Consider the following 52,991-nt stretch of genomic DNA (forward strand, 5'->3'; position numbering starts at 1 on the left):
TGTTCAAATGGCGATTCAGCGTTTAATTGGTTTTGGGAAAAAAGAAGAGTTTAAGGAAATTTTGGCAATTTTAAGAAAGCAGAATCCTGATAGGATAAGGGTTCTGTGAAATTTGTCGTGTACAGAGAAAAAATGGGTAACTGTCAGATCAGGTTTGAGCTAGTACAATTAAAGCTTTATAGACTTCCGCCACCATCAACATTAATTACTTGACCTGTAATGAAGCTTGAATTATCTGAAAGTAAAAATGAAACAGCATTAGCAACATCCTCTGGCGTACCTATTCTACCAAGAGGTATTTTATCTAATAGTGCTTTTTCAGCATCACTTCCTTTTGGTCTAGTCTTTCTGAAAAGTTCTGTTTCAATTGGTCCAGGAGCAACACAATTCACTGTAATACCATAATCCGCTAGCTCTAAAGCCCATGTACGTGTACACCCGACCAAAGCACTCTTCGCGGCAGCATAAGATGTTCTTTCTTTAGAGCCATACATAGCACGACTTCCAATATTAATGATCCTTCCTGAATTTTGTTTCTTTAGATCTTCAATAAAATGTTGCGTAACTTGAATAGCTGTCCGAACATTTAAGTTCCAGACATCATTTAAAGATTCTAAATTAATTCCACCTAAGGGCTCAGGTAGACTAATTCCAGCATTATTAACGATTCCATTGACCTGATAAGAAGCTGAAATACTTTCTAGCACTTCTTGAGTCTGCTCAATATTTTTTAAATCACATTGATATAATTTTCCAGGGAATTCTATATTTTCTATATTTCTTGCAATACCAATAACTTCATTACCATCATCAATTATTTTCTGACAGATTGCTCTACCAATCCCCCTAGTTGCACCTGTTACCAAATAAACTCTTTTCATGTGATATCAACCATCTAACTAAACTAAAAGATACTGAACAATTCTGTCTGGAATGTCCATTCACCTTTAATGCCTATTTATGTATTTAACATAATGGTGGTTATACGCAATAAAAAAACCTGGGCACCAACCCAGGTCTAAAATTTAAAAAACAGATAAATATCAGTGTAATAAACTCATTTTTCTAATTTCGCATAACGTGTATTATGTTAATTTTAGGAAATATTAAAACTAATTTTCAGACTTATCCCACCAACTTTGAGCTAAATCAGTATTTTTAGGAATACCTATACCATCACGATACATAACGGAAAGACTTCGCATTGCTTTCTTATTACCTAACTTTGCAGCCTTTTCACGAAGTTCAAAAGCTTTATTAATATTAACTTCTATTCCGCTATCTGCACGAGTATATAGATCAGCTAACTCAACCATTGATTCAGAATGGCCATTTTCTGAGGCTTTCTGAAACCACTTAAAAGCTTTTTGGAAATGTTCTAAAGAATCGTTTTTGTCATCATCTTCCATTAATCTAGCATAAGTAACATATCCATCAGCTAACCAAAACATTGCTGCTACATTTCCATTTTCTGCTGATTTAAGAGCCCAAACTTCAGCTTGATTTTCATCTGAATCAACACCATGACCATATAGATAAATCTCGGCTAATTCTAACTGAGCAGAAGTATCTCCATTTTCTGCTTTCGCTAATAAATCATTAGAAAAAACAGGTTCTGCAAATGTTTCCATTGAAAGGCAAACTCCTAAAGCCATAAAAATATTTGTTAATTTATTCAATTTTTAACCTTTAAACTAAACTGTTAGGCTTGTATATTTTTATATCATACCTAAAAGAAAACTCTAAAATTAGAGTATGTCTTATCTCTATTTAACATAATGGCTGTTATACGAAATGAAAAAGCCTAGACACTAGTCCAGACTTTAAACTTTAAAAAACACATAAAAATCAGTATCATAAACTCATTTTTAGGACTTCGTATAACGTGTATTATGTTAATTTTAGACAATCTTAATTAATATTGATTTGGATGCTCTACATACCATTTAAGATTTTCTTGCGCTTTAGAATCACCTAACTCAGCTAAAGGCTTAATTATTTCTATTGCTTTAGCTACGTTTCTGTTGATTCCTTTACCACGGCTTTGTTGCATAAATATGTAAGCATCTGATTTAAATAAATTTAATTTTGGATCAAAAAATAATCAAAACTTTTAAAATCATATAGTTATGAAATCTTTGTGCAACAAAGCCGTTCAAACTTAATAGGATATTGATTGTGGAAACCGAGAGTTATCTGCTGGGTTAGATGTTCTGAATCTTTAGAAAGAAAGCCAATTATCTCGGAAGATAATTGGCTTGAGCAAAGAGTTTGGCTATCCGCTTATTCGTCGATCATCCCAATAACACGGTACTACAATCAAATTGTTTTCATGTAATCGTGACCATAATCGGACACCTAAATCCCGCTGCATATTTTGGACTGTGAAATTGGAAATCAGCAGGGTAGATTTCATATTGTCATAACGACTATATAAGATCTTATGCACCATCTCCAGGCGTTTTTCATGCCGGTCATGCAGGCCATATTCATCAATCACCAATAAATCAAAACTGGAGAAATGGTCGATAACTTCTTTCTCAGAGCGTGAAGCATCTGACCAGGTATCCATCATTTTTTGAGCGATTTCTGCACTGGTATAGTAGCGTGCAGATTTTGTACTATTATGCAGAATGTTGCGAATAATTGATGCACTCAGATGGGTTTTACCTGTACCCGGTGTACCAATCATCAACATGTTCGGGTTGTGGTCAGAAATAATCTGCTGTGCAAAGGCCTGACATAGTTTGATGGTATCGTCTTGTGCAGGGCATGCAACTACATAATTCTTGAAGCCACGATCCAGGTAACGTTTATTGAGCCCTGAATTTTTAATTTTCTGTTGTAGCAATCGCTGTTGCAGCTCATCTGCATAGGCTGCATGTGAGTGATGGACGGTTTCTTTGGCACACAATTTACAGAGCCTGTGACCGGCGATTTCCATCAGGGGTATATGATGGGTAGGGCAGAGTGTTTCTATTGTTTCTGCGCGAAACTGGAGTGTTTTAAGCATGGTATTCATGGCTGATCTCCTAAATCCATTTTGAATTTTCTAAAAAACTCTCATTTTTTTCTTCAAAATTTGAAGATGAAGATGAAGATGAAGATGAAGATGAAGATGAAGATGAAGATGAAGATGAAGATGAAGATGAAGATGAAGGGCATGATTCAAGCATGGCTTGAGTAATACTCGAGCTCTTCTCAGGAGCTGCTTGAGCATTTACTTTTCGTTGCTTGGTTGATGCTTGAGCATTACTTGCGGATTTATTCCAGCGTGCTTGAGCTGCATTTTTAGCTTTATCAGATTTCATTTGCTGATTTTGCAATGCCTGGCTTTTTAAACTGGTTAAAAAACTTGAATGAATCTGCTCAGACTCGACTTCAAACAATTCCAGAGCCATCAGCGTATTCAACAAAGTTTTAGCCTTGGTGTGCTGAGGTAATTTCGTGATGCTACATACAGTAGCTAGGTCATGAGGGATGGCACCATTTTTCCAGAAATCCATCATTAACAGCAGTGCCGCACCAATTTGTTCTGCCGTCATTCGTGCAAATTTTGCCTGTAGGTCGCCAATATAGAGTGGCATCCAAATTGAAATATCTTTATGCATGTGTTCACCTTTTTATAGATATAGAGGGGCTAAGGTCATCGATTGGATGACCTTCTGTCTGTGTTTGTTTTATTAGTGAGCGAGACTCATTAAGCGGAGACGGGCCTGTTGGGCCAAGTCATCGTAATGGGCTTGCCCTTCATCCAACATTCGCTGTAACCAGAGTCTCAACGCCTGGTGATCATCGAAGCATTTGTTGATCTCCAGCAAAAATGCCAGATTGTGCAGTTTGGGAATGTGTAGCTCATGGATTAATTCACGAGCGACCATATCTGCTTCAGGACTGACGACCACACCACCAAAGAAAGCTTTACTATTCATGTGCAAGCTCCTCTGTATTTAGTTTTTCCAGCATGGCTTCAAAAGCACTGCCATCGCGACGCGTAACATTGGGGATGTAACGGCTATAGACCCGGAATAGCATTTCAGTCGTTGAATGCCCCAATTGACGTGCGATCCATTCCGGATTCTCTCCCGCCGACAGCCAGAGTGTTGCTGCGGTATGACGTGTTTGATAGGCTCTTCTAGGCTTCAATCCTAGAAAGCGCAAGATCGGATGCCAGACACGTTTATTCACCAGACGGTAATCGAGAGGTCCACCGTCACGATTGCAGAATACAAACTCTGATTTGCCATTATTTAAGCTTTTCTGTTGTAGGAAGGCCTGATAAACCCGATCACTCATTTGGATGGTACGGTCAGAACCATAAGTTTTGGTTCCACCAAGCACACCATTCACTAACGCTTCTCTGATATGGATTTCACGACGTTGTAAGTCGATATTTTTCCATTGCAGACCATCGATTTCACTGGTACGCATACCCGTAAAAAAGCGAATGGTGTAATAGGGGCGGAAGTCTTCACGCACTGTGGTAAGAATTTTATGCACCTCTTCCAGAGAAAAAGGTGTGACTTCAATCTTGCTTTCCTTCAGATTGTTAATATTTTTATAAGGCGACTCAAACTCGTATCGTTCAGCCGCATCATTGAGTATCATACGTAAAGGCGTCATGATTTGATTGATCCTCGATGCTTTTAGACTTGTCTGATCTTTTCCGTGTGTCACTTTGGCGAGAGAGGCACGGAAGTTCAGCAAGTCTGACTTCTTGATTTTCGAGAGAACCTGATTACCAAAAGCAGGAATCAAATAGTTTTTGATTACAATTGAAACCTTTTGCTGGTATGAGGTTCTCCATTCAACTTGTTTCTGCTTAAACCACAATTCAGTAAACTCTTTAAAAAGAGGAACCCTAGTTTGTACAGCGATTTGCTGACTTCTTTTTTCCTTAAAATCATCGACACGTTTACTTTTTGGAAAGTACTTTTCGTATTCAAAAGTGCCCAGTGTGATTTCTGCCTCAAGCTGTTCGAGACGTTTTTTCAAAATGCGACGGTTATAGGCATTGTCTTCAAGATTGGTTGTTTCTCTGCAACGAATGCCCATGTAGCGAAAGTCGGCAATCAGTTTGCCACTTCGTTCCCGGATGGTAGCCATCAGTTAAACCTCCTAAGCCTTATTGCAAAGCATCCATGCTTAAACCAGTGAATTTAAGCATTTCAGTTTCAATACGTTCCCAAACAAAAAGAATTTTGCGGCCACCAAAAGGACGGATGTAGTGAACACCTTCAATAAAGACACTGTCCTTCAGCTGGTTGCGAATGGTACGAGCGTCGTACTGGATTTTTTCAGCCAGTTGCTGGGCTGTGAGATAGGTATATGACATAATTGTATTCCTAGCGTAATTCATCGGATGTAAGGAATTTTTCATCCTTAGACCTAAAATAACCTCAAATTTAATTAAATGCAATTAAATTTTCATTGTATTAGAGGAAAAATTAATGGTTATTTGTAAGCTACCAATATTGTTGGCTGAAAGAAAAATGCGTGTAGCTGACTTAATTCGTGGTACAGGCATTAATAAGACAACTTTGCATAAGCTTTATAATGGCGAATTGACTCGAATTGATTTGGAGACCATCGATCGAATTTGTGATTATTTGGATGTACAGGTAGGGGATTTATTTGTTTTTGAAAAAGACAATAAAGAACAATCTGTTAGTCAGTAGTTTGGTCACAAATGGTCACATCAAAAAGTGAAATGGTCACAAATTATTGATCATTTGGTAAAAAATACCTTGTTTGGAAGAGAACAGGGTGATTTTTTGCCTTCAAAAAAGCTCTGAAAGTGGTGATCGATTGAGGACATTTAAGATCAATTGAGACCATTTTTTTTGTTGTGGGCACGCTATGGTCACATCTTGGTCACAAAATACAAATTACATTAAGAATATTTTTTATTGAATCGAATAACAAAGGAAGAAGAGTTTTTAAAAAATATAATAAAATCAACAAGAAAAAAGCCCCAATCTTTCGATCAGGGCTTTTTGAATTTGGAGCGGGAAACGAGACTCGAACTCGCGACCCCAACCTTGGCAAGGTTGTGCTCTACCAACTGAGCTATTCCCGCAGGGTCGATCAATTTTTTACTTTAAAAAATGAACAAAAAAGAATTTGGAGCGGGAAACGAGACTCGAACTCGCGACCCCAACCTTGGCAAGGTTGTGCTCTACCAACTGAGCTATTCCCGCATGCGGTGTATAATACATTATGCAAAAACAGGGTCAATAACTTTGTGAAAAAACTTGTGCTGATTGCATAAATAAAAGCCATTTTGACCAAGGTTTAGATGATTTCTGCTGTGAAATCAGCCAATAGCGGCGGTTCAAGCGGGAAAAAGGTGGTTTTCAGCCGGTCGCCACAATATCGCAAAAAGAACAGGGTATACTAAGATTAATCTCAGGCCTTTTTGGATGCATGATCATGAGCATAGAACAACAACTGATTGAACGCTTACACACCCTGAACCCGACACATTTAGACGTGGTGAATGAATCTTCTGGCCACGGCGGCTATTATCCGGGGAAGGAATCTCATTTTAAGGTGGTAATCGTTAGTGAACAGTTTGCCGGTTTACGTCTGGTGCAGCGTCATCAACAAGTCTATGCCGCGGTCGGTGATCTGTTAAGTCCAAGCAAGATTCATGCGCTGGCAATTCATGCCTTTGTTCAGGATGAATGGCAAGGACAGGATACCTCAAGCCCGGAATGTGCCCACGCCCCGAAACAATAACCCCGAACAAGAAATAGAGATCAGAACAGTTCATGGAAACCCAACTTTTACTTAAAATTATTCATATGACCAGCATCAGCGTATTGCTGGTCATTCTGCTGGCCCGTGGCCTGACCTTATTTAAAGGCGTGCAGGGCAACCAGCCCAATCCGGCCGGACGCACACTATGGGTGGCGCTACAACATTTATCGGTTACGCTGATAGTAGTAACCGGAATTGTGCTGCTGGCATTAAAGGATTTTCAGGTTGAAACCTGGTTTTATGCCAAAATCATTTTATTCCTGGTGATGCTGTCTTCGTTAATGAAAGCCTACCGTAAAACGGACAGTATTTTACTGGTGCAACGCCGCGCCGGCTGGGGCATAGCCCTGGTTGCATTACTGGCGATTATCGCCTTGGTAATGATCAAGCCAAGTTTTGGTTAATTGTTCGACAATAATGTCTATCTCTCGGCTATACTTCGCTACACTTGAGCCAATTAGAATATAAAATCAGAGGGATAGACATGCGAACACGTGTGGTCTTTAACCAGAAAGGCGGCGTTGGAAAATCCAGTATTACGGTCAATCTGGCCGCCATCAGTGCCCATCAGGGCTTTAAAACCCTGGTCATTGATTTGGACCCGCAAGCCAACTCCAGCCAGTATTTACTGGGTGATGATGCCACCTATTCCACCCATAAGCCGGCACTAGAGCCAAATATCCAGAACTATTTTGAAGAAGTGCTGGGCAATACCCAAAGCAAAGGCTTAATTGGCAATGCCTTGGGCTCGATCTTAAAAAGCCGCGCCAAAGGTCTGGAAGCCTATGTGCATCAATCGCCCTTTCCAAATCTGGATGTAATTCCAGCCAGTCCGGACCTGGGCAGTCTGGCCCATGCCTTAGAAAGCAAACATAAAATCTATAAATTGCGGGATGCCTTGGCCTCACTGGCCGGGCGTTATGAGCGGGTCTTTATTGATACACCGCCGGCGTTTAACTTCTTTACCTTATCGGCGCTGATTGCGGCTGACCGGGTATTAATTCCGTTTGACTGCGATGTGTTTTCCAAACGTGCCCTGCACAGCCTGATTGAAAATGTGCTGGAAACCCAGGAAGATCATAATGCCGAGCTGGAGATTGAAGGCATTGTGGTGAACCAGTTCCAGGCCCAGGCCAAGCTGCCACGAGAAGTGGTCGAGCAGCTGAAAGAGGAGCAGTTACCGGTATTTAACAGCATGCTGCCACCCTCAGTCATCATGAAAGAGTCGCATCATAAAAATCTGCCGCTTATTCATTTTGCTACAGATCATAAATTGACGCAGGCCTATCAATCGTTGTTCAATGAGATTGAACAGAAACAATCCTGAGATGGGCATGAAAACACTGTATATCAGCCTGCTGGCTGCCGGAACCTTGCTGCTGGGTGCCTGTGCCACGACGGTTAAACCGACCTATGTCTCGCCTACACATTATCAGGCGCTGAACTGCCAGCAGCTGCAAAGCGAATATAACCGGATTCAGTCCTATATTGATCAGGGCGTACAGGCGCCTAAACGGACCGGCGTTGGTGTGGGGGTGGGTCTTGGCGGAGGCTGGGGCAGTCGTGGCGGCTGGGGCATTGGCCCAAGTGTTTCGGTCAATATGGGACAATCATCGAATACCAAAAATACTGAACTGGCACGGGTGCTGGGCGAGCAGGAAGCCATTGTGCAGGCGGCGCGTTTTAAAGGCTGTCCAATTGTTGTACGCACCAAGCAGGCCAGTTAAGGCTTCGCATTTTTCACGCTGGGCTGGCAGTTTATGCGAGTCACGGCGTGAAAAATCTTAGCAAAATGTTTCAGAAAAAATTATTAAAAATCTTAAATTTAAATAAAAATAAAGGCTTTTTTATCTGTCCAAATATCCTCCCAGTCGTGAGAAAAACTTGTCAGTTTTTATCAAATTAATATAAGGTGTGCGCCTAATTTCAGGTAATTTCAGGTGTCTATGATTGAAAGTTGGCTGTTTGTGCTGGCAATGATTGCGGTTCTGCTTATTCCGGGACCAACCAATGCTTTGCTTGCAAGTTCAGCACATCAACATGGAGTTGCCAGAACCAGTTTATTTGTGCCTGCCGAGCTGCTCGGCTATTTATATGCCATCAGTTTGTGGGCGCTGCTGATTCATCTGACCGTCCCAATCTGGCCGTATTTAAGCCATATTCTGCATGGCCTGAGCGCACTATATGTGCTGTGGACGGCTTTTCATTTGTGGAAGCATGCGCATCTGGTCAAGCATAACCAGCTCAACCCGTCTATCCGCCCGCATCAGCTGTTTTTTGCCACCTTAAAAAATCCCAAGGCACTACTTTTTGCTGCCGGGATTTTACCGACTGAAACCTGGGATAATCCGACCAATTTCTTGATGGTTTATGCAGTGTTCTGTCTGGTGCTGTTGCCGACTGCGCTGTTCTGGATGTCTTTTGGTCGCGCGATTTTATCGGGAGAATCCAAGCAAATAAAAGCCGATCTCTTGTATAAAGGATCGGCCATGTTGCTGGTGCTGTGTGCTTTTCCGGTTATTCTGCGCTTTTTCGCTTAAGCGCGGACCTGCTTTTTCAGCTTCTGGCGGGCAAAACCAATCACCCCCGGCAAGACACTTAAAATAATGATGCCAAAAATCAGATAGGTAAAATTCTCTTTCACAATTGGCATGTTACCAAACAGATAACCCAGGGTAATAAATGAGCCAATCCAGCAGAAAGCGCCCACTACGTTATAGGTTAGAAAGTATTTATAGTTCATGCTCCCGGCACCGGCAACAAAAGGGGCGAAGGTGCGGGCAAAAGGCACAAAACGGGCAAAAATAATGGTTTTACCGCCATGCTTGGCAAAGAATTGCTGGGTGGCAATTAGGTGTTTTTTATTAATAAAGCGTGATTCAATTTCAAATACCCGTGGCCCAATATATTTACCAATATGATAGTTCAGGGTATCGCCCAAGACAGCGGCAATAAACAGTAAGCCGCCCAATAACCACGGGTCCATGGCACCGGTCGAGGCCGCCAGCGCACCGGCTGCAAATAACAGGCTGTCCCCCGGTAAAAAGGGCATCACCACCAGACCGGTTTCAACAAAAATAATCAGAAACAGGATGGCATAAATCCAGACCCCATAATTGGTAATGAACTCAAGTAAATGCGCATCAACATGCAGGATAAAATCAATCAGTTCCATGAGGGAAAAACAAGCAGAAATGTAGTCAAATCCTATCAGTCCGGTTGGTGAAAGTCAGTAGAAAAACGTAAATAAATTTCCGCTGTCATCATTCTAAATTTGCAACGATACATCTTTGAAATGGTGATTTTTTGATATTCGGCCAGTCCCTAAGATAGCAGCATCTTTTTACTGATCTGCTGTAGGTTCTCTCATGTTTAATCCAAATACTGTGGTTGCCAAAATCTTTCAAACCCCTGCCTTAAACAACCTGTCGCTGCTACTGGCGCGTGTCTTGCTGGCTTATATTTTTATTGTGTCGGGCTGGGGCAAAATTGCCGGCTATAGCGCAACGGTGGGCTATATGGAAGCGATGGGCGTGCCGGGTGGCCTGTTGCCACTGGTGATTCTGCTGGAGCTGGGTGGTGGTCTGGCGATTTTACTGGGTCTGCAAACCCGTCTGGTGGCATTGGCACTGGCAGTATTCAGTTTGCTGACTGCATTTATGTTCCATGGCGCACCGGAAGATGCGGTTAACCTGATGAAGAACCTGGCGATTTCAGGTGGTTTCCTGCTATTGGTGCTGCAAGGTGCAGGTAAACTGAGTCTGGATCATCTGATTGAAAAATAAGATGCAATGCAGGGAAATAATGTCCCGTCATTCAGTACAGGCAGCTCCGGCTGCCTTATTTTTTGCCTAAATAGATAATAAAGAAGAGGGTCGGGAACATCTGCCGGTAGCGGCCTAATTCGGAGATCCACACAGACTGATCTGAATCTTGTGTTTAATGCGCAGAAAAAATGCTAGAATACGGCGCTTATATTCGTTTGCCTCTCATAGTTGTTTGTCATGACTACCAATACTCAAATTACTGAAGATCGTATCCTGATTCTGGATTTCGGTTCTCAATATAGTCAGCTCATCGCACGTCGTGTTCGTGAAGCTGGCGTATATTCTGAAATGTATGCCTATGACATGTCTGAAGAAGACATTCGTGCATTTAATCCAAACGGTATCATCTTGTCGGGTGGACCTGAAAGCGTTCACCAGGAAGGCAGCCCGCGTGCACCACAAGTGGTGTTTGAACTGGGTGTGCCGGTATTGGGCATTTGTTATGGCCTGCAAACCATGTGCGAACAGCTTGGCGGTAAAGTTGAGCCAGGTACTGTCCATGAGTTTGGCTATGCAGAAGTAGACATCGTGGTGCGTGACCAGCTGATTGGTAACCTGCAAGACCGTGAAAACCAGCTGCATGTCTGGATGAGCCACGGCGATAAAGTTGCCCGTATTCCGGAAGGTTTCCAGGTGACAGCGCAAACTCCAAGCTGCCCAATTGCCATGGTATCTGACGAAACACGTCGTTTCTACGGCATCCAGTTCCACCCGGAAGTAACGCACACTTCTAAAGGTGCGGAATTACTGTCGAACTTCGTACACCAGATTTGTGGCTGTCGCGGTCTGTGGACACCAGAGCACATTATCGACCTGCGTGTAGAACAGCTACGTGAACAGATTGGCGATGAAAAAGTACTGCTGGGTCTGTCAGGCGGTGTGGATTCTTCTGTGGTTGCTGCATTGCTGCATAAAGCAATTGGCGATCAGTTGACCTGTGTATTCGTAGACAACGGTTTGCTGCGTTTAAACGAAGGCGACCAGGTTATGCAAATGTTTGCTGACAACATGGGGATCCGCGTGATTCGCGCCGATGCGGAAGATCGTTTCCTGTCTGCACTGGCAGGGGTCACTGATCCTGAAGCGAAACGTAAGATTATTGGTCGTGAATTTATTGAAGTGTTTGCTGAAGAAGCACGTAAATTAGATGGTGTGAAATTCCTGGCACAAGGTACGATTTATCCAGACGTGATTGAATCTGCCGCCAGCAAACAGGGCAAGGCGCATGTAATTAAATCACACCACAACGTGGGTGGTTTACCGGATGATTTGGCTTTTGAACTGGTTGAACCGTTACGTGACCTGTTTAAAGATGAAGTACGTAAACTGGGCACCACTTTAGGTCTGCCACACAGCATGATTTACCGTCATCCATTCCCGGGTCCAGGTTTGGGCGTGCGTATTCTGGGTGAAGTGAAAAAAGAATATGCCGACATTTTACGTCTGGCTGATGACATCTTTATGCAGGAACTGCGTGCCAGCGGCTGGTATGACAAAACTGCACAAGCCTTTGCTGTATTCCAGCCAGTGAAATCTGTTGGGGTGGTGGGTGATGGCCGTCGTTATGCCTGGGTTGTTGCCCTGCGTGCCGTTGAAACAGTTGACTTTATGACAGCACGTTTCGCGCACCTGCCATATGATCTGGTAGATCGTATTTCAACTCGTATCATGAACGAGATTAAAGACGTTTCACGTGTGGTATATGACGTATCGTCTAAACCACCTGCAACAATTGAATGGGAGTAATTCAGGGCTTTCGGATAGTACTGCTGTCCGCCTGAATTACGCCAAGGGCTGTGCCCGCGGCAGTGGGGTTTTACGAAGCATTGCTTTGTGCCTGAATTACGCCATGAGCCCATTTTAAAGCATTGCTTTTAAAATCGGCGCAAGGTGCGCGGCAGTTTAGAAGCCCGAAATTATTTAAAAAAGAGCGCTTAAGCGCTCTTTTTTTATTTATACTGAATAAAAATAAAATCTTAAGTTTAAAAATATGTCTTTACCTACATACGATCAGTTAATGCTTCCTTTAATGAGATTATTGTCGGAATTAGATCAGCCCATTAAAATTTCAGATGCTGCTGATGTTTTAGCTGAACGTTCAAATCTGTCTGAAGAAGATTTAAATCAAACACTGCCAAGTGGAAAAAATATATTTAAAGATAGAGTTTCATGGGCAAAGACATATTTAGTCAAAGCAGGCTTAATTCAGCAGCCTAAAAGGGCCTATTGTGAGATCAGTGATTTAGGAAGAACAATTGATTTAAAAAATTTAAATGCTATAACCAATGAATTTTTAGCCCAATTTGACGGGTTTAAAAGTTTTAAATTTGGCAAGAAAAATGAAGCTGAATCGGAAGTTAAAACTTTAACAGATGCAGAAAGTTTAAATGTTTATCCGGAAACACAAACACCTGAAGAAACGATTCAGACTACGACAGAATTATTAAAGTCTAATTTGAAAAATGATTTACTTCAGATCATAAAAGATAAATCTCCTTTATTTTTTGAACGACTTGTTGTCGATCTTCTTGTCGCTATGGGGTATGGCGGTTCACATCAAGATGCAGCGCAAGCAATTGGAAAAACGAATGATGGTGGAATTGATGGTGTAATCAGCGAAGATCGCTTAGGTCTGGATAAAATTTATATTCAAGCAAAACGCTGGGAAAATACCGTGGGGCGTCCTGATATTCAGCAGTTTAAAGGCGCTTTGGCAGATCAGGTCGCCAAGAAGGGTGTTTTCATTACAACTTCAAGTTTTAGTAAAGAGGCAATTGAGTCTGCGAAGAAATCAGGTATTGTTTTAATTGATGGCAATAAGCTGACCTCCTTGATGATTGAATTTGGTTTAGGGGTACAGATAGAACGGAGTTTCCATATCTATAAAATCGACCAAGACCGTTTTGATGAAGATAATTTCTAATTCATTTTGCAGAGCGCCTCGGCGCTCTTTTTGCATTTAAACCACCCAGGAAATATTGGACGGGCAGGTCGGTTTTTTCGGTTCACTCATGCCAATATCATAGTGCAGCACACAATTACGCCCATGCTGTTTGGCCGCGTATAAGGCAATATCAGCTTCTTTAATTAATGTGGTTAAATCAGGCTGTTCGGCTTTGAGCTCAGATACCCCAATCGAAACGGTAAAATTCAGGCTGATATTCTGGCCAATATAAATCCGGTGCTGGGCAATTTTGGTTCTTAAACGTTCGGCAATCAGCAGTGCATCCTGCAGACTGGTTTCGGTGAGTAAAGCGGTAAATTCCTCGCCACCAAAACGCGCCAGAATATCCTTGCGCCGCATTTCCTTACGGGCAATATCAGCAATGGTCTGCAGCACCTGATCACCGACATCATGACCATGGGTGTCATTAATCTGCTTGAAATAATCGACATCAAACATCAGCAGGCAGGTCGAAGCATGCTGCGGCCATTCATGTACCTTATGCTCGGCAATATGCACAAACTGGCGGCGGTTGCTGAGTTGGGTCAGCTCGTCGGTATGTGCCAGCTCTTGCAGAATATGGAAATTCCAGTCATTCAGCATGGTTCTGAGAAAATTACGCCGTGCATTCAGGGTATTGGTCCAGCTGATATATAAACTGAACAGCCAGATTGGCAGATAGACCAGCGCAAAAATAATGGTTTCAATGGCACTGGTTAAGTTAGATACGCCTAAAAACACCACGGTACTGATTAAAAACGAGGTATATAGCGCCGGCTTAAAGCGCACCTGAATACACAAATTGGCCAGCACCACAAAAATGACCGAGGCATAGATATAGATATCGATATAGGGGCTGTTCGACAAGGACATCAGATAAAACCACAGGCCGGCACAAACCAGCGTGCCGACCGGTAAAATCTGGTCATGGATCCGGATATCTTTCACATATTTGAACAGGAAATAATTAATGCTGATGGCCAGTACAATCACGATGACTCTGGCGATACCGGAGAGCAGACTGACATCGGGCAGTACAAAATAATCGGCGAAAAAGTACAGTAAAAATGCCAGCTGGCCAATGTGATTGACCTGTTGTAAATACAGCTTCTGGTGAATGGTCTGGAATTTATAAAAATAGTCTTCAAACTGGGGCGGAATACGGGCAGCCGGATCTTGCAGGGCCTGTTCCAGGGCCTGACGACTTTCCAGGTCGCACTCTGACGCTTGTAAAATATGTCGATCCGAATCATCGGGTGCAAGATCTGTTGAATTCGTCGACATTCTAATCCGATTTCCTATCTTCATAGAATTGCCCCAAGTCTTTAATAAAATCAAAGTAATAGTATAGCTTTCGCGATTAAAAAAAGACCTCCCTAAATATGGGTAATTTGCTGAAAAAAAGCCTGAAAACGGCAGGAAAAGAGGGGAAATTGTGCGCTGGTGCTCACATGAATCCTTACAACAAAAAGCGATTTTTTGATTGTTCTGCCAGGAGAATGCTGCATATTAACTGAACTATAGCAAACTCATGCAGCATCCGCGTATAAGATAAACAACAAGATGAGCGACATGGAACATCGCCAGAGTTAGGATACAACTATGACCAATGCCAACTATACCGAACTGTCCCATTCAGACGATTGTGAAAAATATATCCAGCAGTTTATTCAGGAAGTGCCGCTGCGCCGTGCAGAAATCGGGCAGGGCACCGTCATTAAACGCGCCTTGCCCAGCCGTCATAAACGCATGATTGGCGCCTGGTGCTTTTTAGACCATGCCGGTCCGGTCAGCTTTCCGCAGGGTGACGGGCTAGATGTCGGACCACATCCGCATATTGGCCTGCAAACCTTTACCTGGATGATTGAAGGCACCCTCATGCATACCGATAGTATCGGCTCCAAACAATTGATCCGGCCGAAACAGGTCAACCTGATGACAGCCGGGCAGGGGATTTCGCATACCGAAGTCGCGCCAGAGCAGGAAACCCACATGCATGCGGCCCAGCTGTGGATTGCCTTGCCGGATGCCAAGCGCAATATGCCGCCGCGTTTTGACCATTATCCTGAATTACCGGTGGTGTCACGAGATGGGGTTGAATTTACCGTACTGGTCGGAGAGTTTCTGGAAACCCGCTCGCCGGTTGAGGTGCATAGCCCGTTACTGGCATTGGACTTAACTGCGGCAGAAACGGTACGCACCCGGCTTCAGCTGAATCCGGCCTTTGAATATGGCTTTATGGCGCTAGAAGGCACGGCGCATATTAACCAGCATGAACTGAACGAAGACAATATGGTGGTGCTGGAGCCGGGTCTGCAGGACATTGAGATTGAACTGCACCAGGGTGCACGCGTACTGTTACTGGGCGGTGAGCCATTTGAATCCGCGATTTTACTATGGTGGAACTTTGTCGGACGTACCCAGGACGAGCTGAGCGAGGCACGTGACCAGTGGGTCAATCAGGACCCGCGTTTTGGCAGCATTCCAGATTATAATGGGCCACGGCTGGAAGCACCGGCCCTGCCAGATAAAATGCGTGCTTCACGTTAAGCAGGCATGATGAATTGAACTTCAGGCCCAAGCGTCGCGATCGATGGGTGGGCCTGATGATGCTGAGTTGCCGCAACCGGTCAAGGTGGCCGGTGGTTCTTTATTTCAAGAAAAACAATCAGAGTGTCATTATGATTACTGTGCATCATCTGGAACAGTCGCGTTCCTTTCGTATTTTGTGGGCCTTAGAAGAACTGGGCCAGCCTTATCAGATTGAATTTTATCGCCGTTTACCGAGTTTTGCCGCACCACCCGAGTTAAAACGGGTGCATCCGCTGGGTAAGGCACCAATTTTGACAGATGGTGGGCAGCCGATTGCCGAATCTGCGGTGATTTTAGAGTATTTACAGGAACAGTATGATCCGGCGCAGCAGTTCAAGCCAACACATCCGGCCGATCAGCAGCAGTACCGTTACTGGATGCACTATGCCGAAGGTTCACTGATGCCATTGCTGGTGATGCAGCTGGTGGCCAGTAAAGTGCCGCAGCGCGCACCCTGGCTGATTCGTCCGATGGCAGCAAAAGTCAGTGAAGGTATCCAGCAGGGTTTTATTCAGCCGCGACTCAAAGATCATATCCAGTTTCTGGAAGATTATCTGGCCACACATGACTATTTTGCCGGCACATTTTCCTTTGCCGATATTCAGATGGCCTTTCCGCTACAGGCCTTGCAAAGCCGTACTGATGGCAAATATCCGCAGATTGAGCGTTATCTGCAGCGACTGGCACAGCGCGAGGGCTATCAGCGGGCGTTCGCTCGTGAACAGAAGCTAGAGGCACAGTTGGCCTAAACAAAATTTGAAGCTATAAAAAAAGATGCTTGCGCATCTTTTTTATTATTGGCGTTTCACCACAATCGAATCAATCCCGCTATGTTGCAGGGTTTGCTGAGCAATTAGCGCCGCCTCTGCAGAGGTATATGGCCCCGAAATTACCCGATACCAGGTTTCACCACCTTCTACGGTTTTGACCACATCGGCGGACAGACCATTCAGAATAATTTCAGCTCGACGTGCATCGGCGGCATCCGGATCGGTATAGCTGCGGACCTGCAGAATATAGCTGGCAGGCGCGGCCACGGGCGGTTCAGTGGGCGTGATGCCCGCCGTCGCTTCACTGGCGGCTGCGGGCGCTGCCGGCTCAACAATTGGCGCTTCGACAATCACCACTGCCGTCTGTTCCTGGGTTTCAGGTACGGCCTGCTCCGGAATTGGTGTTACCTGTTGCTGGGGCAGCAGGTCATAGAAGCGGTAATCCTTGTTGGTGTCTTCCTGATAATGTTCAGAAGTGATCTGGCCTTTTGGTGGCACAGGTTCCCACGGCTTCCACAGCATTAAGGCCACTGCGAAACATAACACGACCAGAATCACCACCAGTGTGCCTAACCAGGTCGGAATGAGTGGTTTTTTGGGCTTATTTGGTCGTTCTGATACACCGCGTTGCGTTTTTCCAAACACGAGGGAACCTCTTTATTCTGATTATTGGCTGATTGGCTGGACAGGTGCGTGATGGTACGCCTGCCCAGCAGAAGAATGTCTTGGTTTACATGCTTTCAGGTGCAGAAACACCTAATAATTCTAAACCATTGCGCAAGGTTTGTTGTACGTTTACTGAAAGCAATAAGCGGGCTTGAGTAAGCGCAGCATCATCATTGAGCACTTTGTGTTCATTATACCAGCCGTGGAATAAAGCTGCTAATTCTTTCAAGTAGTTACCAACCTGATGGGGTTCGCAGGCATTGGCAGCACGGGTCACAATTTCAGGATAGGCCGCCAGCTTGGCCAGAATTTCAGTTTCAGCCTCCAGTTCCAGCTTGGCCGCAAACTGACGCGCGTCAAGCGCATTAAAATTCACGCCTGTGCTGGCTGCTTTTTCCAGCATACGGCAGATACGCGCATGTGCATACTGGATGTAATACACCGCATTGTCTTTGCTTTGTGAGACTGCTAAATCCAGGTCAAAGTCGATGTGCTGTTCAGATTTACGCATGACATAGTAGAAACGTGCTGCATCGTTGCCGACTTCTTTACGCAGGTCACGCAAGGTCACGAACTGGCCAGAACGGGAAGACATCTGTACCATCTCGCCGCCGCGCCATAAGCTGACAAACTGCACCAGTAAAACAGTTAGTTTTTTCGAATCATACCCCATCGCATCAATCGCGGCTTTTACACGGGAGATATAACCGTGGTGGTCAGAGCCCCAGATATCAATCAGGTCGGTATAGCCACGTTGTAATTTGTTCAGGTGATACGCAATGTCTGAAGCGAAATAAGTGGTTTGACCATTACGACGTTTGACCACGCGGTCTTTTTCATCGCCAAACTCAGTCGATTTAAACCAGATGTTGCCATCTTGTTCATACAGATAACCACGCTGATCCAGTGTTTGCAGCGCTTCATCAATTTTTTCAGTTAAAGAGGCTTCGCTAAACCACTGGTTAAAGGTTACGCCAAATTCACCGAGGTCATCTTTAATGTCATCCAGAATGGCTTTTAAAGCGGCCTGATGGAATACGCGATAGCCTTCACCAATTAAAGTCTGTGAATTGAAAATCAGACCATCAATGTGTTTTTCTTTGTCGCCAGACAGGACCACCTTGTTGCCTTCTGCATCCGGCTCGGCTGCATACTGCACATCTTCCGGTACATCTTTATAGACATCGGCCACTGGACGTACATAAGCATCACCATCCTGGTCGATAATGCTTTGCGCGATTTCTTTGACGTAATCACCCTGATAGGCATTTTTCGGGAACACCAGTTCCTGACCGGTCAGTTCCAGATAACGTAAGTAAGTTGATGTTGCCAGAATATCCATTTGACGGCCGGCATCGTTCACATAGTATTCACGATCTACAGTCGCGCCAGTGGCTTCGAGCAGGTTGGCAACGGTCATGCCATAAGCGGCACCGCGACCATGACCCACGTGCAGGCTGGACGTCGGGTTGGCAGAAACGAATTCAACCTGAATGCGTTTGCCCGCGTTGACCTTGGTGCGACCAAACTGGTCTTGCTGTGCCTGGATTTGATCAAGAATGGCAAAACGCTGGTCGGCATTTAAGAAGAAGTTGATAAAACCCGGACCGGCAATTTCTGCTTTGCTGATATCTGCCACTTCTGGCAATGCAGCCAGAATTTTTTCGGCCAGATCACGCGGCTTCATGCCCGCAGCTTTAGAGGCAATCATGGCGATATTTGAGGCAAAGTCACCGTGGCTTCGGTCTTTGGTTCGCGTCAAATTACTGGTGTTGTTCCAGTCTGCTGGGAGGACACCTTCTGCTTGAAGGGATTGCACTGCATGTTCAAGAGCTGCTTGGATTGCCGTATTCATAATCAGTCGAAAAATAAATGTCGCAGAAAAACAGCAAATATAGCAAATTTCACTGTCTTTAGGTGAACCCATTTGTAGTGAATGAAGATTGTCCGACATTCTGCGCCATCTGTAGCCTGAAAATGCTACCATGGCCATGAAATGACCTGATCAATGACGGATTTGTCCCGCTGTAGGAGCACGCATGCACGCCAAACGTCCTGTAATCATCGCCAATATTCCTAAACTGCCAGCAAAATGGGCGGGCATTATTATGCCGCTGCTGCTGTCTGGCCTGATGAGCGGTATTATTTCAATGGTCAATATGCTGCGTGCGCTGGGCAGGGTCGAGGGGCTGATCACACTGTGGTTCCAGAACTGGATGATTTCCTGGGCCATTGCCTTTCCGGTGGTGCTGGTGGTGTTGCCGCTGGTGCGCCGGTTTACCGCGATGCTGGTGGATATGCCGGGCGCACCCAAATAGCATTTAGCCCGATGCACCAGACTCCTGACAGGACACCGGTTTACTCAGCAGATCGGCATTGCCATTCTGGAAGGTATAAAGCCGGGAGGCATTAAAAATCTTGATCACCTTGGCCTGCGCAATGGCTGCCTGGAAGCGTTTCAATGGCTCATCGGTATGTACATTAAAAGGATTGCCATAATTCTGATTGTCGAGCAGGAACTGGATCTGTCCGGCATTCGGATCATAAGCCTTTAACAATGTCTTGCCTTCGGCACTGCTCAGCGAGAAGGTTGGTCGCTGGCTGCTGATCTTGCAGTGCAGGGCCAGAGTCAGAATCACTCCATCCTGAGCCTTGTTTTTCAGCTGATAGCGTCCCAGCTGTTCATTTTCAATATAGACCCATTGTTGAGTGGGCATGCTGGCAGTAAATTTTTCCAGTTGCTCCAGGGTTTTTTTACTGATATCGACCACGCCGTCTTTGTCGATTTTCGGTGCTTTGTCTTTAGCGGAGAATAAACCGGTCACCTGATCGCTGACTTTTTCAGTGGTATTGGAAAGGGTCTGGCAGCCGCCTAACCCCAGCACAGCGGCCAAACCGCCCAGTGCAATCCATGGCTTGATATACATGATTTTTAAATATGTCGTTGTGTTTTGCCCCAGAGCATACCCAAATTGAGGCCAATTGAAAAATCTGCACTGGCTGCATGTAACAGAAAAACAGCGAAAAACTACATCCAGCAGGGGCGGAGATTTGTAAGCTAAACAGGCAGAGGATTGATTTGGGCATAAAAAACCGCATTTTGAGCTTCGGGAAAGCGTTATTTCGTGACTGGATGCCCGATTGGACAAATTTATTCAGTACCTAAATTATCCACAAATCATTATCAATTTTCTAAATACCCCATTGTCCTCAAAACGGGCTAAGCTAGCTTATCTCCCAGAGGAACTTTTGCTTTGAGCCTCCTTCTGGATCATCGAATAATGAGATCGGAAATGACATCAGCGAATTCAGCCACCAAAAAACCGCTTTACATCCCTTATGCCGGAAACACGCTTCTGGAGCTGCCTTTGCTTAATAAAGGCGGTGCATTTACAGAAGAGGAACGCCGCCATTTTAATCTCCACGGTTTACTTCCACATGCCATCGAGAGCATTGAAGAACAGAGTCAGCGCTCCTATCAGCAGTATGTGTCGTTTAACGATTCCATCAACAAGCATATTTATTTAAGAAATATTCAGGACACCAACGAAACCCTGTTCTATCACTTAATTGAGCATCACTTAAGTGAAATGATGCCGATTATTTATACCCCGACGGTTGGCGAAGCCTGCCAGCGTTTTTCTGATATTTACCGCCGTCATCGTGGCATCTTCCTGGCCTATCCGGACCGCGGCCATATTGATGACATTCTGCAAAATGTGAACAAGAAAAACGTGAAGGTGATTGTAATCACTGATGGCGAGCGCATCTTAGGTCTTGGTGATCAGGGGATTGGCGGGATGGGGATTCCGATTGGCAAATTATCCTTATATACCGCATGTGGTGGGATCAGCCCGGCTTATACCTTGCCAATTACTTTAGATGTAGGTACCAACAACCCGCAACTGCTGGATGATCCAATTTATATGGGCTGGAATCAGCCGCGGATTACCGGCGATGAATACTATGCCTTTGTTGATGAAGTGATTGCCGCGATCCAGCGCCGCTGGCCAAAAGCGCTGATCCAGTTTGAGGATTTCGCTCAGAACAATGCGATGCCATTGTTAAACAAATATCGTGACCAGATTTGCTGTTTTAATGATGATATTCAGGGCACCGCAGCCGTTTCGGTGGGCAGTTTAATTGCTGCCTCACGTGCCGCTGGTAAACAGCTGAAAGATCAGGTGGTGGCTTTCCTCGGTGCCGGTTCTGCTGGTAGCGGCATAGCCGAGCAGATTATTGCGCAGATGATGTATGAAGGTTTAAGCGATGCCGAAGCGCGTGCGCGGGTATTTATGGTTGACCGTTTTGGCCTGATCACCGAAAACCAGCCGAATCTGCTGGACTTCCAGCGCAAACTGGCACAGCCGCCTGAACGGGTTGCAGCCTGGGGCAATGCCGATGACATGATTTCACTACTCGATGTAGTCAAACATGCCAAACCAACGGTACTGATTGGTGTATCGGGTCAGCCGGGGCTGTTTACCGAAGAAATTATTCGCACACTAACGGAAAATTGTGAGCGACCAATTGTAATGCCACTGTCGAACCCAACTTCGCGGGTTGAGGCGGTGCCGGCTGATATCCTGCAATGGTCTGAAGGCAAGGCGCTGATTGCAACTGGTAGTCCATTTGCACCGGTGAATTATCATGGCAAGATTTATCATATCTCACAGTGTAATAACTCCTATATTTTCCCGGGTATTGGTTTGGGTGTAGTCGCCTCCGGCGCGACCCGAGTCACAGACAGTATGCTGATGGCGTCGAGTAATGCACTGGCAGACTGTTCGCCGATGCTGCTCGATCCAGCGGCCGATCTGCTGCCGGATTTAAATGAAATCCAGAAGGTTTCGAAAATTATTGCCTTTAAAGTGGCTAAAGCGGCGATGCTGGCCGGTGTAGCACCAGTAATCAGTGACGAGTTACTGGCAGAGGCCATTGAGGCGAATTTCTGGAAACCGGAATACCGCAGTTATCGCCGGATTACCTTCTAAAATATAGACAAACACAACAAGGAGCTTCGGCTCCTTTTTTTTAGGGCAGCTGTTGATCGCAACTGGTCGGAAACAGGCGGTTTGTAGCCCCGAAATGAAAGCGGGAGACTGGATTAAAAAATAAGCATTGTTTAGAATCGGGGCAAATTAAAACAATAGCTTTTATAACAATGATAACCCGTGTTCATATCCATACTGCCTTGGAGCAGGCCGGCCTCAGCCCACAAAAACGTGCCCTCCATATTCAATTTTCTCAGCCTGCCTTAAATGCCGATGTTTTCTTGCAGCGCATCGACGGTGAACACCAGCTCAATGACGGTTTACATGCTGAACTGATCTGTCTCTCCACCAACGCGCAGATTCCGTTAAAACAGTTTATCGGCGCGCAGGTTGCCGTCGATCAGGTCACTGACCAGGGCCAGCTATTTCGCAGCAGCGGTATTATCACCGCAGCCGCGCAAGGCCAGAGTGATGGCTCTCTCACCCTCTATAAACTTACGCTAGAAGATCCAACCGCACTCTGGCATAAACGCCGTAACAGCCGCGTGTTTATGAATAAAAGCGTGCGAGAGGTCAGCGAGATCTTATTTAAAGAATGGCAGAACAAAAGCCCGCTCTTTGCTGCCAGCCTGACTCTGGACTTAACCGGACTGACCCAGGAACTGGATGTGCGTCCTTTTATCATGCAGTCCAATGAAACCGACTATGACTTCCTGACCCGGCTCTGGCGCAGTGAAGGCATTAACTGGCTGATTGATGAAGCCCAGTTACAGGTTGTACATTCCAGCAGCCCGATTCAGGCCCAGAAACTACGCCTGATTGATGACAACAGCCAGTACAGTGCCTTAAACCGCCGCAGTATCCGCTTTCATCGCTCCAGTGCCACCGAACAATTAGATAGCATCACCCAGTTGATTGCCCAGCGCAGCCTGCAACCGACGGCCGTACATCTGCAACGCTGGCAGTCAGATAGCCTGAGCCAGGAAGAAGGTGCCGGTTCAGTGCAAAGCAAACACCAGCACAGCCACAATCAGGACAATGCCAGCCTCAGCCTGGAACAAGCCTGGCAGATCAGCCCGGCCTGGATGCAGGATTTAAATGGCGAAGACCAGGCCACCGCATCCTCTAATAACCAGCTGGACAAACTGAACCAGAACCTCAGTCACTACCACGACCTGCAATCCAAATACTTTAGTGCCCATTCCACCGTCCGTGATGCTCAGGTCGGCTACTGGTTTGAACTGAATGAACACCCGGAAATTGACCAGCACAGCGCAGCCGACAAAGAATTCTTAATTACCGGCAAACAGTTCTATAACCAGAACAACTTACCCAAAGACCTCAATCAGCAGATTAACCAACTACTCAGCCAGAGCCACTGGCATAGCCATATTAATGTTAAACACGAACAACACCCGGATGAACGTCAAGGCAATACCTTAACCTTACAACGTCGCAACATCCGCACCGTCCCGGAATACCATCCACTACAGCACCGACCGGCGGCCCATCCACAGCGTGCTCGGGTGGTGGGACCTGCTGGCGAAAGCATCCATGTCGATGAATGGGGCCGGATTAAAGTCCGTTTTCTGTTTACCCGCAGTGATGACCATCAGCATGATGGCGGTGCTGGCAGCAATGACAATGACACCGACTCTGCCTGGGTCGATGTACTGACCCCCTGGGCCGGAGAAGGCTATGGGGCCCGCTTCCTGCCACGGATTAATGAAATTGTGGTGATCGACTTCTTTGACGGTAACATCGATCGGCCATTTGTCGTGGGGCGTCTACATGAAGCAGAACGCTCGCCAACCCAATTCGACCAACAAGGCCAACTACCCGACACCAAAAAACTCAGCGGCATCCGCTCGCAGGAAATTGAAGGCAGTGGTTTTAACCAGCTGCGCTTTGATGATACTCCGAAGCAGATCTCTGCCCAGCTGCAAAGCAGCCATGGTGCGACCCAACTGAACCTGGGGAACTTGAGCCATCCCAAAGCCAGCGCTGAAAGTGATGGCCGTGGTGAAGGTTTTGAACTGAGAACCGATCAGTGGGGTGCAGTCCGTGCTGGAGAAGGCTTGCTGATTTCCACCCATCCACAGGCACAGGCCGAAGGCAATCATCTCGATGCCAGTGAAGCCAAGAGCCAGCTAGAAAGCAGCTTAAACAACAGTACTGCCCTAAGTGAAGTGGCCAAAAACCAGCAGACCGATCCTTTAGAAGTTCTCGATAACTTAAAGAACTTCCTGGAACAGATCGAACAGCAGGATGAAAATAAAGCCGCTGCTTTTAAACAGGCACTGATGATCCTCAGCGCACCAAACTCTATTGCTTTAAGTAGCCAGCAAGATGTACACCTCTCTGCGGATGGTCAGATCAGCCACAGTGCCGGAGAGAGTATTAACCTCAGTACGCAGCAGTCTTTGATTGCCCATGCCAGCCAGAAACTAAGCCTGTTTGCAGCACAAGACGGTGCACGTTTATATGCCGGTAAAGGCAAGGTTGAGATTCAGGCACAGGGTGATGGTGCAGATCTTATTGCCAGGAAAGGGGTGCAGGTCATCTCCACAGAAGACAGGATTGAAGTTAAGGCGAGTAAAAAAATTATATTGGTCGCTGGAGGAAGTCAGATTGAGATTAGTGGTTCAGGTGTGTTGCCGACAACTGCTGGGAAGTTTGAGGTGAAAGCGGGGCAGCATCTGTTTTTACAGCCACACAATGTGGTTGAACCGAAGATGAGCTTACCTCAGATGGCAACATTATTTAGTAATCAGATCAATTATCAATGGAATAGCTCGTCTGCAGGAGAAAAAGAAATTTTTGTGATTGATCAAACTGATGGAAAGCTTCTGAAAACCAATAAATCCATATTAAATGAACAACATCAATTGAGTACTTTTAGGTTCTATACGCCGCAGTCAACTGACTTTATTGCACTGGGCTTTAACTCTTTGCATACACATTTGAGTGGAACAGTGAGTGATGAACAGATTGATTATTTGCTCGAAGAAATAGAAGAAGATCAGGAGGATGAGGTGTCTACACACGAGGATATTGAATCATGAGTAAACTGGTGACCATTACCTCTAAGTTTTATGATAAATCTGGACGATATGTCAGAAATCTGAAGGTGAAATCACGTTATCAAAATTCATCGAGAGAGAATCTGAAGAAAACAGATACAGATGGCTTATTTGTCTTTCAAGCTTCTCCTAATCGGATGGTAGAAATTTTAGCAAAACCACCGAAGGCATCTGATTATACTGTGGTGAAGGTCATTAATTCTTCGACACTCTCCTCTTCAGAGCATCCTATAAAAATTCAGTTACCTAACACCATTGAAGAATATCGACAAATGAATAGTACGATTTCTCAGAATGGTTTGGTGGTAACACCTTTTCAAGTGGTTGATGTTCATGGAAAGATTATGGCTCATTTTCCGATACAAACACGGCCAAAGGGAAAGAAAAGTTTTGAACGTATTACGGATGATCAAGGAAGAGTTGAAGTCCTCTCTTCGGCTAATCGTGATATTGAATTTTTAGCCTTAACATCGAATGATGAGTTTGTTTTAAAAAGATCGCTTAATTCAGGTAATGGCACAGAAAAACCTATTCTGATTCAATTAGATGAACCCTATGAAAAGTTTAAAAGTCTCTCAAATTTTAAAATAGTAGACAGATTAGGAAATGACTACAGGATTGAAAATACTAAAATTGAAATCTTATATTTGGAAAGTGAAATAAAGAAAGTTGCGAATACATCCAATGGAAAATTTTCATTTCAGAGTATGGTTGGAGAAAAAGTAAAAATTACAGTATTCAAACCAGATGGAACGTCTTTAGAAGCTAAAAATTATTATTCTAAAAGAATAAAAGAACATTCTAATAAATTGGAATTAGATGTGGATATAACTGAGGGAAGTACAAAGCCTAATGAACCGATCATAAACAAGAATATTAAGAAAATTTGTCCTCCAGAATGTATTGTAGAAACTTATACTTTTGAAACTTCTTTAGGAGCAATGATTATTTCAAAAGAAGCTCTTGATGCAATTTTAAAATGGGAAAAATATGAATCTAAGCCTTATGTACCTAGTAAAGGACAAGATGGTAAAAGTGGAGTAACTTTAGGATATGGCTATGATTTAGGTCACCAAAGTGTAGAACAAATTAAAAAAGATTTAGCTTCCTATTATACTTTAGGTCAGATTCAAAGATTACTCAAAGCCCAAGGAAAAAAAGGAATAGCAGCACAAAAATTAGTAGATAGTCTTTCTGATATTATTATTACTAAAGATAAAGCTTATCAAATGGTAATGATAGTAAAAAAAAGGTATGCGGAAAATACATTAAAAGTTTATCCAGATATTTTGAAATATCATCCTCATTGTCAAGGAGCTATTTTATCTCTAGTGTATAACAGGTATATAGGTTTAAAAGGAGATCGTCGTAGAGAAATGAAAGAAATCCAAGATGATCTTAAAAGTAATGGAAAAAAGGTTCCTTCGTTGTTAAGAAGTATGAAACGATTATGGACAACAAAAGCTAATAGAGGGTTGCAAGCTAGACGGGAAGAAGAAGCAAAAATTTTTGAAAAAGGATTAAAATGTGAATGTTATAAGTAAGCTATTTATTTTGAATCTTTTATTTATCTCTTTAAATTCTTATGCAGTAACTCCTGAAGACTTCTTATATCCAGATGCCTTAGAGGTAGAGTGTAAAGATGGAAGTCCTATGCAAGAAGACTTAATGTATTGTGTTTCAAGAAGTTATTTAGATTCAGATAAGAAATTAAATATAGAATATAAGAAAAGAATGAAACTATTAAAAGGAACTAAAAAAGAGAAATTATTAGAAAGTCAGAGATTGTGGTTAAAGAATAGAAAATATAAATGTATCTGTGAATATTCAGCTGCAGAAGGGGGGCGTGAAGCACCGATTTATTTAATAGATTGTTATGCTCGGGAAAACTACAAGCGAGTAAAATTTTTAGAAAATTATCAATAGTTTGAAAATAAAAAAGCAGCTAAAGATAGCTGCTTTTTTTATTTTTTACCCCTCCAACACCGTTTCCAGCAACTCTTCACTTGGAGCGAAGTAGTAAGCGCCATCTAAAGCGGTGACAAAATGCAGTAAACGGTCATGAATACCATCTCCCGAGGTGCCAAACATACGCTCAAGCATCGCATCCAGAATGGTTAAATCCTTGGTATAGGCAATAAAGAATAAGCCTTGGTCACCTTGCCCATCCCCATACGGTAGGGAATGACGCAGAATTTCCATTTCTTCACCTTCATCATCTTCAACCACGGTACGGGCGACGTGGGCATTGTCAGGTTTCACCTCATCATCTAGCTCAATCGACTCAAGTTTGGTGCGACCCATCACTTGTTCTTGTGCATCGACTTTCAGACGTTTCCATTTATCTAAATCATGTGCATAACGCTGGGCAAAGACAAAGGAACCATCTTCAAAAATGCCGGCATCTTCGCCCAGTAAAGCGACTTCAGCACGGTCATCCGGGAATTGCGGGTTTTCTGTGCCATCAATAAAGCCGGTCATGTCGCGGCCATCAAAATAGCGGAAGCAGACCCGCTCATCCAGAACATCAACCTGATCCTGAATACCCTCAAAGAAAGACTGGCTCAGGGCAAAACAGATATCCGCACGGGCACTGGCAATATGAATGAGTACATCTGCCGGTACGACAGGCATCTGGAATGCGCCTTCAATCGGTTGTAACTGCTTAAAGCCAGCTGGAGTTTGGGAGTACAGTTGTGCCCAAAGTTCAGGTCCAAAGGCCACGGCAGTTTTAATTTGTGCATGAGGATGCTGGGTAATCAGGCGATCACGGGTATTAAAAAGATCAGCTAATTTTTCTTTTAATTGCTCAAGAGTTAAATCTTTTAAACGTAAAACAATAAAACGGGCATGATCTGAAGGTAATGGCAAGATTACAGATTGAGCTGTCATTCATGGCTCCTAAGTTTTTAATAATCAATCACTAAAACTATTGTGCCTGAACCGGTAGCAGCTTAACAGTCTCTGGATCAGATTTTTATTGCCTCTTTACTGCGCACTTAAAAGATGAATCGTCATATAATAATCTGTCATTTTTGTGGTGAATTACCATGTCTTATCAGATTTGGCTGGCCTATATGCTGGCCTGTTGGGTGATTAGTGTGTCGCCGGGCGCAGGTGCGATTGCCTCGATGTCGAGTGGGCTGAATTACGGTTTTCGTCATGGTTACTGGAATGCCATCGGGCTGCAACTGGCGCTGCTGGTACAGATTGCGATTGTGGCGGCCGGCGCGGGCGTGCTATTTGCGACCACGCCTTGGGCTTTTCTGGCAGTGAAATGGTTCGGGGTAGCGTATCTGCTGTATCTGGCCTATCTGCAATGGAAAGCGCCGGTACACTCGATTGAAATCCGGCAGGATTTACCACAGAAATCAGCTGGACGACTGCTGCTGAACGGTTTTCTGGTGAATATGAGCAATCCGAAAGCGATTGTATTTTTGCTGGCTGTCTTGCCACAATTTCTGGATTTATCCAAACCGCAGTGGATTCAATATCTGATTATGGCAGCAACCATGATTACGATTGATCTGATTGTGATGGCGGGCTATACCGGCCTGGCAGCTAAGGTTTTAAGATTGTTAAAGTCACCGCGTCAGCAGAAAGTCATGAACCGGACGTTTGCCGGTCTGTTTGCTGGTGCTGCATTTTTATTAAGTCTGGTGCATCAGTAATAGATGTTGATTTTCCCCTCTCAATGATAAAGAGGAGAGGGCTAGATGGAACCTTTCGGTTGATTGTTTAGGCCAGTTTTTTAAATTTCTGCATGGTAAAGATCAGGGCAAAAATCACCGCCATGGTCAGCACAATAGTCAGACCGGTCGAGGTATTTAAGCCGGCGCTGGACCATAAACCAACCGTTACCCCAATTTGTGCAATCACAAAAGCCCAAATCACCATCTGTTTCGGAGAATGCGCCAGCAGTCGTGCCGTGAGCGCCGGAATCACCAGCAGCGCACCCATCAATAGCGAGCCGACCGCGCGTAATGCCAGAACCGTAAACAGGGCCAGCAGCAACATAAAAATCAGACGTTGCCACTGGGCATGAATACCTTCACTGGCAGCAATATCCGGATCAATGGCAATCTGAATCTGGGCTTGCCAATACTTATATAGAACCAGCAGTGCACCGACAATCACCAGCGCAAAGATGGGTAAATCAGCCCAGGAGATCGTGAGCAGATCACCAAACAGGTAGCTGAGCAGTTCCGGGCGCAGGCTTGGAATGTGCTGGATAAACAGTAGACCGGAGCAGAGCAGGGTCGCAGAGCATAAGGCCAGCAGGGCATCATTCGGTAAGCGCGGATCATGCAGAATCCAAAGAATACCAACCAGTAATAAGGCTAAAAATGTAACGCCCATCCACAGCGGTAAGCTCAAGGCGCCGGCAATGGCCACGCCTAATAAGGTGCCATGTGCCATGGTATCGGCAAAAAAAGACATCCGGCGCCACAGCATCAGACAGCCGAGTGGCGCGGTCAGAAACACCAGTAAAGTGCCCATGATCCAGGCCGGAAGTAATAACGATAACCAATCCATCATGGTTTAGACTTCCGGTTCAGGGTGAATATGGGGACGGGAATCATGCTGACACGGCTCGGCATGGTCGCCATGCGCACAATGATCATGATGATGCTGATAGAACACCCGGTTGGTGCCAAAAATGGCCTGATATTCCGGATGCTGCTGCACGCTTTCGGGCAAGCCGCTACAGCAAATGTGTTTATTTAAACATACCACCCGATGCGTGCCTTGCATGACCCATTGCAGATCATGTGAGACCATCAGCACGGCACAGCCATATTTTTCTGGTAGGCTACGCACATAGTCATACAGCTCGGCTTCCGACTGGATATCCAGCCCCTGCATTGGTTCATCCAGCACCAGCACATCGGGTTGGCGCAATAAGGCGCGGGCCAGTAATACCCGCTGCCGTTCACCACCTGACAATTGCTGCACTTTGGAATTTTCCAGCTTGGCAATACCGGTATCGCGGATAATTTCTGCTTTTAACGTGCTGCTACATTTTTCTAAAGCCAGCAGATCCTTGACCCTTAACGGCAAGCTGTGTGAAGGATTGAATTTCTGCGGCACATAGGAGAATTTTAGTTTTTTATCGGCCAGTACTTTGCCAGCTGTGGGTTTGACAATACCGAGCATGACTTTAATCAGCGTCGATTTGCCGGCACCATTCGGACCAATGAGCGTGACAATTTCTTTCTCATGCAAAGAGAAATCGACCTGTTTTAAAATATCACGCTCATCAATCCGGACTTGAATCTGTTCAAGGCGAATCAGCGGCGCAGGACTTAGCGTTTGCTGGCGCAGTGCTGACATAAACCAGAAATCTCGATAATACTGTGATGGGCGGTGAAGTGGTCCGAAGCTGACAGCTCTGCCAGTTGCTGCAGTAAACCCTGCGCAGAAGCTTCTTTGACCACTTTGCATTCGGTGCAAATTAAAAACGCCGCCTGATGGCCTTCGCGCGGATGGCAGCAGGGAATATAGGCATTAATAGAAGTTAAACGGTGAATCAGCCCTTTTTCTAATAAAAAGTCGAGGGTGCGGTACACGGTTGGTGGTGCCGCCGGACGATCTGACTCACTTTTAATTTTGGCCAGCAGGTCGTATGCCCCCATCGGGCCCGAGGCATTTAAAATCAGTTCCAGCACTTCACGACGAAGTGGGGTCAGGCGAGCACCTGTGGCGGCACAGAGACTTTCGGCTTCAGCAAGACGCTGCTCAATATTTTGATGGTCGTGCACGCCATGTAATGCATCATGATGTTCATGAGAACATAAGCTCATAGCTACCCCAAGGAAATGTAGGAGGAAAATCGGACATTAAATTTTAACATGAAGTATAGTCAGATTCGATTATACATAGGTATTTTTGTTATTTTGTTATAATATAACATCTATCCTGTTTTATGATTTTGCGCTCATGTCCCGTTTTTTCGCCTTCTGTGCTCTGGCTTTGTTCAGTACCTTGAGTTGGTCTCAAAGTCTTGTTATTTCGACACAGCCGATTTATCTGATTGCCAAGGAAATTACACAAGGCATAGAAACCCCGACCTTATTATTGGCCGACCAGACCGGACATGATGTCAGTTTGACTCCTGCACATCGCAAGACCATTCAGGATGCAGGTCTGGTGATCTGGCTAGGCAAAGCGCATGAAGCGCCTCTAGAAAAACTGTTCAGCAATCAGAGCAAAGCTATTTCATTGCTAGATTCTGGCATTTTGCAAACGCTACCACAGCGTAGCCCTCGTGGTGCAGCATTAAAAGATACGGTCGACTCGCATGTCTGGCTTGATCCGAACAATGCCATTCGTATTGGCTTTTTTATTGCGGCCTTGCGTTCCCAACAGGTGCCTGAGCAGCGTGAACAGTACTGGGCCAATGCCCGTGCCTTTGCCCAAGAGCTGCTCCTGACCGCAGACAAGTTTAAAAGCAAAGCCTCGGCCAAAGCCTACTGGTCTTATCATGATGCCTATCAATATCTGGAACGTCCGCTGAACCTGAAGTTTGCCGGCGCACTGACCCATGATCCGCATGTCGCTCCGACGGTGGCGCAAATTAAATATATGAATGATCATCGTCCAAACACGAAAATGTGTTTACTGGCCGAAGGTCATGCCAGCAAGAGCCAGTATCAGCGCCTGAATCCGATTGTGTTTCAAATGGTCGACGAAAGTATGAGTGGGGCAGGGGACTTTGTGCAGGCCTGGCAGAAATTGGCTACCCAAACGCAAAAATGTGTAATAAATGCGCAAAAATAGCGCGTTTTGGCGGCAAATTTGAATTATGACAATACGGTTACAGTTGTGCAAAAAAATACGACTAAGATCGGGAAAAGATTGCATGTTCAGGGGTGTAACTCTATAATGCCTGCGATAAAAAACGATCATCAGTTAAACTTGTCAAGCATTTATGCTGTGAGTGGAAAGTAAATGAGCCGAACTAGTCGCTTGATTGACCGACGATTAGCGAAAGCTTTGGTCTTCTTGCAAGCATTCATGATACCTGTTGCTGCATTGATTGCCTGGATATTCAAAGATGCTACAGCCGCCTTGAGTGCCGCACTTGGTGCATTGGTATGTTGGGTTGCAAGTTGTTATTTTTCCTGGCAGTCGTTCCGCGCAGCAGGCGCGAGAGCATCTAAACAAGTTCTGTCGAACATGTATAGGGGCATGCTCGGTAAGTTTGCGATTGTGATCGTAGGATTCATTTTAATTTTAAGCAATGTCGAGCCGTTGTCTCCGGTTGCATTGTTTTGTGGTTTTATTCTCGTTCAGGCCATGTCGTGGGTCGCTCCGTTTTGGGTGTCACGTCTACAAAAACGAGTATAGGCGCAGCAAAAATTGAAAAGTTTTTAGGAGATGAGCGAGATATCAAGCAGCACGCGATATTCGTTCCCTCTTTTGTTTTTGACATTGACCAGGTGTGATTTATGGCTGCTGAAGAACATGCCCTTACTTCGACCGAGTATATCAAGCATCACTTGACCAACATGACGTACGGCAAAATGCCAGACGGTTCATGGAAGTTGGCTGAGTCTGCTGAAGAAGCTCAACAGATGGGGTTCACTGCTATTCACTTGGATTCAATGGGTTGGTCTATCGGACTTGGTCTGATCTTCTGTTTATTGTTCTGGATTGTCGCGAAAGCTGCAAATTCAGGCGTGCCTGGTAAATTCCAGTCAGTAATTGAAGTGATTATCGAGTTTGTAGATTCAAGTGTACGTGATACCTTCCATGGGAAGTCTCGATTAATTGCACCCTTAGCATTAACCATTTTCGTGTGGATTTTCCTCATGAACTTGATGGATTTAATCCCTGTTGACTTTATTCCTTATGTAGCTCAACAGGCGATTGCATCTATGCTGGGTGTGGACCCTCATCAGGTTTACTTTAAAATTGTTCCGACTACAGATCCAAACATTACCTTAGGTATGTCTATTTCTGTATTCTTCTTAATTATTTTCTATAGTATTCGTGAGAAAGGTGTTGGCGGCTTCGTTGGTGAGTTGGCACTTAACCCATTTAACCCAAGTAATCCAGTTGCTAAAGTGCTTTTAATTCCATTCAACTTATTGTTGGAATTGACTACTTTCTTGGCGCGACCAGTTTCATTGGCTCTACGACTGTTCGGTAACATGTATGCGGGTGAGTTAATCTTCATTCTTATCGCGTTATTACCGTTCTGGATCCAGTGGGCATTGTCTGTGCCTTGGGCGATTTTCCACATTTTGATTATTACGCTACAAGCATTCATTTTCATGATGTTGACAATCGTGTACATGAGCATGGCAAGCGAAAAGCATTAATGGTATGGCCTAACTGTCATCGGGCGGTTGGGCACACAATTTTTTAACTTAATTTGGTATAAAACCTAACCTCTGAGGAATTTTTCATGGAACTCACTTTAGGTCTAGTTGCAATTGCATCTGCTATCTTGATCGCTTTCGGTGCTTTAGGTACTGCGATTGGTTTTGGTCTTTTGGGCGGTCGCTTCCTTGAAGCTGTTGCACGTCAGCCAGAATTGGCTCCACAACTTCAAACTCGTATGTTCTTAATCGCGGGTCTTCTTGATGCTGTGCCTATGATCGGTGTTGGTATTGGCTTGTTCTTCATCTTCGCTAATCCATTTGTAGGTTAATCAGCTTAATTCCCAAAAATCCACTATTTGAGGAATAGCAATGAATATCAACCTCACATTGATTGGCCAAGCGATTGCATTTGCGATTTTCGTCGCATTCTGCATGAAGTTTGTATGGCCACCACTAATCAATGCGATTAGTGAGCGTCAGCGTCGCATCGCTGATGGCTTAAATGCTGCTGAAAAAGCAAAAGCTGACCTTGCTGATGCGCAAGCACAAGTTAAGGCAGAGCTAGACGCAGCGAAAGCACAAGCGGCTCAATTGATCGAACAAGCGAACCGTCGTGCAGCACAATTGGTCGAAGAAGCGCGTACTCAAGCATCTGCTGAAGGTGAGCGTATCCGTCAACAGGCGAAAGAAGCTGTTGATACTGAAATCAATGCTGCTCGCGAAGAATTACGTCAACAAGTCGCTGCTTTGGCAGTTGCCGGTGCTGAGAAAATTCTTAGCCAGCAAGTTGACGCAGAAGCTCACAATGCCATGCTGAACCAGCTGGCTGCTAAACTTTAAGCGAGGCGAAATATGGCTGAACTCTTGACGTTGGCACGCCCATATGCGAAAGCAGCATATGCTTATGCCTCTGAGCAAAGTGCAACTGACAGTTGGTCACAAGCACTAGCATTGCTCAGTGCTGCGGTACAAGACGAAGCATTTTCAGCTTACTTAAATCGCCCTGAGCTTACTCCTGCAGAGCAGGTGAGTGTTTTTGCAAAAGTTTTAGGTGAAGACCAGACTGCAGCATTGTCAAACTTTTTGACTTTGCTTGCTGAAAATGATCGTTTGTCTTTAATGCCTGAAATTCAAGCAGAATATGAACAGCTCAAATCACAGAATAACAACAATGTGGACGTCGTAATTGAATCGGCTTTCCCATTGTCTGCTGACCAGGAACAAGTGTTGAAAGCGGCGCTGGAAAAGCGTTTCAACAGCACGGTTTCTATTGTAGTAGAAGTCAACCCGGCGTTAATCGCGGGTGTTGTTATTCGTGCAGGCGACCAAGTGATAGATGATTCTGCGCTTAACAAGCTTGAAAAAATGCGGACTCGTCTTCTTGCGTAATTGCATATAAGAAGACTGAACTTTAAAAAGATTGAGGTATAGCGCAATGCAACAACTGAATCCATCCGAGATCAGTGCGCTCATTAAACAGCGTATCGGCGATCTGGACACCAGCGCGACCGCTAAAAACGAAGGTACCATTGTTATGGTATCCGACGGTATTGTGCGCATTCACGGTCTTGCTGATGCAATGTACGGTGAAATGATCGAATTCGACGGCGGCTTATACGGTATGGCACTGAACCTAGAACAGGATTCAGTGGGCGTCGTTGTTTTAGGTAACTACTTAGGCCTTCAAGAAGGTCAAAAAGCTCGTTGTACAGGTCGTGTATTAGAAGTTCCGGTTGGTCCAGAACTTTTAGGCCGTGTCGTAGATGCTTTGGGTAACCCAATTGATGGTAAAGGCCCAATTGATGCGAAATTAACTGATGCTGTAGAAAAAGTAGCACCAGGCGTAATTTGGCGTCAATCAGTGGATCAACCTGTACAAACTGGTTATAAATCAGTAGATACAATGATCCCAGTTGGCCGTGGTCAGCGTGAGTTGATCATTGGTGACCGTCAGACTGGTAAAACAGCTATGGCGATCGATGCGATCATCGCTCAGAAAAACTCTGGCATTAAGTGTGTATACGTAGCAATTGGTCAAAAACAATCGACTATCGCGAACGTAGTACGCAAGCTGGAAGAAACTGGCGCTATGGCGTATACCACTGTTGTAGCAGCAGCTGCAGCTGATCCAGCAGCAATGCTGTATCTGGCGCCTTATGCTGGCTGTACAATGGGCGAATACTTCCGTGATCGTGGTGAAGACGCGTTAATTATTTATGATGATTTGTCTAAGCAAGCTGTTGCTTACCGTCAAATTTCATTGCTTCTTCGTCGTCCACCAGGTCGTGAAGCTTACCCAGGTGACGTATTCTATCTACATTCTCGTCTACTTGAACGTGCTTCTCGCGTATCTGCTGACTATGTTGAGAAATTCACTAACGGTGAAGTTAAAGGCCAAACTGGTTCATTAACTGCATTGCCGATTATTGAAACTCAAGCAGGTGACGTATCTGCATTCGTACCGACTAACGTAATTTCGATTACTGATGGTCAGATCTTCCTTGAAACATCATTATTCAACGCGGGTATTCGTCCTGCGGTGAACGCCGGTATTTCTGTATCGCGTGTTGGTGGTTCGGCTCAAACGAAGATCATCAAAAAATTGTCTGGTGGTATCCGTACCGCTTTGGCGCAATACCGTGAATTGGCAGCGTTTGCTCAGTTCGCTTCTGACCTTGACGAAGCAACTCGTAAGCAACTTGAACATGGTCAACGCGTAACTGAGTTAATGAAGCAGAAACAATATGCGCCTTACTCAATTGCTGACCAGGCTGTTTCAGTTTATGCATCTAACGAAGGCTACATGGCTGACGTTGAAGTGAAGAAAATCGTAGACTTTGATGCTGCGTTAATTTCTTACTTCCGTTCAGAGCACGCTGCGTTAATGCAACAAATCGATGAAACTGGTGATTACAACAAAGACATCGAAGCTGCAATCAAAGCAGGTATTGAAAGCTTTAAAGCGACTCAAACTTACTAATTTAGCACTTTGCTAATTAGTGTTGGTTTGGTTCACGGATCAACCTTCGAGGGCTCGAAAGGGCCTTCGAATACTAGGTTAAGCGTATGGCAAACTTAAAAGAAATTCGCGCCAAAGTAGCTAGTATCAAGAGCACGCAGAAGATTACTCGAGCGATGCAAATGGTAGCTGCTTCTAAGATGCGTCGTGCGCAAGAGCGCATGGCTCAAGGCCGTCCGTATGCCGAAAATATGCACCGTGTAATTGCTCATTTGGTACAAGCGAATCCTGAATATAAACACCGTTATATGGTTGAGCGTCCTGTGAAGCGCGTTGGCTATATCATTGTTTCTTCAGATCGTGGTTTGGCAGGCGGTTTGAACATTAACCTGTTCAAAAAAGTGGTCAAACACGTACAACAGCAACAAGAGCAGTCAATTGAAGTTCAATTTGCTTTAATTGGTCAAAAAGCGGTTTCGTTTTTTAAAAACTACGGCGGTAAAGTACTAGGTGCAACTACAAACGTAGGTGATACACCAAGTCTTGAACAGTTATCTGGTTCTGTACAGGTGATGTTAGACGCTTATGATAAAGGCGAGTTAGATCGTATTTATCTGGTGTCCAACGGCTTTGTCAATGCCATGACTCAAAATCAAAAAATCGAACAACTTGTTCCTTTAGCAGCTGCTGAAGAAGACAAGACCCTGAACCGTCAATACGGTTGGGACTATATCTATGAACCAGAAGCAGAAGAACTGCTGAATGGTTTATTGGTTCGTTATATTGAGTCTGTGGTGTATCAAGGTGTGATTGAAAACATCGCTTGTGAGCAATCTGCACGTATGGTCGCAATGAAAGCTGCGACGGATAACGCAGGTGAGCTTATCAAGAACCTACAACTTATTTATAACAAGCTGCGTCAAGCCGCGATTACTCAGGAAATTTCTGAGATCGTTGGTGGTGCCGCTGCCGTTTAACATTATTTTGAATTGAGGAGACAGCAATGAGTAGCGGTCGTATCATTCAGATCATCGGCGCGGTTATCGACGTCGAGTTTGAACGCAACAGCGTTCCTAAGATCTATGACGCTCTTCACGTTGATGGCACTGAAACTACTTTAGAAGTTCAGCAACAACTTGGTGACGGCGTTGTGCGTACAATTGCGATGGGATCTACTGAAGGTCTTAAACGTGGTTTGAACGTAACGAATACTAACGCGCCGATCTCTGTACCAGTAGGTACAGCGACACTTGGTCGTATCATGGACGTTCTTGGTCGCCCTATCGACGAAGCTGGTCCAGTTGCAACTGAAGAGCGTTTACCAATTCACCGTCAAGCGCCTTCTTATGCAGAACAAGCGGCTTCTACTGACCTTCTAGAAACTGGTATTAAAGTCATTGACTTACTTTGCCCGTTCGCGAAAGGTGGTAAAGTTGGTCTGTTCGGTGGTGCCGGTGTTGGTAAAACTGTAAACATGATGGAGTTGATCAACAACATCGCTAAAGCGCACTCAGGTTTATCTGTATTCGCTGGTGTTGGTGAGCGTACTCGTGAAGGTAACGACTTCTATCACGAGATGAAAGACTCTAACGTTCTAGACAAAGTAGCAATGGTCTACGGTCAGATGAACGAGCCACCTGGTAACCGTTTACGCGTAGCGTTAACTGGTCTGACGATGGCTGAGTACTTCCGTGATCAAAAAGACGAAAACGGTAAAGGCCGTGACGTATTATTGTTCGTTGACAACATCTACCGTTATACACTAGCAGGTACTGAAGTATCAGCACTTCTAGGCCGTATGCCATCTGCAGTAGGTTATCAGCCTACACTTGCAGAAGAGATGGGTGTTCTTCAAGAACGTATTACATCGACTAAGTCTGGTTCGATTACGTCTATCCAAGCGGTATATGTACCTGCCGATGACTTAACAGATCCATCGCCTGCTACAACGTTCGCTCACTTGGACGCAACTGTTGTATTGAGCCGTGACATCGCTTCTCAAGGTATTTACCCTGCGATCGATCCACTTGACTCAACTTCACGTCAGTTAGATCCACTGGTAGTTGGTACTGAGCATTACGAAATTGCTCGTTCAGTTCAAAACGTTCTTCAACGTTATAAAGAACTGAAAGACATTATCGCAATTCTTGGTATGGACGAATTGTCAGAAGAAGACAAACTTACTGTATACCGTGCACGTAAGATCCAACGTTTCTTCTCTCAACCGTTCCACGTAGCTGAAGTATTTACTGGCGCGCCTGGTAAACTTGTACCGCTTAAAGAAACGATTCGTGGCTTTAAAGGTCTTCTAGCTGGTGAATACGATCACATCCCAGAACAAGCGTTCTATATGGTTGGTGGTATTGACGAAGTGATTGCTAAAGCCGAGAAACTTTAATTAGCTACCTAATTTAGGAGGTTCTCATGGCGACTATGCAATGTGACGTTGTAAGTGTTCAGGAGTCTTTGTACTCTGGCACTGTAACTATGCTAATTGCAAAAGGTGCTGGCGGTGAGTTGGGTATTATGCCTGGCCACGCTCCGCTGGTAACTTTGCTCCAACCTGGCGCGATCCGCGTTATTTTGGAAAATGGTACAGAAGAATTAATCTATGTATCTGGTGGTGTTCTAGAAGTTCAACCGCACGTTGTTACGGTTCTTGCAGATACTGCAGTCCGTGCAGAAAACTTGGATGAAGCGGCAATTATTGAAGCGCGTAAACACGCTGAACAATTGCTGGCGAATCAAAAGAGCGATTTGGACGCTGCTGCTGCTTTGGCTGCTTTGGCAGAAACTGCTGCACAGTTGGAAACGATCCGCAAAATCAAAAACCGCGCAATGTAATTGCTGGTTTAAGATTGAAGAAACCACCCGAAAGGGTGGTTTTTTTATGTTTTTAAAATAATGAAATTTAGATAAAACCCTTTTCTAAACCTAAGATCATTTCTTGATGTATTTGCTGGGTAAGCTCTTCAATTTTATTTGAAATTTCCATAGCATCTTTAAAGTCATTTGTTTTTAAAAGTTCATTTAGTTTTTTCAACTGTTCTGATGCTTGCTGAATATTCTGTGGTTTGGAGAAGTCCGAGAACAGGTTGAGATTAGATTGAATCGCTAAAATATTAAGCTGTTGTATTTTTTGATAATGATCAGTCTTAAATTTTTGATTTTGGTAATTTTTTAGTAAAATTTGATCATCTGATGACGATCTATTTCCCATTTCTTTTAAGATTTTCATTGTATCCCATACAGGATCTTTAGGATTCTGTTGATGCTCAAATTCTAAATAGTAGATCCAATCCTGTAATGTGTCAGCATTTAAATTTTTTAGTCGACGATCATTTTTGAAACTTAAAACTTTTAAATAGTTCAGATTTTTTAATTCACTTTGCTGAAGTAAATATTGTGATTTAGCTGTTAACTTTAAGACTGGTTCTTGCAAGTAAGATTGAGTTGTCTTGTGTTTTTTATAGTAATCGACAATATTTTCCTGCATAAGTTGGTTTTGAGTATTTAAAGCCTCTATCTCTAACGCCACGATTTCCTGAAACTCAGGTGAAATGAAATTTAGAGAATTTAAAGTTTCAATATTATTGTTGTTTGAGGAAATTACTTTAGGTGTATTTTTTATAATAACTAAAAGCATTTGATCTAAGTAGTTTTTAGATATATCTACTTTGGGGTAAGGATCTAAGTCAGGAATTTCCATATTTAGTAGAAATTTTTCATAAATGATCCAATCTTGTAAACGCTTGTCCTCAGCAGAAGTTTGAAAGGGTTGCCGAAGCAAGCTAATGATCTTATCGTAACCTAAACTTTGCGCCGTCCAGAATATGACCCCACAGAAGAGACAGAGGATGACTAAAACTTTTTTCATAGGATCTTTTATTTTTTGATATTGAATTGATTATATGAATATTTTTTTAAATGTATATTTGAAATTCAAAAATTCAGGGTCTATCTATAAGTTTCACTCTATATAGGAAACACAAAGTTCCCCATTCCCCACAATCGTTACCTTAAATATCTCATTAAATCCTTCATCTAAACTTGGGATTTCTAGCTTTTTATACATCGCTCGAAAGCCGACTACAGGAATTATAATTTTATTATTTTATGCCTAATCCTTGTATGGCTTTTAAAACCAACTCCTTTCTAATATTAGGAGTCATTCCATCTTTCATCTGCATATTCAGCACATAAGGAATAACTTCACCTTTTGATGTTTCAATCCATCCAACCAGCCAACCGACATCATAAGGCTGTGCTGTTCCCCAACCAGTTTTGCCATATAGTGTGTAATGTGCATGACTTTCAATCAGCAACATCTCTTTAACTGTTTGTTGGGTTTCAAGTTTAAACGGCAGGGTATGGGTCGACAGTTTAGAAATAAAGTCTAAAGATTGCCTTGGTGTAATTTCTAAAGGCCCATCGAGCCAAAAACGGTCGATAACATTGCCCATCTTTTCATTACCATAATGCACACGTTTTAATTCAGCTTGCATCAGTTCAGATCCGATACGCTTTGCAATCTCTTGATAGACAGGTACAGTCGATAATTGTATGGCTTCAACCATCGTCATATCTTTTTGCCAATGTGCATAGGCTCGAGGCTGACCGTCCCATTTAAACACTTCGGTTGGATTGGTTTTTTGATGCTCCAGTGCAATTAAGGCATTTAAAATTTTAAAGGTTGAGGCAGGAATAAAACGTTGGTCAACGCGATTGACTTGATTACCTGTGATCACTATTTGGTTATTCTTTTGAAACAATAAAATCCCTTCAGTATTGGCTTGCTTAAAATCTGCTGCAATTTCGGAATGAATTTGACTCGGAATTTGAAGATGTGTTGCAGAAGTTGATGCTGTAGATGCGCAAGCTGTAAGTAAGCAGCTACTGAGTATGACAATAAGTAGATTGATATTCTGTTTCATATTATTTGGCTTCAAGTGGGACAACTGAAAACTCGCCATTGCCTATAATCTTTACCTTAAAAATTTCATCAAATCCTTCATCTAAACTTGGAACTTCTAGCTTTTTATAGGTTGCACGAACACCGACTTCAGGAATATTGGCTTTACCCATACGGTGGCTATTTCGCTCCAAAGTACTGTTTAAGTCAGTTTCAAAATAATAAGAAATGACTTCAAAACCAGCATCCTTTGCTCTTTGAATATAGAGCGCGGTCTGCTTTGATCTGGTTAGTGTTATCAATCACCATTTTGATTTTAGAGGCAAGTCCCCCTTCAAAAATAATATTTTCACGATGTCGTGTTTTTAGCATATCCAAATTAATTCGCAAATGACTATGCGCCAAATTCAGCAAATAAAAACTCGACTTTCCAGACGCTTGAACATTAGAAAATAAAATTAATTTGCATAAAAACAGCCTGAAACATGCCAAGCTGTTCTCATAAAAATAGAATTTAGAGCTGTTCAGGATATTCCTTATGCTCACCACCCTGATAAGTCGCAAAACGCGGCTGTTTACGTTCAAACACCGGTGCTGGACTCGGCCATGGCCATTCACCGAAATGGGTGTCGCGGTAACGTTTAAAGGCAGCGTTCAGTTCATCTTCACTATTTAGTACAAAAGGCCCGCGCATGGCTACCGGTGCACCAATTGGTTCACCTTCAAGCCATAGAATCCGGGATTCGAGTAGTCCACCTTTTAAATGAATCTCGGCATCCGATTTCAATTCGGCCAAATGTTTCACGTCCATCTGCTGACCTTCAAGCTCTAAACTCTTACCCTGATAGAAATAACAGAAGCGGGTCGAGCTGGCGCTGGTGGCTGGAATAGTGACTTCAGCTTCGGGCGCTAGGGTAATCAGGTAAATATTCACCTTGTTTTCAGCGGGTGCTGCCCATGAATGAGGTGGACGTGGCAGGGCATCGGTTTCTTTAAATTGACCGGAAATCACCCGGATATCAGCTTTCTGGCCTGCCGCATTGGCTTCAATTACATGCGGAATCTGCTCGCGCCATAACATTTTATAATCAGCTGGCTGTTGCTTCTGCTCAGGCGATGAATTAAACCAGATCTGGAACAGTTCCATTGGGTTGGCTTGGTCTTCATGCACGAGTGGAAACATCTCGCAGTGTTCGACGCCATTGCCGGTGGTCAGCCATTGCACATCTCCAGCGGCATAGCGACCGGCATTGCCGAGTGAATCAAAATGATCGACCACGCCTTGTTCCACTAAGGTAATGGTTTCAAAACCGGTATGTGGGTGCTCAGGGAAACCGGGCACCACATTGCCATAATACATATTGTATTCTTTATTTTGTGGTGGCGTTTGCGGACCCAGTTGGGCATTGCCAGCCGGAAAATGATCCAGATGATGGGCACAGAAGATAAATGGATCTTTCAGATCTAAACGGAATGTCACCGGTACAACAGAATAAATCAGTGGATGCTGCATGGCAGACCTCTTATTTTTAAATGAACTCATTATTTTTTTTAAATTTTAACCATCAGAATCAGACCAGAAACTGTCTGAATCAGACAAGCTCACCACCCAGATGGGCAGTGAGCCTGAAAATCAGGATTCAGTTGCTGCCTGATTTTCAGTGTCAGTGTTTGCGCTTTCAGTATTTTCAGAATTCTCTGACTGTAACAGGATGCTGGCCAGTTTCACCATTTCAGACTGTACTGTGCCCATCTGCTGCTGAATTTTGGCAAAATCCACTTTGCTGAGGTCAATCTGACCATTTAAAAATGGCGAAGCCAGAACCTGTTCATTGGCTTGCAGAATGTTCTGGCGAATATTGTCAATTTCCTGACTTTTTAAATTCAAACTGTTTAAGGCGCTATTAAAGCCCTGTAATTGCTGTTGCAATTTGCTGGCTGCGCTTTGTAGCTGTTGATGATCCTGACTGTTGACGGCCTGTTGCAGCTCGGTCTGGGTCTGGCGTAACTGCTCGACATACTCACCGGCTTTCAGCTGCATATCAGCCACATCGCGCACAATATAAAACATATTGCCGCTTTTTAAATCGGCTTGTGGCGCAGGGCTTTGCTGCTGGGAGGTGATTTCAGTGTCCGGATCGGCTTCCGAAACCGGAGCGCTGGGCTGGTCACAACCGACCAGAAGTAGAGCTGAAGTCAGCAGGCCAAAGGGCAGGAGAAAATGGGAAAAGGCGCGTTTCATGACAAGATCAATCACAATTTTTATCTTGCAGTTTAATATAGGGGCTTTAATTAAATAAAAAACAGATTGTTGCAAAGCAATAACAATTTTCCAGGGCAAACAGGCGGTGTGATGAGCGTGGCTTATGGATGTCTAGATCTATAAAAAAAGAGGGCCGCGACCCTCTTTGTTACTGTAAACAATTAACGCGCCAGTTCGGCATTAATCGCATCGACAATACGTGGGTCATCGGCCTGAATATCTGGGGCAAAACGTGCCACCACTTCGCCTTCTTTATTGATCAGGAATTTCTCGAAGTTCCATAGCACTTCAGGTGGTTCATTTGGGGTCAGACCATAATCCACCAGATCTTTCCACCACGGGCCTTCACCGATTCGCTCAGGAATGGCTTGAGTCAGGCGGGCATATAGCGGATGTTTATCTTCACCCACTACCGAAATTTTGGCAAATAACGGGAAATCTACCTGATAATTCAGCGAACAGAACTGCTGGATTTCTTCATTGCTGCCGGGTTCTTGCGCCAGAAAGTCATTGGCCGGGAAGCCCAGAATTTCCAGACCTTGTTCTTTTTTCTGCTGATAAAGCTTTTGCAGACCTTCATATTGCGGCGTCAGACCGCATTTAGAAGCCACGTTTACAATCAGCAGCACCTTGCCTTGATACTGGTTCAGTGTGGTTTCTTCACCCTGAATGGTCACGACCGGAATGTCATATACAGATGCCATGTGTTTATCCTAAAGTGATTTATTGTCGTTCTCTGTTGTAACGGGCTTTGCCCAATCCCGCAAGACCTATTGCTGCGGCTTTTGGCAGATTTTTGTATAGCGCTGTGTCAATGCGGCATATTTTAAGCAGGTGCGGAATCCCAGCAAAGTGGAGTGATGGAGCAATTTGAACGCAGCACAAGATTTCACTGTCGTGAACTGCCCCAAAGCAGTTAAATTGGACTAGAATGAGGGTACAAGGAAAGTTTAAAAATAAAGTGAAAAGGCATTCATTCAGCGCAGGAAGCAGCGTCTGCTTCAGGCCGATCGACTCAACAAGGAACAGAATATGACACAGCAAGAAAAAATGCTGTCTTGGGCCATTCTTTTACCGGTCAGCGCGGTACTGATCTGGTCACTGAATATTGTCGTGACCCGCTATGTGACCGACTTTATCTCGCCGGTGAGCATCAGTTTTTATCGCTGGTTTTTTGCCTTTCTGATTCTGACCCCGTTTATTTTGCCGCGGGTGATCCGTGAACGCGCCCTGATTGTACCGCATCTGAAACAGCTGGCAGTGCTGAGTGCCTTTGGACTGGTGCTGTATCAGGGACTGGCCTATACCGCTGCGCATTACACCACCGCCACCAATATGGGCATTATTAATGCCTTTATTCCGATTTTTACCATTTTTGTGTCGATGCTGATTCTGCGCGATATTCCGAATCGCTACGCCATTATTGGCAGCCTATTGTCCTTTGCCGGGCTAATCTATGTGATGGGGCAGGGCAATCCTTGGGGCTTGCTGCATGCCGGTGGTCAGTGGGGCGATCTGCTGATGATTATTGCCGTGTTTTTCTATGCCTTTTACGGGGTTTTTCTGAAAAAATGGCAGCTGCAGATTCCGTTAATGCTGAGCCTGTATGTGCAGATTCTGTTTGCACTGCTGTATCACCTGCCGTTTGTGGCCTGGTTGGGTCTTGATGCTATCAATATGGCCAATGCCGGCAGCGTGATCTACGCCAGTATTTTTCCTTCATTAATTGCCCCTTTGGTGTGGATGATGGCGATTCAGCGTCTGGGACCGAACCGCACCAGTATCTTTATGAACCTGATGCCGGTGTTTACCGCTTTAATTGCCTTTGTCTGGTTAAAAGAGGCCTGGACCATTTATCACAGTATTGGTGGGGCGATTATTCTGTTCGGAATTGTGCTGGCCCAGAAAAAAACTGTGGCGCCAGTGCTGCTGAAAGCTAAATAATTGCCTAAAAAACGAACAAACAAACTTAATTTTTTGCTTGAATGATCTCGTGAATAAAGGCAAATAGACTTTAGTCGAGGAGAGTAGCTTTTAGCTTCTTTAAAAAGCACTTTAAAAAGAGCAAGATAATTTGAACTTTTTCAAATAATGGTTGATTAATCATAGGTTTAAGCTGCTTTTTAAGAGCTAAAATATATTTGTTTTTTTTAAACTGTTCACCCATAATACGCTCCATCGCAGATCAGCGACTGTTGCTGATTTGCCCAGAGATTTCGATACCCTCTGGATGTGATTGATACACATCCTTTTTTATGCTCAACCATCCCTATATGGTTGAGCTTTTTTTTGCCTGAAATTTCTTTCATTTCTGGCCCGATCTTCAGTCACGAATCACGGCACCGGTTTCAGCATCCAGAATACGGCTAGGTAACTGGCTGAGTCCCAAATCGCCATTTAAATAATTCAGCTGATTGCCAAAATACTGGCTGGCCTCTTGCAGGGAGCGCGCCGGTTCCTGTCCGGCCGGATTGGCACTGGTCGATACAATAAAGCCGCTAAAGGCATGACATAGCGCGACACAGAGCGGATGCGTGGTTACACGTACCGCGACTTTAGGATGCTGGCCTTTAATCCAGCTGGGAATATGCTCACCTGCCGGCAACAACCAGGTGGTAGCACGCTCTGCGGGTGGATTGAGCCAGGAGTCGATCACCTGTTGACGCTGTGGTTCGGCCAGGTTGTGCAGCAAATGTTCTACCTGGGAAATATGACCTGCCAATAAAATCACGCCTTTTTCAATCGGACGCTGTTTCAGTTGCAGAATCTGCATAAAAGCATCTTGGTTATACGGGTCACAGCCGAGACCCCAAACTGCCTCTGTAGGATAGGCCAGCACCTGTCCTTGCTGTAGACAAGTGGCTGCTTCGGCAACAGAGGTTGTAATCATGTGGTACACCTTTCGAGGTTATGCGGGGTGTACTATTGTGAACCTTATTGCGATGGACGACAACGCAGATATAGCCCCGATTGCTGCATTGCCATCCCGAGCAGCTCCAGTTCCATTAACTGAGCGGTTAAATGGGCGGTTTCCTGTTGCAGTTCGCTGGCCAGCTGGTCCATGTTTTTACCAACCCAGTCCAGCTGGCTGTATAGGGCCAGCAGATGTTCGGGCAAGGTCGAGTGGGTAGCTGTAGATGCTGTACCGGATGAGGTCGCCTGCTGTTGACTCAGCCATTGGGTTGGCAAGGCCAGATCTTCAATGACCTGTTCCGGATGATCAACCAGAATCGCGCCTTCCCGAATCAGTTGATGGCAGCCCTGATGAAATTCACTGTAAATATGTCCCGGAATGGCAAACACGGTTTTACCTTGCTCGGCCGCCAGTTTGGCGGTAATCAGCGAGCCGCTGTCCAGCGTGGCTTCGGCTACAATCACTCCCAGGCTAAGTCCACTGACAATGCGGTTACGCCGTGGAAAATGCTGCTGTAGCGGTTTGGTCTGTGGCAGGAACTCACTGATAATAGTGCCATGCCGTTGCAGAATCTGGTCACGCAGACCCTGGTGTGTGGCCGGGTAGGTGAGGTCGAGACCAGTACCCATCACGGCAATGGTACGTTGATGTTTCAAGCCACCCTGATGGGCTGCTTCATCAATGCCTTGCGCTAGGCCACTGTTAATAAAAAAGCCTTTTTCACTTAAATAATAGGCAAAGTCATAAGCCACCTGCCGGCCATGCGGACTGGCTTTGCGACTCCCAACAATTGCCACTTGCGGCTGAAGTAAAGGTTGCGCCTGTCCCTGACCAAATAAAATTGGTGGCTTGTCGGTATAGGGCAGCAGTTGGGTGGGGTAACCGACATCTTCGGGAATAAGAATAAAATCGGTATGTTGCTGGACGCGCTGCAGCAAGTGCTGGAAGTCGGCTTGTGCCTGTGCTTGATGAAAATCCCGTGCGCGTTGCAGATGGTTCTGATGCAGTCCCAGTTCTGCCCAGCGCTGTAGGTTGCCGGCTTCGGTGGCCGCAGTGGCCGAACCGAAGTGCCGGATTAATTTATAAAAGCTGGGGAGTGAATGCTGAACCAGATACCACAGGCGAATCGTTGCGAGATGACCGGGTGATATCGTATTCAGCATGGCTCATCCCTCAGTCTTAATCTTCCATAATCGGTGGCTGAATACCGGCCCCGACTTTAATTGGTAGTTCGCTGTCCAGAATATAGGCATAGCTGAGCTGGTCAAAGGTTTTAAAGACCATGGCATAGCCAATACGCTCGCCTGGCAGCTGCACCCGTTCACGGGTTTTCGGATCGGTGACCACTTCGCCTTTTTGAGTTACCGCAAATACATGACCGGATTGCACGCCGTGCGCCTGACCACGGTCAATGGTGACCACACTGTGTTTAGCTGCGGTACCAATTGAACCCATCACGCGTACCACCTGGCCATCTGCTGCAATGTGTTCGGCATTGGTCGGGTAGAATAGGGTTGGTAACATCGGGTCATATTCTGGCAGTACACGATCGCCACGACGCACTTCGGCATTGTAGGTATCGGTCAGTTCCAGGGTGGTAATATCATTTTCACCGCGTACTGCAATACCGGATGCAACCTGAGTCAGCTCCAGACCGGCATTGTATTTTTTACCGTTGGCATCGGTGAAGATATACGGTTCGCCTTCACGATACACAGCATAACGCTGGCCAACTTGCAGACCCTGACCGCGGGCATAGACATTCTGGCCTTTGGCCGCCAGGACACGCTGATCCGCCGTGCCTAAAATATAAGGCGTCTGTTGCAAAGATTCAGGGGCAATAATGCTGGTACGTTCCAGCCAGTGCTGGATGTACTCTAACGGAATTACCGGAATGGTATTGTTGAGCGATTCAACCCGGATTTGCGGCTGCAGGCTGGTGGTGTCGCCGGTATAACGACGGATAATGCCTTCACAGCCATCACCTTCATCTTTACCAATGATCGGGCGGCCATCATAGGTACACATCAGCAGGCGATCTCCCGGGAAAATCCAGTGCGGATTTTTCACGTGCTTGTTGCTGGCCCAGATTTCACGCCAGCGCAGCGGGTTTTGCAGAAACTTCTTGGAAATATCCCACAGCGTATCGCCTTTTTTCACCACATACACATTTGGTGCATTGGCCTGTAAGGTCGGTGGGTTGATATTGCGTGCCGGTGCGGCCTGTACAGTACTGACTGCGCCCACCCCAAAACTGAAACAGACAGCAAGTGCCAGCGCCTGCTGTTTTAACCCCAAGGCACGAAAAGAAGATGTGCCCTTCAAAACCTTTTTCATTATCATAATTCCTAAAATTATGTATGTAGTTGCGTTATAATAACGATCTTACATACATTTTTTCGATGAAGCATTCCTTCATTCGGTTATTTGACCAATGGCAAAGCTGAGGACGTAATATGGCCTTATTACCTATTTTAAGTTTCCCCGATCCCCGTCTTCGTACCATTGCACAACCCGTCGAAGAAGTTACTGATGAAATTCGTCAGCTCGCCGCAGATATGTTTGAAACCATGTATGAAGCGCCCGGCATCGGGCTGGCTGCAACGCAGGTTGACCGTCATATTCAGCTGATTGTTATGGATCTGTCTGAAAACAAAGACCAACCGATGGTATTCATTAACCCCAAAATTACCCCATTGACTGAAGAAACCCAGCCTTATGAAGAAGGCTGCTTGTCAGTGCCTCAAATATACGACAAAGTTGAGCGTCCGTCACGTGTAAAAATTGAGGCAATTAACCTTGAAGGTCAAGCATTTGAGTTAGAAGCGGACGGACTTCTCGCTGTCTGTATCCAACATGAAATGGATCACTTAAATGGTAAGCTTTTTGTCGATTATCTGTCGCCATTAAAGCGCCAGCGTGCCCGTGAAAAAGTCGAAAAAGTGGTGCGTCAGCGTCAGAAAGTGGCGGTTAAACGCTAAACAGCCCTGCGACCAAAAGATCAGGACAAAACAGCCCAATTTCGATTGGGCTTTGTTATACTTGGGCCAGTCAAAAGCAGGAATATATGTTTGTTGATTCGTAGTGGTTTACTGCTCTCACTGATGGCAGTATTTTTACAGATTGCTGTTTTTTTACAGCCTTTGCTGCCGAAAGCCTATCAGGTGGCACCGGTCTGTGAAACCATTACGCGTGCGCTTTTATTGCCGGTTGATCATTCAGCGCATGGACATGCCCATTCCGAACATCTGTACAGTCAGCATCAACCAGTCATTTCAGATGACGGGCATAATCATCATGATGCCAATCATCAATGCCAGTACTGTACCGTGTACGGCAATCTCGTTTTACCGCCAGAACTCAGTGTGAAAGAAGTGTTTGATCGTATTCAAGTGCGTTTTATCGCTTTTGAAAAAGCTTTCCAGCATGTCTGGTTTGCACTGCAACGACTATTTCTTATTCCTCAGGGTAGGGCACCGCCACTGTTTGCATAAAACCGCGTTTGTTTTGCTTGGGTCTTGAATGACTTAAGCCGTGTTTTATATGTATTCCAGTGAGAAATGAAAAATGGCTCAGCCAAAATTCTTTTTACAGCCTCTTGCGGCTGCGATTTGTGTTGCTTGTTATTCACCAGTTGTGTTTGCAGAAACCCCAACACCCGTCCAAAGTCTGGCACCTATTGTGATGACTGCGCATCAGGGCAATGATGCCAACGGCCTGATTGTCCGTGCCGATCCGAAACAGCCAATTCAACCGATTCCAGCCACCGATGGCGCAGATTATCTGCAAAGTATTGTCGGTTTTAGCGCGGTCAACAGTGGCGCTGGTACCAATGGCGATGTGACTTTCCGTGGCATGTTTGGTTCGCGGATTAAAATTCTGACCGATGGCACAGAAAACCTGGGTGCCTGTCCGAGTCGTATGGATTCACCGACCTCCTATATTTCACCAGAAAGTTATGACCAGATTTCGGTAATTAAAGGCCCACAAACCGTGCAATATGCCAATACCGGCTCAGCTGCCACCGTGATTTTTGAGCGCCGTCCGGAACAGTTTGATGAAGATCAGCACTATCGTGGTCAACTGAGTGTGCTGGCCGGTTCATTTGGCCGTCTGGACCATAATATTGAGGTTGCAGCAGGCGACGAGCAGAAATATATTCGCCTAAATAGCAACCGTTCGGTATCGAATAGCTATCAGGATGGTGAGGGCAATACCGTGCCATCGGACTGGGAACGTTGGAATGCTGATGTAGCACTGGGCTGGACCCCGGATGCAGATACCTGGGTCGAACTGACTGGGGGGAAAGCCGATGGTGAAGCGGTGTATGCTGGCCGGATGATGGATGGTTCTAAATTTGCCCGTGAAAGTCTGGGTTTACGCGTTGAAAAACAGAACGTCACTGATGTGATCAAGAAAATTGAAGCGCAGGTTAACTACAACTTTAATGATCATGTGATGGATAACTATAGTTTGCGTCAGTTTAAGCCGACCATGATGATGCCAGAAGAAACGGCTACCAACGTGGCGCGTAAAACCTTAAACGCACGTCTGGCAGTGACACATGAGTGGGATCAGCTGGATTTTATTACGGGTATTGATACTCAAAATAATGAGCACACAATCCGTAAGACCGATACAGAAAATAATATTGCCTATCATGCCTTACCACGTATCAAAGATATGAAGTTTCAGTCTGTTGGCGCTTTTGGTGAGTTGGGTTATCAGCTGAGTGAGCAGAATCGTTTGGTGGGCGGTGTTCGTGTTGATCAGGTTGAAGTAGATGCGGTACAAAGCACACAGCAACGTCAGGAAACCTTACCGAGTGCCTTTATCCGTTTGGAAAACCAGCATCCTCATCATGATGCTAAAACCTATATTGGTTTAGGTTATGTAGAACGGATGCCGGATTACTGGGAATTATTTAGAACTGATTTGAATGGTGTCGAAGGTTCGACATTTAAGTATTTGGAGCCAGAAAAAACGTTACAGTTAGATATTGGCTATCAGCATGAGCATGGTGCCTTTAGTTCATGGGCATCAGCATATGCAGGTTTGATTAATGATTTTATTCTGATGACCTATGATCCAACTGAACAAGTTCCAATGATGAAGAATGCAGCAGACTCACGTAATGTTGATGCCACCATTGCTGGAGCTGAGGTGGGGATAGGGTATCAGTTTACTGATGCTATTCAAGCAGATGTCAGCGCAATGTATGCCTGGGGTGAAAACACCACTGACAATACGCCGTTGCCACAGATTGCACCGCTTGAAGGTCGTGTAAACTTACGTTATATCCAGGATCGTTATACCTTGGGGGCCTATTGGCGAATCGTGGATGGTCAAAACCGGATTAGCCAGAATCAGGGCAATATCGTAGGTTATGATCTAAAAGAAAGTGCAGGTTTCAGCACTTTGTCCTTAAACGGCACATACCATCTTTCCGATGGGGTTGATCTTTCTGTGGGAATCGACAACGTTCTAGATAAGACGTATACCGAACATCTCAATAAAATGGGGAATGCAGGTATTGGTTTAGCCGCCAACGAGCAATTCAATAATGTGGGCCGTAATTATTGGGCACGAATGAGCTTTAAATTCTAATTAGCTCGAAATGCAGACAAAAAGCAGGGCGAAAGTCCTGCTTTTTATTTTTAAAATTTTATAAAATTTATTTATTTCAATAGCTTAATATAAATTGATATTTCCAAATAAAATAACGAATATTTTTCTTAAAATATTTTTTATAAATAAAACAATTATTTATAAATTTTTTGGATTATAAAATAAACACACGTTTCAGAAGTTTTAAAAAAGGTGTTGCAACCCCTCTGAAATCCTGTAGAATGCACATCCATCGGCGGTGATGTTGATAAAAACTTGTTGATAAACAAGGGTTTAGCCAAAATGGTTGAGTTCTGGTTTAGGTGGTAAGTTTAGAAATAAAATCAACATTGCATGTTGACTTTCTA

The 52,991-nt window shown here is 44.7% G+C and carries 57 protein-coding genes, 2 tRNA genes and 1 pseudogene; 31 read left to right on the forward strand and 29 right to left on the reverse strand.

The features are described from left to right. Positions 1–176: 176 nt before the first annotated feature. From FTU86_RS10730 to FTU86_RS10765, 8 genes are all read right to left on the reverse strand, one after another. Complete coding sequence (locus FTU86_RS10730) at positions 177–881, reverse strand: SDR family oxidoreductase (RefSeq protein WP_160241742.1); 705 nt, start codon at positions 879–881, stop codon at positions 177–179. A gap of 231 nt (positions 882–1,112) precedes the next feature. Next, positions 1,113–1,631, reverse strand: a complete 519-nt coding sequence (locus tag FTU86_RS10735) for a tetratricopeptide repeat protein (RefSeq protein WP_000447193.1) — start codon at positions 1,629–1,631, stop codon at positions 1,113–1,115. Between the two features lie 284 nt (positions 1,632–1,915). Next, positions 1,916–2,053 carry a hypothetical protein gene (locus FTU86_RS10740; RefSeq protein WP_160241741.1) on the reverse strand — a complete coding sequence of 46 codons (138 nt, stop codon included), beginning with the start codon at positions 2,051–2,053 and terminating at the stop codon, positions 1,916–1,918. Positions 2,054–2,275: 222 nt separating this feature from the next. Continuing rightward, the gene (locus tag FTU86_RS10745; protein WP_160241740.1) at positions 2,276–3,022 is read right to left on the reverse strand and encodes an ATP-binding protein; all 747 of its coding nucleotides are present in this window, start codon (positions 3,020–3,022) and stop codon (positions 2,276–2,278) included. Between the two features lie 10 nt (positions 3,023–3,032). Then, positions 3,033–3,611: a DUF1376 domain-containing protein gene (locus FTU86_RS10750; protein ID WP_168408778.1), complete on the reverse strand. Its 579-nt coding sequence runs from the start codon at positions 3,609–3,611 to the stop codon at positions 3,033–3,035. Between the two features lie 72 nt (positions 3,612–3,683). Next, on the reverse strand, positions 3,684–3,932 hold the full coding sequence (locus FTU86_RS10755) for a hypothetical protein (RefSeq protein ID WP_004895356.1): 249 nt from the start codon (positions 3,930–3,932) through the stop codon (positions 3,684–3,686). Further along, positions 3,925–5,106, reverse strand: coding sequence for a site-specific integrase (locus tag FTU86_RS10760; protein ID WP_160241738.1), 1,182 nt, complete (start codon positions 5,104–5,106; stop codon positions 3,925–3,927). The genes FTU86_RS10755 and FTU86_RS10760 overlap by 8 nt, the downstream gene beginning before the upstream one ends. Positions 5,107–5,125: 19 nt before the next feature. Then, positions 5,126–5,335, reverse strand: a complete 210-nt coding sequence (locus FTU86_RS10765) for a hypothetical protein (RefSeq protein WP_000122748.1) — start codon at positions 5,333–5,335, stop codon at positions 5,126–5,128. A 115-nt stretch (positions 5,336–5,450) separates the two neighbouring features. On the opposite strand from FTU86_RS10765, the gene FTU86_RS10770 reads away from it, so the two are divergent. After that, complete coding sequence (locus FTU86_RS10770) at positions 5,451–5,678, forward strand: helix-turn-helix transcriptional regulator (protein WP_160241737.1); 228 nt, start codon at positions 5,451–5,453, stop codon at positions 5,676–5,678. A gap of 325 nt (positions 5,679–6,003) precedes the next feature. Here FTU86_RS10770 and FTU86_RS10775 read toward each other — a convergent pair. Together FTU86_RS10775 and FTU86_RS10780 are read right to left on the reverse strand one after the other, a co-directional pair. Next, positions 6,004–6,079: transfer RNA gene (locus FTU86_RS10775), tRNA-Gly, on the reverse strand. 45 nt (positions 6,080–6,124) lie between these two features. Continuing rightward, positions 6,125–6,200 (reverse strand) — tRNA-Gly (locus FTU86_RS10780). 232 nt (positions 6,201–6,432) lie between these two features. On the opposite strand from FTU86_RS10780, the gene FTU86_RS10785 reads away from it, so the two are divergent. The 5 genes from FTU86_RS10785 (at position 6,433) to FTU86_RS10805 (ending at position 9,302) form a co-directional block, all read left to right on the forward strand. Beyond that, positions 6,433–6,741, forward strand: coding sequence for a BolA family transcriptional regulator (locus FTU86_RS10785; RefSeq protein ID WP_016658959.1), 309 nt, complete (start codon positions 6,433–6,435; stop codon positions 6,739–6,741). A 32-nt stretch (positions 6,742–6,773) separates the two neighbouring features. Next, positions 6,774–7,166 carry a SirB2 family protein gene (locus FTU86_RS10790; RefSeq protein ID WP_160241736.1) on the forward strand — a complete coding sequence of 131 codons (393 nt, stop codon included), beginning with the start codon at positions 6,774–6,776 and terminating at the stop codon, positions 7,164–7,166. 80 nt (positions 7,167–7,246) lie between these two features. After that, entirely contained in the window at positions 7,247–8,089 is an 843-nt protein-coding gene (locus tag FTU86_RS10795) for a ParA family protein (protein ID WP_005181342.1), read from the forward strand. A 7-nt stretch (positions 8,090–8,096) separates the two neighbouring features. Continuing rightward, a complete protein-coding gene (locus FTU86_RS10800; protein WP_005181343.1) occupies positions 8,097–8,489 on the forward strand; it encodes a hypothetical protein in 393 nt (130 codons plus the stop codon). A gap of 219 nt (positions 8,490–8,708) precedes the next feature. Continuing rightward, complete coding sequence (locus tag FTU86_RS10805) at positions 8,709–9,302, forward strand: LysE family translocator (RefSeq protein ID WP_005181344.1); 594 nt, start codon at positions 8,709–8,711, stop codon at positions 9,300–9,302. On the opposite strand, the gene FTU86_RS10810 is transcribed toward FTU86_RS10805, so the two are convergent. Next, positions 9,299–9,937: a DedA family protein gene (locus FTU86_RS10810; RefSeq protein WP_005181345.1), complete on the reverse strand. Its 639-nt coding sequence runs from the start codon at positions 9,935–9,937 to the stop codon at positions 9,299–9,301. The genes FTU86_RS10805 and FTU86_RS10810 overlap by 4 nt on opposite strands. A gap of 193 nt (positions 9,938–10,130) precedes the next feature. Between FTU86_RS10810 and FTU86_RS10815 the strand changes: the two genes are divergently transcribed. The 3 genes from FTU86_RS10815 to FTU86_RS10825 all read left to right on the forward strand — a co-directional run bounded on the left by FTU86_RS10815 (position 10,131) and on the right by FTU86_RS10825 (position 13,512). Then, a complete protein-coding gene (locus tag FTU86_RS10815) occupies positions 10,131–10,547 on the forward strand; it encodes a DoxX family protein (RefSeq protein ID WP_016658964.1) in 417 nt (138 codons plus the stop codon). A 219-nt stretch (positions 10,548–10,766) separates the two neighbouring features. Next, a complete protein-coding gene (gene guaA / locus FTU86_RS10820) occupies positions 10,767–12,335 on the forward strand; it encodes a glutamine-hydrolyzing GMP synthase (protein WP_016658965.1) in 1,569 nt (522 codons plus the stop codon). Positions 12,336–12,579: 244 nt separating this feature from the next. Then, complete coding sequence (locus FTU86_RS10825; protein ID WP_168405675.1) at positions 12,580–13,512, forward strand: restriction endonuclease; 933 nt, start codon at positions 12,580–12,582, stop codon at positions 13,510–13,512. A 36-nt stretch (positions 13,513–13,548) separates the two neighbouring features. On the opposite strand, the gene FTU86_RS10830 is transcribed toward FTU86_RS10825, so the two are convergent. Continuing rightward, positions 13,549–14,817 carry a GGDEF domain-containing protein gene (locus FTU86_RS10830; RefSeq protein ID WP_180036886.1) on the reverse strand — a complete coding sequence of 423 codons (1,269 nt, stop codon included), beginning with the start codon at positions 14,815–14,817 and terminating at the stop codon, positions 13,549–13,551. Positions 14,818–15,135: 318 nt separating this feature from the next. Here FTU86_RS10830 and FTU86_RS10835 point away from each other — a divergent pair, with 318 nt between their 5' ends. Beyond that, a complete protein-coding gene (locus tag FTU86_RS10835; protein ID WP_168414960.1) occupies positions 15,136–16,083 on the forward strand; it encodes a pirin family protein in 948 nt (315 codons plus the stop codon). Between the two features lie 131 nt (positions 16,084–16,214). Next, positions 16,215–16,874, forward strand: coding sequence for a glutathione S-transferase family protein (locus FTU86_RS10840; RefSeq protein WP_180036887.1), 660 nt, complete (start codon positions 16,215–16,217; stop codon positions 16,872–16,874). Between the two features lie 45 nt (positions 16,875–16,919). On the opposite strand, the gene FTU86_RS10845 is transcribed toward FTU86_RS10840, so the two are convergent. Next, positions 16,920–17,540, reverse strand: coding sequence for an SPOR domain-containing protein (locus FTU86_RS10845; protein WP_075168056.1), 621 nt, complete (start codon positions 17,538–17,540; stop codon positions 16,920–16,922). 85 nt (positions 17,541–17,625) lie between these two features. Then, the gene (argS, locus tag FTU86_RS10850; protein WP_075168077.1) at positions 17,626–19,416 is read right to left on the reverse strand and encodes an arginine--tRNA ligase; all 1,791 of its coding nucleotides are present in this window, start codon (positions 19,414–19,416) and stop codon (positions 17,626–17,628) included. A gap of 184 nt (positions 19,417–19,600) precedes the next feature. On the opposite strand from argS, the gene FTU86_RS10855 reads away from it, so the two are divergent. Continuing rightward, positions 19,601–19,879, forward strand: coding sequence for a DUF2798 domain-containing protein (locus FTU86_RS10855; RefSeq protein ID WP_180036888.1), 279 nt, complete (start codon positions 19,601–19,603; stop codon positions 19,877–19,879). Between the two features lie 3 nt (positions 19,880–19,882). Here FTU86_RS10855 and FTU86_RS10860 read toward each other — a convergent pair whose 3' ends face one another. Next, positions 19,883–20,488, reverse strand: a complete 606-nt coding sequence (locus FTU86_RS10860) for a hypothetical protein (RefSeq protein ID WP_104490039.1) — start codon at positions 20,486–20,488, stop codon at positions 19,883–19,885. Positions 20,489–20,854: 366 nt separating this feature from the next. Between FTU86_RS10860 and FTU86_RS10865 the strand changes: the two genes are divergently transcribed. The 4 genes from FTU86_RS10865 to FTU86_RS10880 all read left to right on the forward strand — a co-directional run bounded on the left by FTU86_RS10865 (position 20,855) and on the right by FTU86_RS10880 (position 27,564). Continuing rightward, the gene (locus FTU86_RS10865; protein ID WP_180036889.1) at positions 20,855–22,555 is read left to right on the forward strand and encodes an NAD-dependent malic enzyme; all 1,701 of its coding nucleotides are present in this window, start codon (positions 20,855–20,857) and stop codon (positions 22,553–22,555) included. A gap of 170 nt (positions 22,556–22,725) precedes the next feature. Continuing rightward, the gene (locus FTU86_RS10870; protein ID WP_180036890.1) at positions 22,726–25,620 is read left to right on the forward strand and encodes a type VI secretion system Vgr family protein; all 2,895 of its coding nucleotides are present in this window, start codon (positions 22,726–22,728) and stop codon (positions 25,618–25,620) included. Continuing rightward, on the forward strand, positions 25,617–27,182 hold the full coding sequence (locus FTU86_RS13860) for a pesticin C-terminus-like muramidase (protein WP_252725586.1): 1,566 nt from the start codon (positions 25,617–25,619) through the stop codon (positions 27,180–27,182). Before FTU86_RS10870 ends, FTU86_RS13860 begins: the two co-directional genes overlap by 4 nt. Continuing rightward, positions 27,166–27,564: a lysozyme inhibitor LprI family protein gene (locus FTU86_RS10880; protein WP_127801689.1), complete on the forward strand. Its 399-nt coding sequence runs from the start codon at positions 27,166–27,168 to the stop codon at positions 27,562–27,564. Before FTU86_RS13860 ends, FTU86_RS10880 begins: the two co-directional genes overlap by 17 nt. A 45-nt stretch (positions 27,565–27,609) precedes the next feature. Here FTU86_RS10880 and FTU86_RS10885 read toward each other — a convergent pair whose 3' ends face one another. Then, positions 27,610–28,530 carry a Dyp-type peroxidase gene (locus FTU86_RS10885; RefSeq protein WP_005181383.1) on the reverse strand — a complete coding sequence of 307 codons (921 nt, stop codon included), beginning with the start codon at positions 28,528–28,530 and terminating at the stop codon, positions 27,610–27,612. Between the two features lie 158 nt (positions 28,531–28,688). Here FTU86_RS10885 and FTU86_RS10890 point away from each other — a divergent pair, with 158 nt between their 5' ends. Further along, entirely contained in the window at positions 28,689–29,309 is a 621-nt protein-coding gene (locus tag FTU86_RS10890; RefSeq protein ID WP_005181385.1) for a LysE family transporter, read from the forward strand. Positions 29,310–29,376: 67 nt separating this feature from the next. Here FTU86_RS10890 and znuB read toward each other — a convergent pair whose 3' ends face one another. From znuB to FTU86_RS10905, 3 genes are read right to left on the reverse strand one after another with little or no spacing between them, the layout of a single operon-like run. Continuing rightward, positions 29,377–30,177, reverse strand: coding sequence for a zinc ABC transporter permease subunit ZnuB (gene znuB / locus FTU86_RS10895; protein ID WP_016658980.1), 801 nt, complete (start codon positions 30,175–30,177; stop codon positions 29,377–29,379). 3 nt (positions 30,178–30,180) lie between these two features. Then, a complete protein-coding gene (gene znuC / locus FTU86_RS10900; protein ID WP_016658981.1) occupies positions 30,181–30,972 on the reverse strand; it encodes a zinc ABC transporter ATP-binding protein ZnuC in 792 nt (263 codons plus the stop codon). Beyond that, positions 30,945–31,442, reverse strand: coding sequence for a transcriptional repressor (locus tag FTU86_RS10905; protein ID WP_005181393.1), 498 nt, complete (start codon positions 31,440–31,442; stop codon positions 30,945–30,947). Before FTU86_RS10905 ends, znuC begins: the two co-directional genes overlap by 28 nt. A 136-nt stretch (positions 31,443–31,578) precedes the next feature. Between FTU86_RS10905 and FTU86_RS10910 the strand changes: the two genes are divergently transcribed. From FTU86_RS10910 to FTU86_RS10955, 10 genes are all read left to right on the forward strand, one after another. Next, the gene (locus tag FTU86_RS10910; protein WP_016658982.1) at positions 31,579–32,418 is read left to right on the forward strand and encodes a metal ABC transporter solute-binding protein, Zn/Mn family; all 840 of its coding nucleotides are present in this window, start codon (positions 31,579–31,581) and stop codon (positions 32,416–32,418) included. A gap of 171 nt (positions 32,419–32,589) precedes the next feature. Further along, a complete protein-coding gene (locus FTU86_RS10915) occupies positions 32,590–32,988 on the forward strand; it encodes an ATP synthase subunit I (RefSeq protein WP_005181400.1) in 399 nt (132 codons plus the stop codon). 101 nt (positions 32,989–33,089) lie between these two features. After that, entirely contained in the window at positions 33,090–33,965 is an 876-nt protein-coding gene (atpB, locus tag FTU86_RS10920; RefSeq protein WP_004970145.1) for a F0F1 ATP synthase subunit A, read from the forward strand. An 86-nt stretch (positions 33,966–34,051) separates the two neighbouring features. Further along, complete coding sequence (gene atpE / locus FTU86_RS10925) at positions 34,052–34,297, forward strand: F0F1 ATP synthase subunit C (RefSeq protein WP_000424060.1); 246 nt, start codon at positions 34,052–34,054, stop codon at positions 34,295–34,297. A gap of 40 nt (positions 34,298–34,337) precedes the next feature. Then, the gene (locus tag FTU86_RS10930) at positions 34,338–34,808 is read left to right on the forward strand and encodes a F0F1 ATP synthase subunit B (protein WP_005181403.1); all 471 of its coding nucleotides are present in this window, start codon (positions 34,338–34,340) and stop codon (positions 34,806–34,808) included. 12 nt (positions 34,809–34,820) lie between these two features. Further along, positions 34,821–35,357: a F0F1 ATP synthase subunit delta gene (locus FTU86_RS10935; RefSeq protein WP_005181408.1), complete on the forward strand. Its 537-nt coding sequence runs from the start codon at positions 34,821–34,823 to the stop codon at positions 35,355–35,357. Positions 35,358–35,403: 46 nt separating this feature from the next. Continuing rightward, positions 35,404–36,948: a F0F1 ATP synthase subunit alpha gene (gene atpA / locus FTU86_RS10940; protein WP_005181412.1), complete on the forward strand. Its 1,545-nt coding sequence runs from the start codon at positions 35,404–35,406 to the stop codon at positions 36,946–36,948. Positions 36,949–37,034: 86 nt separating this feature from the next. Further along, positions 37,035–37,904 carry a F0F1 ATP synthase subunit gamma gene (atpG, locus tag FTU86_RS10945; RefSeq protein WP_005181426.1) on the forward strand — a complete coding sequence of 290 codons (870 nt, stop codon included), beginning with the start codon at positions 37,035–37,037 and terminating at the stop codon, positions 37,902–37,904. A 26-nt stretch (positions 37,905–37,930) separates the two neighbouring features. Then, entirely contained in the window at positions 37,931–39,325 is a 1,395-nt protein-coding gene (gene atpD / locus FTU86_RS10950) for a F0F1 ATP synthase subunit beta (RefSeq protein ID WP_104490036.1), read from the forward strand. A 26-nt stretch (positions 39,326–39,351) separates the two neighbouring features. Then, on the forward strand, positions 39,352–39,771 hold the full coding sequence (locus FTU86_RS10955) for a F0F1 ATP synthase subunit epsilon (RefSeq protein ID WP_005181432.1): 420 nt from the start codon (positions 39,352–39,354) through the stop codon (positions 39,769–39,771). A 67-nt stretch (positions 39,772–39,838) separates the two neighbouring features. Here the strand turns inward: FTU86_RS10955 and FTU86_RS10960 are convergent, their stop codons facing one another. The 6 genes and pseudogenes from FTU86_RS10960 to FTU86_RS10985 form a co-directional block, all read right to left on the reverse strand. Continuing rightward, entirely contained in the window at positions 39,839–40,804 is a 966-nt protein-coding gene (locus tag FTU86_RS10960; protein ID WP_168391259.1) for a hypothetical protein, read from the reverse strand. 232 nt (positions 40,805–41,036) lie between these two features. Further along, positions 41,037–41,861, reverse strand: coding sequence for a class D beta-lactamase (gene blaOXA, locus FTU86_RS10965; protein ID WP_180036891.1), 825 nt, complete (start codon positions 41,859–41,861; stop codon positions 41,037–41,039). Position 41,862: 1 nt separating this feature from the next. Beyond that, positions 41,863–42,316: pseudogene (locus FTU86_RS10970) on the reverse strand (AAA family ATPase). A gap of 37 nt (positions 42,317–42,353) precedes the next feature. Further along, positions 42,354–43,352, reverse strand: coding sequence for a pirin family protein (locus tag FTU86_RS10975; RefSeq protein ID WP_168405856.1), 999 nt, complete (start codon positions 43,350–43,352; stop codon positions 42,354–42,356). Between the two features lie 120 nt (positions 43,353–43,472). Next, positions 43,473–44,081, reverse strand: a complete 609-nt coding sequence (locus tag FTU86_RS10980) for a hypothetical protein (RefSeq protein ID WP_160241814.1) — start codon at positions 44,079–44,081, stop codon at positions 43,473–43,475. A 182-nt stretch (positions 44,082–44,263) separates the two neighbouring features. Beyond that, positions 44,264–44,806 carry a glutathione peroxidase gene (locus tag FTU86_RS10985; protein ID WP_005181445.1) on the reverse strand — a complete coding sequence of 181 codons (543 nt, stop codon included), beginning with the start codon at positions 44,804–44,806 and terminating at the stop codon, positions 44,264–44,266. Between the two features lie 328 nt (positions 44,807–45,134). On the opposite strand from FTU86_RS10985, the gene FTU86_RS10990 reads away from it, so the two are divergent. Further along, entirely contained in the window at positions 45,135–46,046 is a 912-nt protein-coding gene (locus FTU86_RS10990; RefSeq protein ID WP_005181447.1) for a DMT family transporter, read from the forward strand. A 70-nt stretch (positions 46,047–46,116) separates the two neighbouring features. On the opposite strand, the gene FTU86_RS13865 is transcribed toward FTU86_RS10990, so the two are convergent. From FTU86_RS13865 to FTU86_RS11010, 4 genes are all read right to left on the reverse strand, one after another. Next, positions 46,117–46,269, reverse strand: coding sequence for a hypothetical protein (locus FTU86_RS13865; protein ID WP_228152267.1), 153 nt, complete (start codon positions 46,267–46,269; stop codon positions 46,117–46,119). Between the two features lie 156 nt (positions 46,270–46,425). Then, positions 46,426–46,992, reverse strand: a complete 567-nt coding sequence (locus tag FTU86_RS11000; protein ID WP_005181449.1) for an L-threonylcarbamoyladenylate synthase — start codon at positions 46,990–46,992, stop codon at positions 46,426–46,428. 44 nt (positions 46,993–47,036) lie between these two features. Next, complete coding sequence (dprA, locus tag FTU86_RS11005; protein ID WP_180036892.1) at positions 47,037–48,179, reverse strand: DNA-processing protein DprA; 1,143 nt, start codon at positions 48,177–48,179, stop codon at positions 47,037–47,039. A gap of 16 nt (positions 48,180–48,195) precedes the next feature. Beyond that, positions 48,196–49,353 carry a LysM peptidoglycan-binding domain-containing protein gene (locus FTU86_RS11010; protein WP_168384812.1) on the reverse strand — a complete coding sequence of 386 codons (1,158 nt, stop codon included), beginning with the start codon at positions 49,351–49,353 and terminating at the stop codon, positions 48,196–48,198. A 119-nt stretch (positions 49,354–49,472) separates the two neighbouring features. On the opposite strand from FTU86_RS11010, the gene def reads away from it, so the two are divergent. The 3 genes from def to FTU86_RS11025 all read left to right on the forward strand — a co-directional run bounded on the left by def (position 49,473) and on the right by FTU86_RS11025 (position 52,623). Further along, entirely contained in the window at positions 49,473–49,997 is a 525-nt protein-coding gene (def, locus tag FTU86_RS11015) for a peptide deformylase (protein ID WP_005181462.1), read from the forward strand. 90 nt (positions 49,998–50,087) lie between these two features. Then, on the forward strand, positions 50,088–50,510 hold the full coding sequence (locus tag FTU86_RS11020; protein WP_180036893.1) for a DUF2946 family protein: 423 nt from the start codon (positions 50,088–50,090) through the stop codon (positions 50,508–50,510). A 73-nt stretch (positions 50,511–50,583) separates the two neighbouring features. Continuing rightward, the gene (locus tag FTU86_RS11025; protein ID WP_180036894.1) at positions 50,584–52,623 is read left to right on the forward strand and encodes a TonB-dependent copper receptor; all 2,040 of its coding nucleotides are present in this window, start codon (positions 50,584–50,586) and stop codon (positions 52,621–52,623) included. Positions 52,624–52,991 lie beyond the last annotated feature (368 nt).

Origin of the sequence: Acinetobacter sp. YH12155 (genome assembly GCF_013418255.1) — a bacterium.
GTDB lineage: Bacteria > Pseudomonadota > Gammaproteobacteria > Pseudomonadales > Moraxellaceae > Acinetobacter > Acinetobacter indicus.

Bases quoted from the DNA above. Each gene is read 5' to 3' on its own strand.
- FTU86_RS10730 (WP_160241742.1), bottom strand. From the start codon at position 881: ATGAAAAGAGTTTATTTGGTAACAGGTGCAACTAGGGGGATTGGTAGA.
- FTU86_RS10735 (WP_000447193.1), bottom strand. From the start codon at position 1,631: ATGGAAACATTTGCAGAACCTGTTTTTTCTAATGATTTATTAGCGAAA.
- FTU86_RS10740 (WP_160241741.1), bottom strand. From the start codon at position 2,053: ATGCAACAAAGCCGTGGTAAAGGAATCAACAGAAACGTAGCTAAAGCA.
- FTU86_RS10745 (WP_160241740.1), bottom strand. From the start codon at position 3,022: ATGAATACCATGCTTAAAACACTCCAGTTTCGCGCAGAAACAATAGAA.
- FTU86_RS10750 (WP_168408778.1), bottom strand. From the start codon at position 3,611: ATGCATAAAGATATTTCAATTTGGATGCCACTCTATATTGGCGACCTA.
- FTU86_RS10755 (WP_004895356.1), bottom strand. From the start codon at position 3,932: ATGAATAGTAAAGCTTTCTTTGGTGGTGTGGTCGTCAGTCCTGAAGCA.
- FTU86_RS10760 (WP_160241738.1), bottom strand. From the start codon at position 5,106: ATGGCTACCATCCGGGAACGAAGTGGCAAACTGATTGCCGACTTTCGC.
- FTU86_RS10765 (WP_000122748.1), bottom strand. From the start codon at position 5,335: ATGTCATATACCTATCTCACAGCCCAGCAACTGGCTGAAAAAATCCAG.
- FTU86_RS10770 (WP_160241737.1), top strand. From the start codon at position 5,451: ATGGTTATTTGTAAGCTACCAATATTGTTGGCTGAAAGAAAAATGCGT.
- FTU86_RS10785 (WP_016658959.1), top strand. From the start codon at position 6,433: ATGAGCATAGAACAACAACTGATTGAACGCTTACACACCCTGAACCCG.
- FTU86_RS10790 (WP_160241736.1), top strand. From the start codon at position 6,774: ATGGAAACCCAACTTTTACTTAAAATTATTCATATGACCAGCATCAGC.
- FTU86_RS10795 (WP_005181342.1), top strand. From the start codon at position 7,247: ATGCGAACACGTGTGGTCTTTAACCAGAAAGGCGGCGTTGGAAAATCC.
- FTU86_RS10800 (WP_005181343.1), top strand. From the start codon at position 8,097: ATGAAAACACTGTATATCAGCCTGCTGGCTGCCGGAACCTTGCTGCTG.
- FTU86_RS10805 (WP_005181344.1), top strand. From the start codon at position 8,709: ATGATTGAAAGTTGGCTGTTTGTGCTGGCAATGATTGCGGTTCTGCTT.
- FTU86_RS10810 (WP_005181345.1), bottom strand. From the start codon at position 9,937: ATGGAACTGATTGATTTTATCCTGCATGTTGATGCGCATTTACTTGAG.
- FTU86_RS10815 (WP_016658964.1), top strand. From the start codon at position 10,131: ATGTTTAATCCAAATACTGTGGTTGCCAAAATCTTTCAAACCCCTGCC.
- guaA (WP_016658965.1), top strand. From the start codon at position 10,767: ATGACTACCAATACTCAAATTACTGAAGATCGTATCCTGATTCTGGAT.
- FTU86_RS10825 (WP_168405675.1), top strand. From the start codon at position 12,580: ATGTCTTTACCTACATACGATCAGTTAATGCTTCCTTTAATGAGATTA.
- FTU86_RS10830 (WP_180036886.1), bottom strand. From the start codon at position 14,817: ATGTCGACGAATTCAACAGATCTTGCACCCGATGATTCGGATCGACAT.
- FTU86_RS10835 (WP_168414960.1), top strand. From the start codon at position 15,136: ATGACCAATGCCAACTATACCGAACTGTCCCATTCAGACGATTGTGAA.
- FTU86_RS10840 (WP_180036887.1), top strand. From the start codon at position 16,215: ATGATTACTGTGCATCATCTGGAACAGTCGCGTTCCTTTCGTATTTTG.
- argS (WP_075168077.1), bottom strand. From the start codon at position 19,416: ATGAATACGGCAATCCAAGCAGCTCTTGAACATGCAGTGCAATCCCTT.
- FTU86_RS10855 (WP_180036888.1), top strand. From the start codon at position 19,601: ATGCACGCCAAACGTCCTGTAATCATCGCCAATATTCCTAAACTGCCA.
- FTU86_RS10860 (WP_104490039.1), bottom strand. From the start codon at position 20,488: ATGTATATCAAGCCATGGATTGCACTGGGCGGTTTGGCCGCTGTGCTG.
- FTU86_RS10865 (WP_180036889.1), top strand. From the start codon at position 20,855: ATGACATCAGCGAATTCAGCCACCAAAAAACCGCTTTACATCCCTTAT.
- FTU86_RS10870 (WP_180036890.1), top strand. From the start codon at position 22,726: ATGATAACCCGTGTTCATATCCATACTGCCTTGGAGCAGGCCGGCCTC.
- FTU86_RS13860 (WP_252725586.1), top strand. From the start codon at position 25,617: ATGAGTAAACTGGTGACCATTACCTCTAAGTTTTATGATAAATCTGGA.
- FTU86_RS10885 (WP_005181383.1), bottom strand. From the start codon at position 28,530: ATGACAGCTCAATCTGTAATCTTGCCATTACCTTCAGATCATGCCCGT.
- FTU86_RS10890 (WP_005181385.1), top strand. From the start codon at position 28,689: ATGTCTTATCAGATTTGGCTGGCCTATATGCTGGCCTGTTGGGTGATT.
- znuB (WP_016658980.1), bottom strand. From the start codon at position 30,177: ATGATGGATTGGTTATCGTTATTACTTCCGGCCTGGATCATGGGCACT.
- znuC (WP_016658981.1), bottom strand. From the start codon at position 30,972: ATGTCAGCACTGCGCCAGCAAACGCTAAGTCCTGCGCCGCTGATTCGC.
- FTU86_RS10905 (WP_005181393.1), bottom strand. From the start codon at position 31,442: ATGAGCTTATGTTCTCATGAACATCATGATGCATTACATGGCGTGCAC.
- FTU86_RS10910 (WP_016658982.1), top strand. From the start codon at position 31,579: ATGTCCCGTTTTTTCGCCTTCTGTGCTCTGGCTTTGTTCAGTACCTTG.
- FTU86_RS10915 (WP_005181400.1), top strand. From the start codon at position 32,590: ATGAGCCGAACTAGTCGCTTGATTGACCGACGATTAGCGAAAGCTTTG.
- atpB (WP_004970145.1), top strand. From the start codon at position 33,090: ATGGCTGCTGAAGAACATGCCCTTACTTCGACCGAGTATATCAAGCAT.
- atpE (WP_000424060.1), top strand. From the start codon at position 34,052: ATGGAACTCACTTTAGGTCTAGTTGCAATTGCATCTGCTATCTTGATC.
- FTU86_RS10930 (WP_005181403.1), top strand. From the start codon at position 34,338: ATGAATATCAACCTCACATTGATTGGCCAAGCGATTGCATTTGCGATT.
- FTU86_RS10935 (WP_005181408.1), top strand. From the start codon at position 34,821: ATGGCTGAACTCTTGACGTTGGCACGCCCATATGCGAAAGCAGCATAT.
- atpA (WP_005181412.1), top strand. From the start codon at position 35,404: ATGCAACAACTGAATCCATCCGAGATCAGTGCGCTCATTAAACAGCGT.
- atpG (WP_005181426.1), top strand. From the start codon at position 37,035: ATGGCAAACTTAAAAGAAATTCGCGCCAAAGTAGCTAGTATCAAGAGC.
- atpD (WP_104490036.1), top strand. From the start codon at position 37,931: ATGAGTAGCGGTCGTATCATTCAGATCATCGGCGCGGTTATCGACGTC.
- FTU86_RS10955 (WP_005181432.1), top strand. From the start codon at position 39,352: ATGGCGACTATGCAATGTGACGTTGTAAGTGTTCAGGAGTCTTTGTAC.
- FTU86_RS10960 (WP_168391259.1), bottom strand. From the start codon at position 40,804: ATGAAAAAAGTTTTAGTCATCCTCTGTCTCTTCTGTGGGGTCATATTC.
- blaOXA (WP_180036891.1), bottom strand. From the start codon at position 41,861: ATGAAACAGAATATCAATCTACTTATTGTCATACTCAGTAGCTGCTTA.
- FTU86_RS10975 (WP_168405856.1), bottom strand. From the start codon at position 43,352: ATGCAGCATCCACTGATTTATTCTGTTGTACCGGTGACATTCCGTTTA.
- FTU86_RS10980 (WP_160241814.1), bottom strand. From the start codon at position 44,081: ATGAAACGCGCCTTTTCCCATTTTCTCCTGCCCTTTGGCCTGCTGACT.
- FTU86_RS10985 (WP_005181445.1), bottom strand. From the start codon at position 44,806: ATGGCATCTGTATATGACATTCCGGTCGTGACCATTCAGGGTGAAGAA.
- FTU86_RS10990 (WP_005181447.1), top strand. From the start codon at position 45,135: ATGACACAGCAAGAAAAAATGCTGTCTTGGGCCATTCTTTTACCGGTC.
- FTU86_RS13865 (WP_228152267.1), bottom strand. From the start codon at position 46,269: ATGGGTGAACAGTTTAAAAAAAACAAATATATTTTAGCTCTTAAAAAG.
- FTU86_RS11000 (WP_005181449.1), bottom strand. From the start codon at position 46,992: ATGATTACAACCTCTGTTGCCGAAGCAGCCACTTGTCTACAGCAAGGA.
- dprA (WP_180036892.1), bottom strand. From the start codon at position 48,179: ATGCTGAATACGATATCACCCGGTCATCTCGCAACGATTCGCCTGTGG.
- FTU86_RS11010 (WP_168384812.1), bottom strand. From the start codon at position 49,353: ATGAAAAAGGTTTTGAAGGGCACATCTTCTTTTCGTGCCTTGGGGTTA.
- def (WP_005181462.1), top strand. From the start codon at position 49,473: ATGGCCTTATTACCTATTTTAAGTTTCCCCGATCCCCGTCTTCGTACC.
- FTU86_RS11025 (WP_180036894.1), top strand. From the start codon at position 50,584: ATGGCTCAGCCAAAATTCTTTTTACAGCCTCTTGCGGCTGCGATTTGT.